Below are 51,609 nucleotides of genomic sequence, written 5' to 3' on the forward strand. Positions count from 1 at the left end.
TCTTCAACGATGAAGCGGTCGACTGGCGAACGGCCGGTACGGTGACCGGTTTCTACGACCAGCGCACCGGTATCGGCAAGCACGCCTTCACCGCGCTGCAGGGCTTCTTTGACCAGATCGTCAACACTCAGATCGGTGTATACGGCGTTATTGGCTTGCGTCATGAGGTTCCCCGTCGGCCAGTGGCCGAGTGCTCCAAACGTTTTGTAGTAGAAAGTTGCGCACTACTACCGCGAAAAAAGTGGGCCGGATTATGCCAGAAAAGCCCAAAAAGAGTAGGGCCCTCCGGTCAGAACGGCGGAAATCCGGCGTTTGTCAGGTGATTTACCTGTGCTTAAACGTTTTAGTGGCGGGTGCCTGAAGGGGTATCTACGCCCGCGCCGGCGAATAATTGAGCAATATCGGCAGCGTCGAACAGGTAGCGCTGGTTGCAGAACTGGCAGTCGATCTCGATGTTGCCACCGTGTTCCACCACCAGGTCCTGCGCATCTTCCAGGCCCAGGCTGACCAGGGCAGTTGCCGAGCGCTCGCGGGAGCAGCTGCAGTGGAAGCGCAGGGACTGCACGTCGAACAGGCGCACGGCCTCTTCGTGGTAGAGGCGGTGCAGGATGGTTTCGTTATCCAGGCCCAGCAACTCTTCGGCTTTCAGGGTGCCGGCCAGGGCGGTGATGTGGGCCCAGCTGTCGGCGCGGTCTTCTTCGTCCTTGATGCGGTCGGCCGGCAGTTGTTGCAGCAGCAGGCCACGGGCGCGCTTGCCGTCGGCGTTGAGCCAGAAGCGGGTGCCCACTTGCTGGGACATCACGAAATAATTGGTGAAGCAGTCGGACAGGGTTTCGCCATCGAGGTCGACGATGCCCTGGTAACGCTGGCCTACCGTCGGATCGACGGTCAGGGCCAGCACGCCGTCTGGCATCAGGTCAGCCAGGGTCGCATCGGCGGCGATGCGGTCCGCGTCGTAGCGGGCCAGCCCACGGATTTCGCGCTCGCTGGAGCATTCGATCATCAGCAGCGGGATCGGGCCTTCGGAGCGGGCCTGCAGGATCAGCAAGCCATCGAACTTCAGGGTGCCCACCAGCAGCGAGGCAGCCGCCATCAGTTCGCCGAGCAATTGCGCGACCGGCTCCGGATAGGGGTGCTTGGCGAGGACTTCGGCATAGCTGCGCTCCAGGGCGACCAGTTCGCCGCGGGCGTCGCTGTCGTCGAAGATGAAGCGTTGGGTGAAGTCGGTATCCGGTAGATCAGTCATAGGTCTGGGTATCTGAATTGATGACAAAAAGATGACAAGGTTTATAGAATTACACGCTTTAGCACCGTTTTGGTGCGGCCTTCTGCGGGAAAACGAAGCGCTTTAAAGCTAAGAGGAAACAGTTTATGAACAATCCGGGTTTGTTCCAAGCCAGGTGGGACCTCGGGCGATTGGCCCTGTGTAATTTACTCGCTGTGGGGCTGCTGTGTTTTTGGCTCTGGCCGGCGGGCCAGGCGCTCTGCACGGTTTTCGACGAGTGGCTGTTTCATCTGCTCAATGACCCGCTGGCAAGCAGCTCCGCGTGGCTGCATGTGTGGGCGGTGGCCAGTTTGCGGCCGTTTGACGCGGTGGTCGGGGTGATTCTGCTGACGCTGTTGATCCGTGGCGACTGGGTGTTCAAGGCGATTGAAGTGCGCCAGGCGTTTTTCGGCTTCCTGGGCATTCTGCTGCTGTTGCTGTTTATCCGCATGCTGTTTTCCAAGCTGGCGGCGCAGATGGGCTGGCAACACCATAGCCCGTCGATGGTGATCAGCGGCGCGATTCAGATGAGCGACTATTTCCCGGGCCTGGAGAAGACATGGGAGTTGAAGGACCGCTCCAGCCAGAGCTTCCCGGGGGATCATGCATCGGTATTGCTGATCTGGGGCATGTTCATGACCGTGTTTGCCAAGCGGATCGGGCAGGTGCTGGTGATCTGGGGCTTGGCGCTGCTGTTCATGATGCCGCGGCTGGTAGCCGGTGCGCATTGGGGGCAGGACGATTATATCGGTGGGGTGTTGCTGGCGCTGTTGGCGTTGGGCTGGGGTTACTACACGCCCTTTGCAGCGAAGGTTTCGCGGGGGCTGGTGCGAGTGACGGGCCCGGTGTTTGAGTTGTTTCGGCGAGTACCGCTGGTTAATCGCTTGAGCGTGATTCGCAGCGTTTGAATTGGAATAGCAGGAGCCGACCTGGCTCCTGCGGTCTGCCGATTAATCATCATTGCCACTGCCGCGAAACTTGAACAGGTCGCGCCGCTGTTTCTTGCTTGGCTTGCCGTCGGTGGTCATGCCCAGGGACCCCGCCTTGCGCATGGCCGCCGCGTTTTCGCGCTTGGCGATGCTGGCTTCGGTCTCGGTATACAACGCCTGCGCCTCGGGAGCGCCCCTTCGCACAATTGAAAGCGCCTGGACCACGACGGTTCGTTCATCAAACCCGGCACGGATCTGAAACTCATCGCCGATGCGTGGCTCCTTGCCGGGCTTGCAACGCTCGCCGCGCCAATGCACCTTGCCACTCTCGATCGCCGCCTTGGCCAAGGCACGGGTCTTGAAGAAACGCGCCGCCCACAACCACTTGTCCAAACGGACTTTTTCTTCCTCTTCCTGCTTCTGAGCCACTTGAATTCCTCGCTCTGAAAAATGTCGCAACTTTACCGTTGAAACCCTTCAACGCATAAACCCTTGAGCTCACCTAAGATACGCCAGGTAGCATCCTGTTTTCGCGAGGTTAACGTGTGACCGACTTTCCCATTTCACTGACCTCGCCCAAACAAGCCTGTGCGGGCTGCCAGCAAAGTGAGCCGCTGGGCTTTGAGTTTGCCTTTGCGTATCAGCCTATCGTGGACCTGCGTGACCAGTCGGTCTTTGCCCATGAAGCCTTGGTGCGCGGCGTCAACGGTGAGGGCGCGTTGACGGTGCTGGATCAGGTCAACGACAGCAATCGCTACCGTTTCGACCAGCAATGCCGCACCCGCGCGATCGCCACCGCTTCGACACTCAACATGCAGACGCACCTTTCAATCAACTTCATGCCCAACGCGGTCTATCGACCAGAACTGTGCATCCGCAGCACCCTGGAGGCGGCCCGGGCGCATAATTTTCCGTTGGATCGGCTGATTTTCGAGACCCTGGAAAGCGAGCATGTAGATAACTATCGCCATTTGACGAATATTCTGCGTGAATACCGCGAATTCGGCTTCAAGACCGCCATCGACGATTTCGGGGCGGGCTATTCGGGGCTGAATCTGCTGGCCGATTTCCAACCTGACCTGATCAAACTCGACATGGCGCTGATCCGCGATGTCGACCGTGATCGTGTCCGTCAGGTGATCGTCCGGGGGATTGTCACAATCTGTGAGCAGTTGGGCGTTACTGTCATCGCCGAGGGCATCGAAAGCGCCGGCGAGCGGGACTTTCTCGCCGACTGTGGAATATTTCTGATGCAGGGCTACTGGTTCGCCAAGCCTGCATTCAAAGCCCTGGCCGAGGTATCACCCGCCGCCTGGGCGAATTAATTGCCGGTTATTCATATTGAAGACATTTGACCATTTGACCGTTGTGGGTCTGCGTGAGTGGGTGGCACTTCCCGACTTGGGAGTGGCAGGCCTGCGCGCCAAGATCGACACCGGCGCCAGTACCTCAAGCCTGCATGCCACCGAGATCGAGCCATTTGAGCGCGACGGTGCAAAGTGGGTGCGCTTCACCGCGCACCTGGGCAGCGTGGTGCAACTGCGTCACCGGCGCTGCGAAGCACCGCTGGTGGCGATGAAAACCATTAAAAGCTCCAACGGCCAGGCCCAGGTGCGGTATGTGATCAGCACCACCCTGGCCCTGGGCGATCGGGTATGGCGGGTGGAATTCACCCTCGCCTGCCGCAAGGCCATGCGTTACCGCCTGTTGCTGGGCTCCAAGGCCCTGATTGACGGCCAACTGGTGGTCAGTCCCGGCGTCAAATACGTTCAAGACAAGCCGGTGTTCCCGGTCTCTACTACCTCTGCCACAGGTGCTGCATGAAGATCGCTGTGCTGTCGCGTAACCCGCGTCTGTATTCCACCCGTCGCCTGGTCGAGGCCGGCACCGAACGTGGCCATGAGATGGTGGTGATCGATACGTTGCGCGCCTATATGAACATTGCCAGTCATAAGCCGCAGATCCACTACCGGGGCAAACCGCTGGAAGGCTTCGATGCGGTGATCCCGCGTATCGGTGCTTCCGTGACGTTCTATGGCTGCGCGGTACTGCGCCAGTTTGAAATGATGGGGGTGTCTCCCCTCAATGAATCGGTGGCTATCGCCCGTTCGCGGGACAAGCTGCGCTCGCTGCAGTTGCTGTCGCGCCGTGGCATTGGCTTGCCGGTCACCGGCTTTGCGCACTCCCCGGATGACATTCCCGACCTGATCGAGATGGTCAACGGCGCGCCGCTGGTGATCAAGGTGCTGGAAGGGACCCAGGGCATCGGCGTGGTGCTGTGTGAAACCGCGACTGCGGCCGAGTCGGTGATCGAGGCGTTCATGGGCCTCAAGCAGAACATCATGGTGCAGGAGTACATCAAGGAAGCCGGCGGTGCGGATATCCGCTGCTTCGTGGTGGGCGACAAGGTGATTGCCGCGATGAAGCGCCAGGCCAAGCCGGGTGAGTTTCGGTCCAACCTGCACCGTGGCGGCAGTGCCAGCCTGATCAAGATCACCCCGGAAGAACGCATGACCGCACTGCGAGCAGCCAAGGTCATGGGGTTGAGCGTGGCGGGTGTGGATATATTGCGCTCCAACCACGGGCCGCTGGTGATGGAGGTGAACTCGTCACCGGGCCTGGAAGGAATTGAGACCACCACCGGCAAGGATGTGGCGGGGATCATCATTCAGCATCTGGAGAAGAGTGGTGGGCCGAATATGACGCGCACCAAAGGCAAGGGCTGAATACACCCGACCTATAAAGCACCGCAAAACCAGTGTGGGAGCGGGCTTGCTCGCGAAGGCAGTGGATCAGTCGACATTTCTATGGACTGACCCACCGCCTTCGCGAGCAAGCCCGCTCCCACATTTAGACCGCGTCCCTGGGCAACATCAGCCCCAACGGCAAGCGCACTCGCGCTTCCAGGCCGCCATCCGGCCGGTTGCGCAATTCGACATTGCCGCCATGCATCGAAGCAATCCGCCGCACAATCGCCAGCCCCAGGCCCGTGCCTTTGCCACCCCGGGCACGGTCGCCGCGGGTGAACGGGTTGAAGATACCTTCCAGTTCCGCCGGATCGATGCCGGCACCACGGTCCATGACACTCAGCACCACGTAAGGCGCACTGGTATCCCCGGAAACGTAGGCTGCTACTTCCACATCGGAACCAGCGTGATGCAGCGCGTTACCAATCAGGTTATTCAGCAGGCGCTTCATCGAAACCCGACGCAACGCGAACGGCTGGATCGGTTCCAGGCGCATCCGCACCTGCTCGCCATTCTGGTTGTAGGGCGCCACCACCTCACGTACCAGGTCCGTCAGGTCGACCTCTTCCACCACCTCGTCCCGGCCATCGCGGATAAACGCCAGGAACTGGTCGAGAATCGCGTCCATGTCCTCGATGTCTCGAACCATGTCGTCGGTAAGGTCGGTGTGGTTACCCATCAGTTCCAGGGAAAGCCGCAGACGCGTCAGCGGCGTGCGCAGGTCATGGGACACCCCCGCCAGCATCAGCTCGCGCTCGCGCCCCGCCTGTTCGACATCCTCGGCCATCTGGTTGAACGCGCTGTACACCTCGGTCATTTCACTCGGCGTATCGCTGATGGGCAGGCGCACACTGCGGCCCTGGCCCAGCTGGCGTGCGGCAAACACCAGGCGCTTGAGCGGCTGGTTGAGCTGGCGCACGAAAATCCAGGCAGACGCGGTGGAAAGCAAGCCAATCGCCAGGAACCAGCCCAGCACGTTCCAGATCTTCTGCCCCCGCAAGGGATGCGGATACAGCGGCACTTTCAGCCAGTCCTCCCCCAGGCTCGGCGCTCGTACCCACAGCGCCGGCGACACATGCATGCGCAGCCGCACCTCGGTGTCTTCACCCAGTTCGGCCTGCATCTGGCGCTGGTAGATTTCGCTGTAGGGCCAATGTTGCTCGCCCTCGGGCACGCCCGCGCCCGCGACCCGGACCAGGGTAGCGGCCTTGGCGATCTTCTCGCGGTTCTCGGGGTCTGCGGCCCAATAGGCACGCAAGGTCAGCGCGACACCGTGGCTGTACTGCCGGTCCACCAGCACGTCTTCGTTCATCAACAGATAAACCAGTGTCAGGGCCTTGGAAAACAGTACGACGATGAGCACCAGCCAAAGGGTGCGTGAGAAGAAACTCTGCGGGAACCACAACGGGGTTTTCATAAAAGACAGCTGGACACCTTGCAGGAGCGAGCCAAGCTCGCAGAATTGCAAATGCCGGGCAACCGGCTGACTCTTATCGAGTCATCACCGGCACGCCCGCCTCTGCAAATCATCGGTCACTTGGTTGCAGTGCCATCCGGCACAAACACGTAACCCACACCCCACACCGTCTGGATATAACGCGGCTTGGATGGATCGGGTTCGATCATCCGGCGCAGACGGGAGATCTGTACGTCGATGGAGCGCTCGAGGGCGTCCCACTCGCGGCCACGGGCCAGGTTCATCAGCTTGTCGCGGGTCAGCGGCTGGCGAGCGTTCATCACCAGTGCCTTGAGCACGGCGAATTCGCCGGTGGTCAGCATGTGCACTTCATCGCCACGCTTGAGCTCACGGGTGGCCAGCGACAGCTCGTAGTCACCGAAGGTCACGCTTTCGTCTTCGCTGCCTGGGGCACCCGGTACCGGGGCGGCCTGGCGACGCAGTACGGCCTTGACACGTGCCATCAGCTCGTCCGGATTGAACGGCTTGGCCAGGTAATCGTCGGCGCCCAGTTCCAGGCCCTTGATGCGGCTCAGCTCATCGCCCTTGGCGGTCAGCATGATGATCGGGATCTGATTGTTGGCGCCGCGCAGGCGTTTGCAGGCGGTCAGGCCGTCTTCGCCGGGCAGCATCAGGTCCAGCACCACCAGGTTGAAGACTTCACGTCCCAACAGGCGGTCCATCTGTTCGGTGTTTGGCACCGCGCGGGCACGGTAGCCCTTGGAGTTGAAGAAACGCTCCAGCAGGCTGCTCAGCCCCGGATCGTCATCAACGATGAGAATTTTTTCGCCTTCAGCAGTTTGTGCAGTGCTGCTCATTAGATGCTCCTCTTATCTCGGCGCGCATTATGGCGTAGCTGCCGTTATACGCACCGTGTGCATTGTTAGCAGATTTTTCCTCTACCGCCAGCGAACCCGCGCCCTACAACCTTGGCGGCAATCCCCCCAAGGGCAGAACGCTGGTTATAATGCGGCGCCTTTGTGCAGGGCAACGTCAGTTCGTTACCGTTTACTGCCAGGGGATTTTTTTCACCCGCTTGTAGTGATTTTTTCGATTTCGAGGGTCAATAGGCTGCCTCTTGACCCAGGCAGCGGCGCCAGACGGGCCGCTCAACCAGCCTCGCGAGCCTTGTTTTCCGGGCCTGCGAGCCTGCTTTCAGAATTTCAGGTGGTTTTATGGACAGCATCAACAGCCGCATCGCCGAGGAACTCGGCGTACGCCCACAACAGGTCGAAGCGGCCGTCGCTCTACTGGATGAAGGCTCCACAGTGCCCTTCATCGCCCGTTACCGTAAAGAAGTCACCGGCAGCCTCGATGATATCCAGTTGCGGCATCTGGAAGAGCGCCTGCGCTACCTGCGAGAACTCGACGAACGGCGTATCAGCATCCTCGCCAGCATCGAAGAGCAAGGCAAGCTGACCCCGCAGCTGGAACGCGACATCAAGCTCGCCGACACCAAGACCCGCCTCGAAGACTTGTACCTGCCGTACAAGCAGAAGCGCCGCACCAAGGGCCAGATCGCCCTGGAAGCGGGCCTCGGCGAGCTGGCCGACGGTCTGTTCAATGACCCGTCCCTGGCCCCGGAAACCGAAGCTGCACGCTTTGTCGATGCCGAAAAAGGCGTGGCCGACGTCAAGGCCGCCCTCGAAGGCGCCAAGTACATCCTCATGGAGCGCTTCGCCGAAGACGCCAACCTGCTGGAAAAACTGCGCAACTACCTGAAACAGGAAGCCACCCTCAGTGCCCGCGTGATCGCCGGCAAGGAAGAGGAAGGCGCCAAGTTCCGCGATTACTTCGAACACGACGAGCCGCTGAAAAGCATGCCGTCCCACCGTGCACTGGCGATTTTCCGCGGCCGCAACGAAGGCATCCTGAGCTCCGCGCTGAAAGTCGGCGACGAGCTGCCAGGCACCATGCACCCGTGCGAAGGCATGATCGGTCAACAGTTCGGCATCCAGAATCAGAATCGTCCTGCGGACAAGTGGCTCAGTGAAGTCGTGCGCTGGACCTGGAAGGTCAAGCTCTACACCCACCTGGAAACCGACCTGCTGGGCGAGTTGCGCGACGGCGCCGAAACCGAAGCCATCAGCGTATTCGCCCACAACCTGCACGACCTGCTGCTGGCCGCACCCGCCGGCCCACGCGCGACCCTGGGCCTCGACCCGGGCCTGCGCACCGGCTGCAAGGTTGCCGTGGTCGACGCCACCGGCAAGCTGCTGGATCACGCCACGGTTTACCCCCACGTGCCGCACAACAAGTGGGACCAGACCATCGCCATCCTGGCCGCCCTGTGCGCCAAGCACTCGGTGGACCTGATTGCCATCGGCAACGGCACCGCCAGCCGTGAAACCGACAAGCTGGCCGCCGAGCTGATCAAAAAATACCCAGGCATGCAGATGACCAAGGTGATGGTCTCCGAGGCCGGCGCTTCGGTGTACTCCGCGTCTGAACTGGCTTCCAAGGAATTCCCGGACCTCGACGTGTCGATCCGTGGCGCAGTGTCCATCGCTCGCCGCCTGCAGGACCCACTGGCCGAGCTGGTGAAGATCGACCCGAAATCCATCGGCGTCGGCCAGTACCAGCACGACGTGTCGCAGCTGAAACTGGCTCGCGGCCTGGACGCCGTGGTTGAAGACTGCGTGAACGCCGTGGGCGTGGACGTAAACACCGCTTCGGTTGCGCTGCTGGCCCGCATCTCCGGCCTCAACGCCACCCTGGCGCAGAACATCGTGACCCACCGCGACGAAAACGGTGCGTTCAAGACCCGTGCAGCGCTGAAAAAAGTCGCACGCCTTGGCGAAAAAACCTTCGAACAAGCCGCCGGCTTCCTGCGCGTCATGAACGGTGACAACCCGCTGGATTCCTCGGCTGTCCACCCGGAAGCCTACCCGCTGGTACAACGCATTGCCGCTGAAACCGACCGCGACATCCGCTCGCTGATCGGCGACGCCGCGTTCCTCAAGCGCCTCGACCCGAAGAAGTACACCGACGAAACCTTCGGCGTGCCGACCATCACCGACATCCTGCAAGAGCTGGAAAAACCTGGCCGCGACCCGCGTCCCGAGTTCAAGACCGCCGAATTCCAGGAAGGCGTCGAAGACCTCAAGGACCTGCAACTGGGGATGATCCTCGAAGGCGTGGTGACCAACGTGACCAACTTCGGCGCGTTTGTGGATATCGGCGTGCATCAGGACGGTTTGGTGCACATCTCTGCGCTTTCGGAGAAGTTCATCAAGGACCCGCGTGAAGCGGTGAAAGCCGGTGATGTGGTTAAGGTCAAGGTCATGGAAGTCGACATCCCGCGCAAACGCGTCGGCCTGTCGATGCGCATGAGCGACACCCCGGGCGAGAAAATCGACGGTGCCCGCGGCGCACGCCCGGGCTCGGCGCCACGCCAGTCCCAAGGCGCCGCCCCCCGCAAGGAAACCGCTGCGCCAGCCCCGGCCAACAACGCCATGGCTTCGCTGTTCGCCAACGCCAAACAACTGAAGAAACGTTAATGGAACTGCCAGCCGGCTTGACCCACAGCGCGTTCAGCGAACTCATTGGCTGCCGCCTGCAGCGCCTGGAAACCGGTGTTGCCGAGGTGGCCTTGACCCTGGAACCGCAGTTGCGCAACCGCGCTGGCAAGCTCCATGGCGGGGCGATCTTCAGCCTGGTGGACATTGCCATGGGGCTGGCGTGTTCCAGCTCCCATGGTTTCGACCAGCAGAGCGCGACCATCGAATGCAAGATCAACTACATCCGCGCCGTTTCCGACGGCGATGTGCTGTGCACCGCCCGAGTGATTCACCCGGGTCGGCGCACGCTGGTGGTCGAGGCGGACGTGTACCAGGACGAAAAACTGGTCGCAAAAGCACAAGGCACCTTCGCTGTCCTATAGCTCCCTGTCATCGATTTGAGTTAATTTCGGCGCTTCGAAAGTTGCGCCGAACTTTTCCTCGTGCGCGATGGCCAGATTCAGGGACGAGGGCGGCTCTTTCAGAGTGGGTCAATCCGGCTCAAAAACCAGGCGATAACGCCAGTTTCCACTTCACCCTTGTAGACCGTCCTGACCACCCCCATATTGGGGCGACTGACGCGTGAAGGAATCCAACTTGAGCGAACTTCTCAACCGCCGCCTGGCCCTGCTCGGCAAGCACGAACACCTCTCTTTGCTCGAGCAATGCCTGCACGGCATCGAGCGCGAATGCCTGCGCGTCACCGGTGAAGGCCGACTGGCACAAACGCCGCATCCCGAGGCCCTGGGCGCTGCACTGACCCACGAACAGATCACCACCGACTATTCCGAGTCGCTGCTTGAATTCATCACGCCGGCGTTGCCCAACCCGGCCGATACCCTGAGCAGCCTCGACAAGATCCACCGTTTTGCCTACAGCAAGCTCGGCAGCGAGTACCTGTGGAGTCCATCGATGCCGTGCCCGTTGCCGGCCGAGGAAGATATTCCGATTGCCTACTACGGCACCTCCAACATCGGACAGCTCAAGTACGTGTATCGCAAGGGCCTGGCCCTGCGGTACGGCAAGACCATGCAGTGCATCGCCGGGATCCACTACAACTTTTCCCTGCCGGAAGACCTCTGGCCGTTGCTCAAGGAAGCCGAAGGCTTTGTGGGCACCGACCGGGATTACCAGTCCACGGCCTATATCGCGCTGATCCGTAACTTCCGCCGCTACAGCTGGCTGCTGATGTACCTGTTCGGCGCCTCGCCGGCCCTGGACGCGGGTTTCCTGCGCGGTCGTTCGCACCAGCTCGAAGTGCTGGACGCCGACACCCTGTACCTGCCGTACGCCACCAGCCTGCGCATGAGCGACCTGGGTTACCAGAGCAACGCCCAGGCCGGCCTGACGCCGTGCTACAACGACCTGGCGAGCTACACCGACAGCTTGCGCGAAGCTGTGGCAACACCCTACGCACCGTACGTCGAAGTCGGCACCCATAAGGACGGTGAGTGGGTTCAGCTCAACACCAACATCCTGCAGATCGAAAACGAGTACTACTCCAACATCCGGCCCAAGCGCGTGACCTACACCGGCGAACGGCCGATCCAGGCGCTGATGGCCCGTGGCATCCAGTACATTGAAGTGCGCTGCCTGGACATCAACCCGTTCCTGCCGATGGGCATCGACTTGCAAGAGTCGCGCTTCCTCGATGCGTTCCTGCTGTATTGCGCGCTGAATGACAGCCCGCTGTTCGCCGACAATGAGTGCGGCAACGCCACCTCCAACTTCCTCAGCGTGGTCAAGGAAGGCCGCCGTCCGGGCCTGCAATTGCAGCGCCGTGGCGAATCGGTGGACATGAAGGAATGGGCGGCAGAGCTGCTGGAGCAGATTGCTCCGCTGGCGGCGATGCTGGACCAGAGCCAGGGCATCAATGAACACAGCCAGGCGCTGGACGCGCAGCTGGCGAAGGTCAAGGATTCGTCCCTGACCCCGTCGGCCCAGGTGCTGGCGGCGATGAGCGAGCGTAAAGAGAGCTTTGCGCAGTTCTCGCTGCATCAGAGCCAGGTGCATGCGGAGTACTTCCGCAGCGAGCCGTTGAAGGCTGAGGAACAGGCACGCTTTGAGGAGCTGGCGCGCAGTTCGCTGGCGCAGCAGGCGGAGCTTGAGCAGAACGAAGTGGGTGATTTTGACGTGTTTGTCGGGTCGTACCAGGCGAGCATCCTCGCTATCAGCAACTAAAAGCCTGACACAGACCCCTGTGGGAGCGGGCTTGCTCGCGAAAGCGTTGTATCAGTCGATGTATTCGGTGACTGATTCACCGCTTTCGCGAGCAAGCCCGCTCCCACATTTGACCTACGCGCCTTCTAGCCTGGCGCGCGAGTTTCTCCTCATAAGCTAATTCGAAAATGTTATTTATTTTCGGATTCTTAGATCATTTAGTCTTCTCACACGCCGACCTCCGGCCGCCTGATGAGGACTTCCCCCTTGAAACTGCACTTCCCCCTTCGCCTCTTGGCGGCGTTGTCCCTGGCCGGTGCCAGCCTGTTTGCCCAGGCCGCCGACGTGACCATCGCTTACCAGACCACCGTTGACCCGGCGAAAGTCGCCCAGGCCGACGGCGCGTACGAAAAAGCCACCAACGCCAAGATCGACTGGCGCAAATTCGACAACGGTGCCGACATCATCGCCGCCATCGCCTCCGGCGACGTGCAGATCGGCTACCTCGGTTCCAGCCCGCTGACCGCTGCCGTGACCCGCAAGGTTCCGGTGGAAACCTTCCTGATCGCCACCCAGATCGGCGGGGCCGAGGCCCTGGTGGCCCGCAACGGTTCCGGGATCAACAGCCCGCAGGACCTGATCGGCAAGAAAGTCGCCGTGCCGTTCGTTTCCACCGGCCACTACAGCCTGCTGGCCGCGTTGAAGCACTGGAACATCGACCCGTCCAAAGTGACCATCCTCAACCTCGCCCCGCCGGCCATCATCGCCGCCTGGAAACGTGGTGATATCGACGCCACCTACGTGTGGGACCCAGCGCTTGGCGTAGCCAAGGAAAACGGCAAGGTGCTGATCACCTCCGGCGAACTGGCCAAGTTCGGCGCGCCGACCTTCGATGCCTGGATCGTGCGTAAGGATTTCGCCGAGAAGCACCCGGAAATCGTCACGGCTTTTGCCAAGGTCACCCTGGATGCCTATGCCGCTTACCGCAAAGACCCACAAGCCTGGCTGGCTGACAAAGGCAACGTCGACAAACTGGTGAAGCTCTCCGGGGCCAAGGCCAGCGACATTCCGCTGCTGCTGCAAGGCAACGTCTACCCGCTGGCGGCTGACCAGGTCACCCTGCTCGGCGCACCGACCACCAAGGCTGTCACCGATACCGCCGCGTTCCTCAAGGAACAAGGCAAGGTCGACGCCGTACTGCCGGACTACGCCCCGTACGTCAGCCCGAAGTTCATCACTAACTGATACCAGGAGTTAACCGCGATGGCCTTGCTACAACTGGAGCGCATCAGCGCACAGTACCCAGGCAGCCCGGAGCCAGTACTGGCAGATATTTCCCTGAGCCTTGGGCCCCAGCAATTACTGGTGGCCCTCGGCCCTTCCGGCAGTGGCAAGACTTCGCTGTTGAACCTGATTGCCGGCTTTGTCGAACCCAGCGCCGGGCGCATCACCCTTGACGGTGTGCCGGTAAAAGGACCGAGCGCCGAACGCGGCGTCGTGTTCCAGGACGACGCCCTGCTGCCCTGGCAGGACGTGCTGGCCAACGTCGGCTTCGGCCTGGAGTTGGCAGGCGTGCCCAAGGACCAGCGGGAAATCCGCGCCCGGGAAATGCTCGCCCTGGTGGACCTCGCCGGTTTCGACAGCCGTCGTATCTGGCAACTCTCCGGTGGCCAGAAGCAACGTGTCGGCCTGGCCCGTGCATTGGCTGCCGACCCCCGCGTACTGCTGATGGACGAACCCTTCGGCGCCCTTGATGCCTTCACCCGCGAACAGATGCAGGAGCTGTTGCTGCAAGTCTGGCGGCGCACGGCCAAACCGGTATTCCTGATTACCCACGACATCGAAGAAGCGGTGTTCCTCGCCACGGATTTGATTCTGCTGGCGCCCAACCCCGGCCAGATCGTCGAGCGCCTGAGCCTGGACTTCGGCCAGCGCTACGCCGCCGGCGAGTCGGCACGCGCGATCAAGTCCGACCCGCGCTTTATCGAAACCCGCGAACACGTGCTGGGCAAGGTGTTCTCCCAACGGCAGGTGTCCGCATGAGCAGTTACGAATTACCGGCCACGGCCACCAAGCCGGCGAGCAAACCCGTCGTGCCCGTACGCCGCAGCCTGAGCACCCGCTGGATCAGCGTGCTGACCCTGGTGACCCTGGTTGCCATCTGGTGGGCCGTGACCGCCAGCGGGCTGATCGAGCCGCTGTTCCTGCCACCGCCTTCGGCCGTGCTGCAAAAAGGCTGGCTGCTGGCGACCACCGGCTACATGGATTCCACCCTGTGGCAGCACCTGGGCGCGAGCCTCAAGCGCATCGGCCTGGGCCTCGGCTTTGCCGTGCTGACCGCCGTACCGGTGGGGATTGCCATCGGTTCCAACCGCATCGCCCGGGGCATTCTCGACCCGCTGATCGAGTTCTACCGGCCGATTCCACCACTGGCCTACCTGCCGCTGATCGTGATCTGGTGCGGCATCGGCGAGCTGTCCAAAGTACTGCTGATCTACCTGGCGATTTTTGCGCCGATCGCCATCGCGACCGCCACCGGCGTACGTACCGTCGACCCGGCCAAACTGCGCGCTGCGCAGTCGTTGGGCGCTACCCGGGCACAACTGATTCGCCATGTGATCCTGCCGAGCGCCCTGCCCGACATCCTCACCGGCGTGCGGATTGGCCTGGGCGTGGGTTGGTCGACCCTGGTAGCCGCAGAATTGATCGCGGCCACCAGCGGCCTGGGCTTCATGGTGCAGTCCGCCGCGCAATTCCTGGTCACCGACGTGGTGGTGCTGGGGATTCTGGTGATCGCGCTGATCGCCTTCGCCATGGAAATGGGCTTGCGTGCCCTGCAGCGCAAACTGGTGCCGTGGCATGGCCAGGCACACTGAAAAATTTTCGACGAGAATCCCATGAGCAGCCTGACCGTAACACCTCTCAGCACCGCCCTTGGCGCCCAGATCAGTGGCGTCGACATCACCCAACCGCTGAACATTGAAGACCGCGACGCCATCGAACAGGCGCTGCTCAAGCATTCGGTACTGTTCTTCCGCAACCAGCCGATCAACCCGCAGCAACAGGCGCGGTTCGCGGCGAATTTCGGCGACCTGCACATTCACCCGATCTACCCCAACGTGCCGGAGCAGCCTGAAGTGCTGATCCTCGACACCGCCGTGACCGACGTGCGCGACAACGCCATCTGGCACACCGACGTGACCTTCCTGCCCACCCCGGCCCTCGGTGCGGTACTGAGCGCCAAGCTGCTGCCGGAGTTTGGTGGCGATACGTTGTGGGCCAGCGGGATTGCCGCGTATGAGGCGCTGTCCGAGCCGTTCAAGAAACTGTTGGACGGTTTGACGGCAACCCATGACTTCACCCGCTCCTTCCCGCTGGAGCGTTATGGCAACACGCCGGAAGATTTGGCGCGCTGGGAAGAAGCCCGGCGCAAGAACCCGCCGCTGTCTCACCCGGTGATTCGAACGCACCCGGTGAGCGGGCGTAAGTCGCTGTTCGTCAGCGAGGGGTTCACCAGCAAGATCAACGAACTGGAGCCGGCGGAAAGCGACGCGGTGTTGAAGCTGCTGTTTGCCCATGCAACACGGCCGGAATTCACCATTCGCTGGCGTTGGCAGGAAAATGACGTGGCGTTCTGGGATAACCGCGTGACCCAGCATTACGCGGTGGATGATTACCGGCCGCAGCGGCGGGTTATGCATCGGGCGACGATTCTTGGAGATGTGCCGTTCTAGCAGGCACACCACAAATCAAATGTGGGAGCGGGCTTGCTCGCGAAAGCGGTGAATCAGTCGACATATCCAGTGACTGACACTCCGCTTTCGCGAGCAAGCCCGCTCCCACATTGGGTAGAGGTTGATGCCGGAATCGGGCTCTACTGCTTATTCAGCCGTAGACGGCTTCTCCCACAAATTAATCCCGCCTTCCTGGGCAAACCGATCAATCTCCGCCAGCTCTTGCGCGCTGAAGCTCAAATTCTGCAACGCCCCGACGTTTTCAATGATCTGCTCCGGCCGGCTTGCACCGATCAGGGCACTGGTGACCCGTGGATCACGCAACGTCCATGCCAGCGCCATCTGCGCCAGGCTCTGGCCGCGACGCTTGGCAATTTCATTCAGCGCGCGGGCGTGGGCGATGTTGGCCTCGGACAAATGCTTGGCCTGCAACGAACCACCACCCGGGCGATTGACCCGCGCATCCGCCGGTACGCCGTTGAGGTATTTGTCAGTCAGCAGCCCCTGGGCCAACGGCGTAAAGGCAATCACCCCGGCACCGAGCTCCTCGGTGACGTCCAGCAGGTCTTTTTCCACCCAGCGGTTGAGCAGGTTGTAGGCCGGCTGGTGGATCAGCAGCGGGACTTTCCACTCCTGGAGCAGCGCCGCAATTTCCCGGGTTTTCACGCCGGAGTAGGACGAGATCCCGATGTACAACGCCTTGCCCTGTTGCACGGCGGTGGCCAGTGCGCTGGCGGTTTCTTCCAGCGGGGTGTCGGCATCAAAACGGTGGGAGTAGAAGATGTCCACATAGTCGACGCCCAGGCGTTGCAGGCTCTGGTCGAGGCTCGCCAGCACGTACTTGCGCGAACCGCCGCCCTGGCCATAAGGGCCCGGCCACATGTCCCAGCCCGCCTTGCTGGAGATGATCAGTTCATCGCGGTAATGCTTGAAGTCTTCCCGCAGCAAACGACCGAAGTTGATCTCGGCGCTGCCGTATGGAGGGCCGTAGTTGTTGGCCAGGTCGAAGTGGTTGATACCCAGGTCGAACGCGGTGCGCAGCAAGGCGCGCTGGGTATCGATCGGGGTGCTGTCGCCAAAGTTGTGCCACAGCCCCAGGGACAGTGCCGGCAGCACCAGTCCGCTGCGACCTACGCGGCGGTAAGGAATAGATTCATAGCGGTTTTCGGCAGCAATGTAAGTCATCGAATCCTCTCTTGGACTTGGGGCAAATAAGGCCCGGGAATAAGCATATTCCCGGGCCTTTTAAGCAGCTGAATCGCTTAAGTCTGCCTATCCCTTTTACAGCAAAGTCCTACCAGAGTGGAACGACGTAGCTTACATAGAAGCGGTTTTCATCTTGCACCGTGGCACCGGTGATATCCGGGCTGGCGTGGGCATTTCGCCAGGTCACGCCCAGGCCTTTGAGGGTGCCGGTGGGCACCTGGTAAGCCACGGTGACGTTACGTTCCCATTCACTGGTAGTGCCTTGGGTGGTGCGGATGTCATCACCGTGTGCGTAGGACGTGGCGAAGGTCAGGCCGTTAAGGCCGAGTTTGCCGAAGTCATATTTGTACTGCGCCAGCCAGGTGCGCTCGCCGGCATGCTGGAATTTGTTCAGTTGCATGTTGGTGAGTGCCGGGGTGTCGGCGCCCGAGCCCGGGCCCTGGTTGCTGGCACCGCTGTTCAGGCCGGAATCCAGGTACGGGAAGTCGCTGTCGCCGCTGTTTTTCTGGATGCCCAGGCCGACGGTATGGCCGTCCAGGCTGTAGCTTTCCAACAGGCTGACGGTGGACTGGTTGATGCGGCCCTTGGAGGTGCCATCGCCGTAGAGACCCGCAGCGGAATAGTCTTTGTCGCCCGCGGCGTTTTCACCCACACCCAGGCTGCGGTACAGGCGCACGTCGGTGTCGATCGCGCCGACAGGCAAGGCGTCATGACGCTTGGCACCGAGGAAGAACTGCTGGTAGTAATCCTCAAGGTTGGAGTACCACAGGCTGACGGTGGTGTCCGGCAAACCTTTGTAGTCCGCGCCGCCGTAGAGGAAGCGATCGCTCTCTTTGGTGCCGCCGGCGGTGATCATGCCCTGGTCGCCGGTTTCGTTGCGGATCTTGGTCTTGAGGATGTCACCGGCGGTAAAGGTGAAGTCGGTCAAGTCCTTGGAAACCAACTGCACGCCGGTGTTGGTCTGCTGGTACAGGCGGCCGTCGGTGTTGGCCAGCACCGGGTTGTTGCCGTACAGCGTACCGACGCGCAATTCATCCTGGGCGAAGCGCATCTTGAAGGTCGGGCTGAGCACGCCGAACTGGTCGGCCGACTTGCCGTTATCCAGCGGGAACATGCTGCCGGGGTAGCGGCCCTGGTGATCCTTGTCATTGAGGTCGCCGCCGGAGTCCAGTTTCAAACCGTAGAACGCCTGCAGGTCCAGGCCAAAGCCCACCGGCCCATCGGTGTAGCCGGACTTGAAATTGAACTCAAAACCCTGGCCCCAATCACGGATGCTGTGGGCCTTGTTATTGCTGTTCACCACATCGCGCCCCTGCTGGTTGAGGTAGCGGTTGAGCAGGGTCACGTCGGCGTGGCTGTCATCGATAAAATCGGCGTGGGCGGACAGCATAAAGCTCGCCATGGCGGCACCCACCATGGGGCTTAATAACGTCTTCATTGGTACCGGTCTCCGTCACTGTTCTGAAATGAAAGCGTCAAACGCTTCACACAATTAGGCGATGGCCATGTGACAGTTCGGAGTCAAAACACCCTTTACCCGGATGAAATTAAATTTAAGAAACCCAGTAAAGACGCGGGTTAGCGGGCAGTGGCGAAGATTTCGGCGAGCCAATCGACGAACACTCGCACCCTCGGCGACATGTGTCGGTTTTGCGGGTAGAGCACCGAAACCGGCATGGGCGGCGGTGGTGTATCAATGAGGATTTCCTGCATCACGCCCTGGTTGATCAGCTCGGCGATGCGGTAGTGCGGGCACTGGATAATGCCCAGTCCGGCGACTGCGCTGGCGGAATAAATCTCTGCGCCGAACACCGACAGTGCCCCCTCGATCGTCACTTCCTGCACCTGGCCGTCGACCATGAATTCGAAGGGGAACAGCTTCGCGGTGGTGCGTGAAACATAGTTCACCGCACGGTGCTCGCCCAGGTCGGCGAGGCGCTTCGGCTCGCCGTATTTGCGCAGGTAGGCCGGGCTCGCGCAGGTCACCTGGCGCAGCGTCGCAACCCGGCGACCGATCAATGCCGAATCCCCCAGGGTGCCCGCCCGCAGCACACAATCCACGCCTTCGGCGATCAGGTCGACGAAGCGGTCCGCCTCGCTGATGGACAGCTCGATTTCCGGGTAGCGCGCCATGAATTGCGGCAGCGCCGGAATCACGAAGTACTTGGCCAGGGTGCCGTGCAAATCCACCCGCAGGCGGCCCTTGGGGGCCACCGAACGGAAGGCCAGTTCCGCCTCTTCCAGCTCCGCCAGCAGTTGCACACAGCGCAGGTAATAGGCCTCGCCATCCAGCGTGGGGCGGACGCGGCGGGTGCTGCGTTCCAGCAGGCGCGTGCCGAGCCAGGCCTCGAACTGGTTGAGGGTGTGGGTCAGGGTGGCGCGCGGCAGGTTCAGGTCATCGGCCGCCAGCGTGAAGCTGCTGCGTTCGTAAATCCTCACGAACACTTTCATCGCTTTGACCTGGTCCACGGCGCGTCTCCATTGTTGGTGATTCTTGAACAGTCAAGGCAACTCTGGCGCATTTATCGGCCTGGGTAAACATGTGAATCTGCTTCCACACCCAACCACTGCCCCAAGGAAACCAAATCATGACTACCCAAGTTGCTATCGTTACCGGCGCCTCACGCGGCATCGGCGCCGTGGTTGCCAGACAACTGGCCGCCGACGGTTATGCCGTCGCCATCAACTACGCCAACAGCGCCACCGAAGCGTCAAGGCTGGTAGTGGAGTTGCGCCAGGCCGGCCACCAAGCCATAGCGATCCAGGGCGACGTGGCCAGCGCCGCCGACGTCAAGCGCCTGTTCGACGAGACCGAAGCCCAGCTGGGCAAGGTTGATGTGCTGATCAACAACGCCGGGATCCTCAAGGTGCTGCCGCTGGCCCAACACAGCGATGAGCTCTACAACCAGAACTTCGACATCCATACCCGCGGCACCTTCAACGCCCTGCGTGAAGCCGCCACCCGCCTGAACGACGGCGGGCGCATCGTCAATTTCTCCAGCAGCACCGTCGGCCTCAACTTCCCCGGTTATGCGGTGTACATCGCCAGCAAGGCGGCGGTGGAATCCCTGACCCAGGTGTTCGCCAAGGAAATGCGCGGCCGGCGCATCACCGTCAACGCCGTTGCCCCGGGCCCGGTGGCGACCGAACTGTTCCTGCATGGCAAAAGCGAAGAGCAGATCCAGGGCCTGGCCAAGATGGCACCCCTGGAACGCCTGGGCCAACCGGAAGATATCGCCCGCGTGGTGGCGTTCCTGGTGAGCCCGGCCGGTGGTTGGGTGAACGGGCAAATCCTGCGGGCCAATGGTGGTTTGGTCTGAAGGCCACGCAGCACTCACTCTACGACGCACTAATATTGTGGCGAGGGAGCTTGCTCCCGCTGGAGTGCGCAGCGCTCCCATCTTTTTTGGGGCCGCTGTGCAGCCCAGCGGGAGCAAGCTCCCTCGCCACAGGTTTGCTGTTCACGGAAAATCAGCGGGTATCAGGAGACTTCAGATATGCACACCGCCCTCGTCATCACCGCCGGCCTGATCCTCCTCGCGCTGATGCTGTTCATCGGCCAAAAGCTGGGCGTCAGCCGGCACATTCTGGCCTACAGCTTTGTCGGGATCTGGCTGGTGGTGTCGGTGGTGAACGGCGCGGTAGGTGTGGTCACTGCCGGCCAGCCCCTGGTCTCGGAGCTGGTGATCGGCAGCGGGGTATTCGGTGCGCCGTTGGTGGCACTGGCCCTGTTTATCAGGGCCTGAGCCTTAACGAACCAGGTGCAGGAACTGCATGTGCCGTTCGTACTGGTCGAGGATGTCGTTGATGATCTGCTCCTTGGTGTAGCCCACCAGATCGTAGTCCTGACTGCCCTCGCTCAAGTGCACTTCCGCCCGGTAGTAGCGGCGGTTGTTGAGCTGCTTGGAACCCATGCCGCCCCGTGCGAATGACGGGGTGAAATAGCCGCGCATCTGCACCTGATACACAAACGGGTGCTGCTCGCCGTGGCCGATCTCCAGGCTGACGCTGTCGTTGGCCGGGTCAGGCTGGGTGACCACGTTGAGGCCTTTTTCGACAAACACCGCCGTCACTTCTTCGATGGCCGGACGCACCGTGGTCTCGAGGAAACGGTACACCTCATCCCGTGACGGGAAGTGCACCGCCTGGCTCAGGCGCTGGCGCCAACCGCCGGTGCCCTTGCGTGAGCCCGATACCGGCGCGAGGGAATGCATCTGCGCAATCTGCTTCTGCGACTCAAGGTAGAACGCCTTGTGCAGCCCCCACATCATCAGCAGCAGGATCATCGAGAACGGTAGCGAGGTCAGGACCACGGCCGACTTGAGCGAGTCGATGCTGCCGGCAAACAGCAGCGCGCTGGTCACCAACGCGGTCATCGCGCCCCAGAACACCCGCAGCCACTTCGGCCCGTCTTCATCGGCGTTGCCGCCTTTGGCCGACAAGGTCGAGAGCACCACCGTGCCGGAGTCGGCCGAGGTGACGAAGAACACGAAGCTGATAAACACCGTGACCGCGATAACGGTCTTGCTCCACGGGTAGGTTTCCAGCAGCAGGTAGAGGCTCATCGACGGGTCATCAATGGCCGACTGTCCCAGCGCCGTGAGGCCGTGGTTGAGCACCTGGTCGATGGCGCTGTTGCCGAAGATCGACATCCACGCCAGGGTGAAGCCCAGCGGGATCAACAGCACGCCGAACACGAATTCACGGATGGTACGACCGCGGGAAATGCGCGCGATAAACAGGCCTACGAACGGCGACCATGCGATCCACCAGGCCCAATAGAACACGGTCCAGCCGCCCAGCCAGTCGCTCGGTTTGTCGTAGGCGTAGAGGTCGAAACTCTTGGTCGGCAAGGCGCCGAGGTAGTCGCCGATGTTCTGGATCAGGGTGTTGAGCAAGTGTTGGGTAGGGCCGGCGAACAACACGAACAGCAGCAGCGCACAGGCCAGCAGCATGTTGATGTCGGACATCACCCGCACGCCCTTGTCGACGCCGGAGACCGCCACCAGGATCGCCGCGCCCATCATCAAGGTGATGAGGCCGACCTGGATCCACTGGGTGTGGGCCACGCCGAACAGGTAATCGAGCCCGGAGTTGAGGTGCAACACGCCAAAGCCCATGTCGGCGCCGAGGCCGAACACCGTGGCGATGATGCCGAAGCCGTCCACCGCATAACCGATGGGGCCGTTGATGCGCTTGCCGATCAGCGGATACAGCGCCGAGCGCAACGCCAGCGGCAGGTTATGCCGGTAGGCGAAGTACGCCAGGGCCATGCCGACGAAGGCGAACACGCCCCAGCCATGCAGGCCCCAGTGCAGAAACAGGATCTGCATGGCCTGGCGCGCGGCGTCACCGTTCAGGGCCTCGCCCTGGGGCGGTTGCACCAGGTGAGTCAGGGGTTCGGACACGCAGAAGAAAAACAGCGTGATGCTGATCCCGGCGGCGAACAGCATGCCGGCCCAGGACAGGTAACTGAATTCGGGCTCGTCGTGGTCGGCACCGAGTTTGATCTTGCCGTAGCCCGATAACGCGGTGACCACCACGAAGACCAGATACAGGGTCATCGCCAGCATGTAGTACCAGCCGACCGTGTTGGCCGCCCAGTTTTGTGCGGCCAGCAGCCAGGCGCCGGCTTGTTCGGGAATCGCGATGACGGTCAGGCCGAACAGCAGGATGAAGCTCGCGGCGAAGTAAAACACCGGCGGGTTCATGCGGACCAGACCGCTGGAAGGTGTGGACGATGCACTCATGTAGGGCGCACCTCAAGGATGTGGGATGTGGCTGTAAAAAACGGACTCAGCAAAGGTAAGCCTCCTGTTGTGAGCGGGCAGCGAACCACCGATTTAACTTGAACGAACAGTCAAGTTAAACATGGATAGGGGTTTGAGGACTAATCGCAGGGCCGAGTGGTAGGTGTTTCCTACACTAGCTCAAGGAAAGGTATGACGTCTGAGGATGACGAAACGTTCAGCGATTGCTGAGTGAAATACGGCTCGAATTTGGGTAGTGCGGTTCAAATTTGGAATGCAGACAAAATGTGGGAGCGGGCTTGCTCGCGAATGCGGCGTGTCAGCCAACACTTCTGGCGACTGATACACCGCATTCGCGAGCAAGCCCGCTCCCACATTGGATCTGTGTGATCGTTAGAGAGGGCGCTGCTCTATTTCTGCGTCCCATCATCATGCTGCAGATTCGCCTGGGTCAGGTTCGCCCCCGCCGGCACACTGCGCGTCAGCCACACATTGCCGCCAATGGTCGAGCCCTTGCCGATGGTAATCCGCCCCAGGATCGTCGCCCCGGCGTAGATCACCACGTCATCCTCGACAATCGGATGCCGCGGATGGCCTTTCTGCAATTGCCCATCCTCATCCGCCGGGAAACGCTTGGCGCCCAATGTCACGGCCTGGTAGATCCGTACCCGCTCGCCGATGATCGCCGTCTCGCCAATCACCACACCCGTCCCGTGGTCGATAAAGAAGCTCGGGCCGATCTGCGCGCCCGGGTGAATATCAATCCCGGTCGCCGAATGCGCGATTTCCGCACTGATGCGCGCCAGCAACGGCAAGCCTGCCCGATACAAGTGGTGCGCCAGGCGATGGTGAATGACCGCCAAAATCCCCGGGTAGCACAACAGCACTTCATCCACGCTGCGCGCCGCCGGGTCGCCGTGGTAGGCGGCGAGCACGTCGGTGTCCAACAGGCTGCGCAAGCCTGGCAACGCCAGGGCGAAATCCTGGATCAGGTGGATGGCATGGGCGTCGACTTCACTGTCATCCTCGCCACCTTGCCGCGCGGCATATCGCAGCTCCAGGCGCGCCTGGGCGAGCAATGCATTCAGCGCCACATCCAGGGTGTGGCCGACGTAGAAGTCTTCACTTTCTTCACGCAGGTCCACCGGCCCCAGACGCATGGGGAACAGCGCACCACACAACGCCTCGAGAATCTGCGCCACGGCTTCCCGTGAAGGCAGCTCGCGCCCGCCCTGCTCGCCGCTGACCCGGCCGTTGCGGGTGCGCCACTGGTCCCGGGCGCTGCGCAGCTGGCTGACGATGGTCTGTAATTGCCAATGACTGGAACGCTCACTCACGGTCTTCACTCCTGACGAAATGCCCATCACTTTACGGCAAGGAACCTGAGCGTCCTTAAGAACCAATAGTGCAATGCTAATAACCCGTCGACATAAGCGATTGGCGGTTGCCGACGCAAAAGTGCCTGCCTATAGTCCCAGCATCTCTGACCACCCGTGCGTAGCCATGATCAAACAACAGCTCGACCGCTTTAACCGTCTGGAACTGCTGGGCGGCGCCACCGCCCTGGAAAAACTCGAGCGGCTGTCGGCCTGGCTGGGGCGTGACGTCTACGTCAAACGCGACGACACCACGCCGCTGGCGATGGGCGGCAACAAGCTGCGCAAACTCGAATACCTTGCCGCCGATGCGCTGGCCCAGGGTGCCGACACCCTGGTGACCGCCGGCGCGATCCAGTCCAACCATGTACGCCAGACCGCTGCGCTGGCCGCCAAGCTGGGCCTGGGCTGCGTTGCCCTGCTGGAAAACCCGACGGGCACCGAAGACCCCAACTACCTGGCCAACGGCAACCGCCTGTTGCTGGAGCTGTTCGACGCCAAGGTCGAGTTGGTGGAGAACCTGGACAACGTCGACGACCAGCTCAACGCCCTCGCCGACCGCCTGCGCAGCAACGGCAAGAAGCCGTACCTGGTGCCCATCGGCGGCTCCAACGCCCTCGGCGCCCTGGGTTACGTGCGCGCCGGGCTGGAACTGGCCGGGCAGATTGAAGACAGCGGCATCCCGTTCTCCACCGTGGTCCTGGCCTCCGGCAGCGCCGGCACCCACAGCGGCCTGGCCCTGGCGCTGGCCGAAGTGCTGCCCGACCTGCAAGTGATTGGCATCACGGTGTCCCGTACCGACGAAGCCCAGCGCCCCAAGGTGCAGGGCCTGGCCGAACGTACCGCCGAACTGCTCGGCGTGCCGCTGCCGGACGCGTTCAAGGTGATCCTGTGGGACGAGTACTTCGCCCCCCGTTATGGCGAGCCGAGTGCCGGCACGCTGGCGGCGATCAAGCTGGTAGCGAGCCAGGAAGGCCTGCTGCTGGACCCGGTCTACACGGGCAAGGCCATGGCCGGGTTGCTGGATGGCATTGGACGCCAGCGCTTTGAAGAGGGGCCGATCATCTTCCTGCACACGGGTGGCGCACCGGCGTTGTTTGCTTATGATTCGAGCTTTTGATATTCCATAAAGAAATATCAATCTGATTTTATATTATTTTCAAGTCTTAAAAACCGGCTTTATAGTCGCGCCGTAGGCGAGCTTGATGGCGATACGCATGACTGGGCAGATCCAAAACACCGAGTTGATGCAATCGCGGGCAAGCCCGGCTCCCACACACGGCGCTTTTAAGGCAGGATACGACTACCGCGTCACCTGCATCGCTCAACATAAAAAACACAGGGGCTCTTCATGACTATTTCCGTATTCCGTCGCACGTTACTGGTTGGCACATTGGGGCTGGCGCTTGGCGCCGGGTGGCTCGGTCAGGCAGTTGCCGGCGAGCAGTTGGACAACATCAAGAAAGCCGGCGAAATCAAGATTGGCCTGGAAGGCACCTACCCGCCGTTCAGCTTCGTCGATGAAAGCGGCAAGCTCAGCGGTTTCGAGGTCGAGTTGTCCGAAGCGCTGGCCAAGAAGCTGGGCGTCAAGGTCAAGCTGCAAGCCACGCCGTGGGATGGCATCCTCGCCGCCCTGGAATCCAAGCGCCTGGACGCGGTCGTCAACCAGGTGACCATCTCCGATGCGCGCAAGGAAAAGTATGACTTCTCCAAGCCTTACACCGTCTCCGGGATCCAGGCGCTGACCCTGGCGAAGAACGTCGACACCATCAAGACCGCCGACGACCTGGCCGGCAAGAAAATCGGTGTGGGCCTGGGCACCAACTACGAACAATGGCTCAAGGAAAACCAACCGAAAGCCATCGTCAAAACCTACAACGATGACCCAACCAAGTTCCAGGACCTGCGCATCGGCCGTGTCGACGCCATCCTGATCGACCGCCTCGCCGCGCTGGAATACGCCAAGAAAGCCAAGGACACCGCCGCTGCAGGTGCTGCGTTCTCCCGTCAGGAAGCCGGTATTGCCCTGCGCAAAGGCGAGCCTGAACTGCTGGCCGCGGTGAACAAGGCTCTGGACGAACTGCGCGCCGACGGTACCTTGAAGAAGCTGTCCGAGAAGTACTTCAACGCTGACGTTACTCAATAATGGAAGCAGGTTTCCAACTCGCGCTGGACTCCGCGCCCTTTCTGCTCAAGGGCGCGTACTTCACGGTCATCCTTAGCCTCGGCGGGATGTTTTTCGGCTTGCTGCTGGGCTTCGGCCTGGCCTTGATGCGCCTGTCGCGCTTCAAGCTGTTGAGCTGGACCGCCCGCGTCTACGTGTCGTTCTTTCGCGGCACGCCCTTGCTGGTACAGCTGTTCCTGATCTACTACGGCTTGCCGCAAGTGGGCATCGAGCTGGATCCGATCCCGGCGGCCATGATCGGCTTCTCGCTGAACATGGCTGCTTATGCCTGTGAAATCCTGCGTGCCGCCATCGGTTCCATCGAGCGCGGCCAGTGGGAAGCTGCGGCCAGTATCGGCATGACCCGTGCGCAGACCCTGCGCCGGGCCATCCTGCCGCAGGCCATGCGCACGGCCTTGCCGCCGCTGGGCAACAGCTTTATTTCCCTGGTCAAGGACACTGCCCTGGCCGCCACCATCCAGGTGCCGGAGCTGTTCCGCCAGGCGCAATTGGTCTCGGCCCGTACCTTCGAAATTTTCACCATGTATCTGTCCGCCGCCTTGATCTACTGGATTCTTGCCAGCGTCCTGGCGCACGTGCAAAACCGCCTGGAAGCACGAGTCAACCGGCATGACCTGGAGTCTTGAAGCATGATCGTGGTTGAAAAACTGACCAAACAATTCAAGGGTCAGGTGGTGCTTAACGGGATCGACCTTGAGGTCAAGGAAGGCGAAGTCGTCGCCATCATCGGCCCCAGCGGTTCCGGCAAGACCACCTTGCTGCGCTGCCTGAATTTCCTCGAAGAACCCACCAGTGGCCGAATCAAGGTCGGTGACATCGAGATCGACAGCAGCCGCCCGCTCAACCAACAGCAAAGCCTGGTGCGGCGCCTGCGCCAGCACGTGGGCTTTGTGTTCCAGAACTTCAACCTGTTCCCGCACCGCACGGCCCTGGAGAACGTCATCGAAGGCCCGATCGTGGTCAAGAAGATGCCCCGGGCCGCCGCAGATGCCCTGGGCCGCAAGCTATTGGCCCGGGTCGGCCTGGCAGGCAAGGAAGACGCCTACCCACGCCGCCTCTCCGGTGGGCAGCAGCAACGGGTGGCCATTGCCCGGGCCCTGGCGATGGAGCCGGAGGTGATCCTGTTCGATGAGCCGACTTCGGCCCTGGACCCGGAGCTGGTAGGCGAAGTACTGGCGACCATTCGCAGCCTCGCGGAAGAAAACCGCACCATGGTCATCGTGACCCACGAAATGAGTTTCGCCCGGGATGTGGCCAACCGGGTGATCTTCTTCGACAAGGGCGTCATTGTTGAACAAGGCGAAGCCAAGGCGCTGTTTGCCAACCCGAAAGAAGAACGTACCCGGCAGTTTCTCAGCAAGTTCATCAACAACTAACTTGCGCCGATTCATTGTAAGAAGCTTCGCTTTATAGAGTTGCCGAAAGGCAACTCGCCTCTTTAGTGTTTTTGGGGAAACACCCTTTATTCATTGGGTAAAAGTCACCCTGAAGCACGCACTTGCAGCGCCCTCCCAGTAAGACCCTTCTGAATATTCCATAACCCCCTGTTTGCCCCGCCCAGCCTCTTGACGCCAACTAACCAAGCCTCTTATCTAACGCCCAGAGGATTGGATCCATTCTGGTTTTTTATTAAATCGTTTCTTTCGGACTACGTCGCCTGCCCGCGCCTGATGTCCGGAACGATTGCTGCTGGCTGCACCAAGGAGATTATTTATGAAGCGTGTTTCCACCCAGGCGCTGCTCACTGCCCCGACCTTGCCCCAGGCCCATCGAGAAGGCATCAATGCCCTCGCTGCGACAAACCTGCAGGTCGATATCGCGCCTTACTGCGGCATGGACGAGGGCGACCTGATCGAGTTGTTCTGGAACAACTGCTTTGCCGCCTCCCGGCGCATCACCGCCGGCAAGATCGGCATGCCCACCAGCCTGCGAGTGCCGGAGAGCTTTGTGCAAAATGGCCCGGCACGGATTCATTACCGGGTCATGCAGGTCGGCCACGGCCCGGCGCGCTCGGCCATCACCCGGGTGCAGGTCAAGACCGACTACCCCGGCGGCATGCCCCCGGCACTGAGCCTTGATGAAAACCAGAACCTGGCCGCCGTCAGCCTGCCCGAGACCATCCGTCGCCATGGCGTCAACAGCAGCCAGATCCGCCGTGGCGTGCCCCTGACCATCGAGCCGTACCTGAACATGGCGACCGATGACGAGATCACCCTGCGCTGGGGTGACGTGCGCCTGGACCTGCCGAGCATCCAGGCTGGCGATGTGGGCAAGGCGGTGCAGGTGTGGGTGCCGTCGGCCATCATTGTCGAGGCTGGGGACGACCATCGCCTCGAAGTGACCTACTGCATTCTCGACCGGGTCGGCAACAATTCAAGCTGGGCGCCAGCCCGCATCCTGCGCATCGCCGCGCTCGCTCCCCAGGCCCCGACCAGCCCCGCCAGGGCCCCGCTGGCCTACCAACCCCGTCGCCCCGGCTCGCCTTGTGAACCGGGGTGACAGACCTTCTATGCATATTCCTAAAAGTTAGTTTATTAAAAAATTTAACACGCTTAGGGTATATGCACCGGACCACCGGACATTCCTGATTTTTTTATCTTTTCAACGGATGTGAGGTAGGTATGGTCAAAATTACCCCGGTGCGTAACGCCAGGGCATTGCGTGCAGCCAAGGAGCGGCGCTGATGTCTAACTTGGCACAAACACCCCCCCAGAGTGATCTGGACGTTGCCCCGCTGTTGTTGCCCGCCAAAGTGCTGCGCAACGACGCCGAGGCCCTGAGCGCCGCCCACGAGCTGGCACAGGCCGCGCGCCTGCAAGCGGCCAGGCGCGATCAGCAACGCAAACTGCCCTGGGCTGAAATCGAACACTTCACCCGCAGCGGCCTGGGCAGTATTTCCATTCCCCGTGAGTACGGCGGCCCGCAGGTGTCCTTCGTGACCCTGGCCGAGGTGTTCGCGATCATCAGCGCGGCCGACCCGGCACTGGGGCAAATCCCGCAGAACCATTTCGGCATCCTGCACGTGCTGCAAGGTGCGGCCAGCGAGCGCCAGAAAAAGCAGCTGTTCCAGAGCGTGCTGGACGGCTGGCGCATCGGCAACGGCGGCCCGGAACGCGGTACCAAAAACACCCTGGACCTCAAGTCACGCATCACAGCCGAAGGTGACGGCTACGTCGTCAGTGGCCAGAAGTTCTACTCCACTGGCGCGCTGTTCGCCCATTGGGTGGCGGTCAAGGCCTTGAACGATGACGGCAAAGTCGTCATGGCGTTCGTGCGCCGTGGCACCGAAGGCCTGCGCATCGTCGATGACTGGTCCGGCTTTGGCCAACGCACCACCGCCAGCGGCACAGTGCTGCTGGATCAAGTGGCGGTGGACGCCGAACTGGTGGTGGAAACCTGGCGACTCGGCGAAACACCGGGCATCCAGGGCGCAGTCTCGCAATTGATCCAGGCGGCCATCGACGCCGGCATCGCCCGTGGCGCGATCGACGACACCATCAGCTTTGTACGCGAACGCTCGCGGCCATGGATCGACGCCAAGGTCGAACGGGCCAGCGATGACCTGTATGTGATCGCCGATATCGGCAAGCTGAAGATCGAACTGCACGCCGCTGAAGCCCTGCTGCGCAAAGCCGGCCAGGTACTGGACCAAGTCAGCGCCGCGCCGATCACCGCGCAGTCCGCCGCACGCGCCTCGATTGCCGTAGCCGAAGCCAAGGTGCTGACCACCGAGATTTCCCTGCTCGCCAGCGAAAAGCTGTTCGAGCTGGCCGGCAGCCGCGCGACCCTCGCCGAATTCAACCTCGACCGCCACTGGCGCAACGCCCGGGTGCACACCCTGCACGACCCGGTCCGCTGGAAGTACCACGCGGTGGGCGCTTACCACCTCAACGGCACTTTGCCTGCCCGACATTCCTGGATTTAACCGACCAGACCTCTGGAGAATACGCATGACCCTTTCTCATCACGTCGCGGTTATTACCAGCGATGAACAAGCCCTCATTGTCGCCAGCGACCTGGCCGAAGACTTCCGCCGCGACAGCGCCTTGCGTGACCGTGAACGCCGCCTGCCCTTGCCTGAGCTGGACGTGTTTTCCCGCTCCGGCCTGTGGGGCATCAGCGTACCCAAGGAGTTCGGCGGTGCCGGCGTTTCCAACGTCACCCTGGCCAAGGTCACGGCACTGATTGCCCAGGCGGATGCGTCCCTGGGGCAGATCCCGCAAAACCATTTTTATGCCCTCGAAGTGCTGCGGGTGAACGGCAGCCCGGCGCAGCAAAAACGCCTGTACGCCGAAGTGCTCGCCGGCCAGCGCTTCGGCAATGCGCTGGCAGAACTGGGCACCAAGACCGCCCACGACCGCATCACCAAGATCACCCGCGACGGTGACGGTTTCCGTATCACCGGCCGCAAGTTCTACTCGACCGGCGCGATCTACGCCCAACGTATTCCCACGTCCGTGGTGGACGAAAACGGTGTGCAGCAACTGGCCTTTGTCACCCGTGACAGCGAGGGCCTGAGCGTGATCGACGACTGGAGCGGCTTCGGCCAGCGCACCACCGGCAGCGGTTCGGTGGTGTTCGATAACGTGTGGGTCGCGGCCCAGGACGTGATCCCGTTCCAGAGTGCCTTCGAACGCCCGACCACTGTCGGCCCGCTGGCGCAGATCCTTCACGCCGCCATCGACACCGGTATCGCCCGCGCTGCCTATGAGGATGCGCTGCACTTCGTGCGCACCAAGACCCGGCCGTGGATCGACGCCACCAGCGACAAGGCCACCGAAGATCCGCTGACCCTGAAAAGCTTCGGCCACTTGAGCATCCGCCTGCACGCCACCGAAGCCCTGCTGGAACGCTCAGGCGAATTCCTCGACCGCGCCCAGGCCGACAGCACTGCCGACACCGTCGCGGCCGCATCCATCGCGGTCGCCGAAGTGCGCGCCCTCAGCACCGAGATTTCCCTGGCGGCCGGCAGTACCCTGTTCGAACTTGCCGGAAGCCAGGCGACCCTCGCCGAACACGGCCTGGACCGCCACTGGCGCAACGCCCGGGTACACACCCTGCACGACCCGGTGCGCTGGAAGTACTTTGCTGTGGGCAATTACTACCTCAACGATGAAAACCCGCCACTGCGGGGGACTATCTGATGGCGAAGAAAAAGATCCTGCTCAATGCCTTCAACATGAACTGCATCGGGCACATCAACCACGGCCTGTGGACCCATCCACGGGACAACTCGACCCAGTACAAAACCATCGAGTACTGGACCGAACTGGCGCAATTGCTGGAACGCGGACTGTTCGACGGGCTGTTCATCGCCGACATCGTCGGCGTGTATGACGTCTACCAGAACTCGGTGGACGTGCCGCTCAAGGAAGCGATCCAGCTGCCGGTCAACGACCCGTTGCTGCTGGTCTCGGCCATGGCGGCGGTGACCAAAAACCTTGGCTTCGGCCTGACCGCCAACCTCACCTACGAACCGCCGTATCTGTTCGCCCGGCGCATGTCGACCCTCGACCACCTGAGCCGTGGCCGGGTGGGCTGGAACATCGTCACCGGCTACCTCGACAGCGCCGCCAAGGCCATGGGCCTGACCGAGCAGGTCGAGCACGACCGGCGCTACGACCAGGCCGACGAATACCTGGAGGTGCTCTACAAACTCTGGGAAGGCAGCTGGGAAAACGACGCGGTGATCAACGATCCGCAGGCGCGGGTGTATGCCCAGCCGGAGAAGGTGCACAAGGTCGAGCACAAGGGCGAGTTCTATCAGGTGGAGGGTTATCACCTGTGCGAGCCGTCGCCGCAACGCACGCCGGTGCTGTTCCAGGCGGGCAGCTCCGACCGTGGGCTGCTGTTTGCCGGGCGCCACGCCGAGTGCGTATTCATCAGCGGGCAGAACAAGGCCTCGACCAAGATCCAGGTGGACAAGGTGCGCGCCAGCGCCGTGGAAGCCGGGCGCAACCCGGACGATATCAAGGTGTTCATGGGCCTGAACGTGATTGTCGGCGCCACCGAAGAAGCCGCATGGGCCAAGCACGCCGAGTACCTGAGCTACGCCAGTGCGGAAGCCGGCGTGGCGCATTTCTCGGCCTCTACGGCGATTGATTTTTCACAGTACGAAATCGACGAACCGATCCAGTACGTGAAGAGCAACGCCATCCAGTCCGCGACCAAGAACCTGCAGAACAATGACTGGACCCGGCGCAAGTTGCTTGAGCAGCACGCCCTGGGCGGGCGCTACATCACCCTGGTGGGTTCGCCGGCACAGGTGGCGGATGAACTTGAATCATGGATCAGCGAAACCGGCCTGGATGGCTTCAACCTGACGCGCATCGTCACCCCGGAAAGCTACGTCGACTTTATCGAACTGGTGGTGCCGGAGCTGCAGCGCCGGGGCTCGTACAAGACCGCGTATGAGACCGGGACGTTGCGGGAGAAAGTCTTCCACCACTCGGCGCACCTGCCTGAACAACACACCGGCTCCACCTACCGCCACTGAACCAAAATGTGGGAGCGGGCTTGCTCGCGAAAGCGCTGTATCAGTCGCCGGATGCATTCACTGACACACCGCTTTCGCGAGCAAGCCCGCTCCCACAGTTGACCGAGTTGTTTGCACTCACACCTTATGACTGGAAATCCACTATGAAAAAAACATTGCTCAGCCACCCAGTCAAAGCACTGGCGCTCGCCCTCGGATTGTTCAGCTCGGCGGTATTCGCCGCTGACGCACCGTTGAAAGTCGGCACCACCGCCGCCTTCGCCATTCCACTGGAGGCCGCCGTCGAAGAGGCCGGCAAACAGGGTTTGAAAGTCGAACTGGTGGAATTCACCGACTGGATCGCACCCAACGTCAGCCTGGCAGCCGGCGATATCGACGTGAACTACTTCCAGCACATCCCGTTTTTGGAAAACGCCAAGGCCGCTGCAGGCTTTGACCTGGTGCCGTACGCGCCGGGCATCATCAACAACGTCGGGCTGTATTCGAAGAAGTACAAGAGCATCAACGACCTGCCCCAGGGCGCCAGCGTGGCGATTGCCAACGACCCGATCAACAGTGGTCGCGGCCTGCAACTGCTGGCCAAGGCCGGCTTGATCACGCTCAAGCCGGGCGTGGGCTACAAGGCCACTGAAGAAGACATCGTCACCAACCCGAAGAAGATCAAGATCCTGCAAGTGGAGGCGGTGCAACTGGTGCGCGCTTATGACGACGCCGACCTGGTGCAGGGCTACCCGGCGTATATCCGCCTGTCCAAGACCTTCGATGCCGAGTCGGCGCTGCTGTTCGACGGCCTCGACCACCCGGAATACGTGATCCAGTTCGTGGTCCAGCCCAAGAGCAAAACCGACCCGCGGGTGATCAAGTTCGTCGACATCTACCAGCACTCGCCGGTGGTGCGCGCCGCGTTGGATAAATCCCTTGGCAAGCTCTACCAAGTCGGCTGGGAAGATAAAAAATGACCGCCGCCCACTCTCAACTGCGCGACCTGGGCCTGCCGCCCAGGGACGCCGAGCAGACAGAACTGCACCCGGACCTGAACCGCGCGCACGTGCGCTTTATCAACCTGGGCAAGACCTATGACGGCCAATCCGTGCCCGCCCTGCAAGGCATCGACCTGGCGATCCAGCGCGGCGAAGTCTTCGGCATCATCGGCCGCAGCGGCGCCGGCAAGTCGTCGCTGATCCGCACCATCAACCGCCTGGAACAACCGAGCAGCGGCCGGGTGTTGATTGACCAGGTGGACATCGGCGACTTCGACGAAGACCGCCTGGTCGCCCTGCGCCGACGCATCGGCATGATCTTCCAGCACTTCAACCTGATGTCGGCCAAGACCGTGTGGCAGAACGTCGAACTGCCGTTGAAAGTCGCAGGCGTGCCCAAGGAGCAGCGCGAGAAGAAGGTGCGTGAACTGCTGGAATTGGTCGGCTTGCAGGATAAGCACAAGGCTTACCCGGCCCAGCTGTCCGGCGGGCAGAAACAGCGGGTGGGCATCGCCCGCTCACTGGTGCATGACCCACAGATTCTGTTGTGCGACGAAGCCACTTCAGCGCTCGACCCTGAGACCACGCAATCCATCCTCGGTCTGCTGCGGGAGATCAACAAACGCCTGGGCTTGACCATCGTGCTGATCACCCACGAAATGGCCGTGATTCGCGAAATCTGCGACCGCGTGGTGGTGCTGGAACACGGCCATGTGGTCGAGCAAGGTCCGGTGTGGGAAGTGTTCGGCAACCCGCAGCATGAGGTCAGTAAAACCCTGCTGGCGCCGCTGCAACATGGCCTGCCTGAAGAGTTGCAAAGCCGCCTGCAGGCCAATCCGACCTCAAAGGACGCCGCCGTGGTGCTGCGCTTGCAACTGACTGGCAGTGCCGAAGACGAACCCGATCTTGCTGCGTTGTTCAGCGCCCTCGGCGGGCGCGTGCGCTTGCTGCAAGGCGGTGTGGAACGCATCCAGGGCCACGCCTTGGGGCAATTGCTGCTGGCGGTGAGCGGCTCGTCCCTGACCGCCGAAGAACTGCGCAGCCGCGCCGGGCGCTGGGCACAACAGGTGGAGGTGCTGGGCTATGTGGTTTGATCGTTTATTGCAGGGCGCCATCGACACGCTGTTGATGGTCGGAGTGTCGTCGTTGATTGCATTGCTGGTGGGGATTCCGCTGGCGGTGTTCCTGGTGACCAGCGACAAGGGCGGCATCTATCAGGCGCCTGCCTTGAATCGGGTGCTGGGGGCGTTCGTTAACCTGTTCCGCTCGATCCCGTTTTTGATTTTGATGGTGGCGCTGATTCCGTTCACCCGGTTGATCGTCGGCACCACCTATGGCGTGTGGGCAGCGGTGGTGCCGTTGACCATCGCGGCCACGCCGTTCTTTGCGCGGATCGCCGAAGTCAGCTTGCGCGAAGTCGACCACGGCTTGATCGAGGCGGCGCAGGCCATGGGTTGCCGGCGCTGGCATATCGTCTGGCATGTGCTGCTGCCGGAGGCGCTGCCGGGGATTGTCGGCGGGTTCACGATTACCCTGGTGACGATGATCAACTCCTCGGCCATGGCCGGGGCAATTGGCGCCGGTGGGCTGGGGGATATTGCCTATCGCTATGGCTATCAGCGTTTTGACACGCAGATCATGCTCACCGTGATTGTGCTGCTGGTGATCCTGGTAGCCGTGATTCAGTTGGGCGGCGATCGGTTGGCCAGGGTTCTGAACAAGAGGTGAGGTATAGTCGGGCCATCTCAGCGCCCGGTATAACCTGCCATGAAACTCGCCCCCGACGACCTCCACCAGATCACCTCCACCACCCTTGGCCACTACAACAAAGTGGCCGAGGATTTTCGTGAAGGCACCCGCGATCACGATGTGAGCCAGAACATTGATGCGTTGCTGCGGCATATCCAGGGCGACGCACCGTTTACCGTGCTGGACTTCGGCTGCGGGCCGGGGCGGGATTTGCAGACGTTTACCCGCATGGGCCACATCGCGGTGGGGCTCGATGGTTCGGAGCGCTTTGCACAGATGGCCCGGGAAGACAGCGGCTGTGAAGTGCTGCAACAGGACTTCCTGAAGCTGGATTTGCCGGCCGGCCGTTTCGACGGGATCTTCGCCAATGCGGTGCTGTTTCATATTCCCAAGCAGGAACTGCCGCGCATTCTTGGGCAGTTGCATGGGGCGTTGAAGGTCGGTGGAGTGTTGTTCAGCTCAAACCCTCGAGGTGAAAACCAGGAGGGCTGGAATGGGCCGCGGTATGGCTCGTATCACGACTTGCAGGCGTGGCAGGAATTGCTGACGGCTGCGGGGTTTGTGGAGCTGGAGCATTACTACCGGCCAGCGGGATTGCCTCGGGAACAACAGCCGTGGCTGGCAAGTGTGTGGCGCAAGCTGTAGGTCTTTGTTGTTTGGGCTTACGCCTTCGCGAGCAAGCCCGCTCCCACATTTTGGAATGCATTCCCCTGTGGGAGCGGGCTTGCTCGCGAAGGACTCACAGCCGCCACTAATCCAGCTGATACACCACAGCCTGGACGCCAGGCACAACAGCCGTAATACGCCCCTCAGCAAAATTCGCCACCAACCGCGTCCCATCGGCAAAGGTGGTCTGCTGCACCTGCTTATCTTCCGTCAGCCAACGAAAATCCGTCATCGCCTGAGTCGCCAACCGCTCATGCAGCGGCCGAAAGAACGCGTCCTGGCGCTGAATCACGGGCAAGCGCTGCTTCACCGTCGCCGCACTCAGGTGATACAGCGGCGGCACGTTGTAGAGCAGTTGCGTCAGCTCGTTCTCGGCCCGCACGTTGCTCAGTTTCAGGCTGTCGAACAGCCAATGGTGGGTGGTGATCACCGAGCCATGGAACACCGCCTGATACAGCGGCAGGCGCATCGTCGGGTCAAAGTAGACCGTGCGAAACGGATCTTTCAACGGCACCGACTTGAAGAACACCGCCGGCTGTTCCGGCGGGTACCAAGCCCCGACGTAATACGGCGACTGCTTGTCCTTGGTCATCTCCCGATCACCCCAGCCCAGCACCGGCGTTTGCATGCCGTGGGCAAACAGGATGCCTCGGGCGGTGATCGCGTTGCCGTCCTCGGAACCTGCCGGCAACTTCAGCGCCGTATTGATCCAGCGGGCCGCATCGATATTGCCTTCGGCATTTTGTGCCTGGGTCATGCTCGCACCCGTGCGATAGCTGTCGAACAACATGCTGGTGGCATAGGCGTCGAGGAACCAGGCGTTGAACCCGGACTTGGCCTGCACCGCCTTGATCCGCGCCTCCAGCAACGGCCGCACGCAGCGCGGGTCGGTGTAGTGGCCGGACTTCTGGAAGCCTGTCTTGAGCTGGCCGCCCTTCAACACGATCGCGCACTCGCCATAGGCCTTGCTGCCCAGGTGCGCGGTGGTCCAGTCGGGATTTTCAGTGGCCGACAGTGCCGTTTCATAAGAGTCGTAGGGCGCCATCAGGTAACCGGCGTCGACCCCGGTCTTCACCGCCTCAGGATGCCAGAGCCCGCCTTCCCAGCCTTCGCCCTGGGTCACCAGCAGGCGCTTGAGACCGGCGCCTTTCAGCGCGTTGGTGACGGACAAGGTGTTGCCCCAAGTCTCAGGCGTGGCGCTCAAGGCACCGGCAAAAGCCACGGCCAACTCGCGACGCAGCGCACCATAGCCATCAGCGAGTTGGGTCATATTCGGCTCGGTGGAGGGCTGCCAGCTTTGCCGGGCCTTTGTGTTGATCGCCGCGTTCAGGCCGCGCAGCAGGACAGCCTGCTCATACGGTTGCTTGACCTGCCGAACCTGCGCAGCCTCTTTGTCCAGCAAGCCATTCAATTCAGCCGCCAAGCCTTTGCCGCTGCGTAGCAGCTTGAGCAGTTGCGGCCAGTCGCGCACATCCCCCGGAGCCAGCAGATCATTGCCCCACAGGTAGATATGGCTGGCGCCCAGCAGCTTTTCCGCTTCCGGGGTTTGCCGCAACTTGTCCGCCAACGGTTCAAACAGCCCCTGCTCCACCAGCCACTGGTGATAACGCTTGGCGCCGGCCAGCGGGTCGCTTTCGCCCAGGTGCAACAGAACGGTCATCGGTGCCGCGGGGTCCAGCGTGGTGAATTCATGGAAGGCGGACAACGCCAGTCCTTTGCCGTCGGCCTGCCAGTGCAGACGGTTGTTGTAAGGATTGGTCATCAGCCAGTTGAGGGTAAACGCGCCGTGATCCACGCCCCACAGCGGCAAGCTGAGGTCCTGGGTGGTGTTGACGTCGCCCTGTTCCAGCAGGAAGTCCTGCCACACACCATTGCCCGCCGGCACGTAATGCCCTTCGGCCAGGGGCCAGATCAGGCCCTTGCCCATGGCGCTGGCGGGTTGGCGCAGGATCGCCAACTCACCGGCATCACGGGCGGTAATCGTCAGGGCAAGATCCCGTTGCTCGAGGGTGGCGCTCAGGCGATAGGCGCCATCGTCCCATTGCCAACTGGCCTGACGGGTGCTTTGGGAGAGCTGGTTGACCCTGTGCGCAGGGCCTCCGCTTGAAGCCTGCACGGCGGTCTTGTCGCTGGGGAAAACGTGGATCGCAAGGGTCGCCGGGTCGATCTCAACCCGCCACAGGGCGTTCTCCAGCACCGTGCCGGCAAGGGCCACGGGCGACAGTAACAAGCTACAAACCAGCAGGAAACAACGCATGGGGCAGGCCTTGGCAAAGGATCAGGCCCGGAGGGTAAAACAATTGATCGGGTGCGAAGGGCAAAAAAATGTTTCAGGGAACATTCCCACGTCCGTGTAGGAATGTCACCGCTGTGGCTGTCAGGCTTGTTCTTTCTTCGGCTCGCGAATCTTGTACCAGGCCACATACAGCGCCGGCAGGAACAGCAGCGTGAGCAAGGTGGCGATGATGATCCCGCCGATCATCGCGTAGGCCATCGGGCCCCAGAACACTTCACGGGCGATAGGGATCATGCCCAGGCTGGCCGCTGCTGCGGTCAGCAGGATCGGCCGGCGCCGGTGTTCGGTGGCTTCCACCACCGCGTCCCACGGCGTGTAGCCGTCGCGCTCGTAGGCGTCGATCTGCGTCACCAGGATCACCGAGTTACGGATGATGATGCCGATCAGCGCAAGGATCCCGAGAATCGCCACAAAGCCCATGGGCGTGCCCGTGGGAATCAGCGCCAACACCACGCCAATCAGCCCCAGCGGCGCCACGCTGGCCACCAGGAACATCTTCTGCACGCTGTGCAGCTGGATCATCAGGAAGGTCGCCATCAGGAACAGCATCAACGGCACTACCTTGGCAATCGGGCCCTGGGCCTTGCCGCTTTCTTCCACGGTGCCGCCGGTGGCGACTTTGTAGCCCACCGGCAACCCAGCACTGAACTTGTCGATGTCCGGCTTGAGCTGTTTCACCAGGTCGGTCGGCTGCATGTCGTCGCGCACCGCCGCCTTGATGGTGATGGTCGGCTTGCGGTCGCGACGCCACACCAACGGCTGTTCCAGCTCATAACGCACGGTGGCGAACGCCAGCAGCGGAATCGAGGTGCCGTTGGGCGTGACGATCTGCAGGTTCTGCAAGGTTTCCGGCGTACCGCGTTCGGCATCTTCGGCGCGGCCGACCACGTTGATCAGGTAGATATCGTCATGCACCTGGGTCACCGACGCACCGCTGACCACGCTGTTCATCAACTGCGCCACGTCTTCCGACGACAGCCCCAGTTGCCGCGCCTTGTCCTGGGCGATGTCCACCCGCAGGACTTTGCCCGGCTCGTTCCAGTCGTAGATGATCTCGCCCATGTGGGTGTTTTTATCGAGCATGGTCGCCAGCTCGATCGCGTGTTTGCGCACCTGGTCGATGTCCTTGCCAGACACCCGGTACTGGATCGGACGCCCCACCGGCGGGCCCATTTCCAGTGGCTGCACGAAGCTGCCCACGCCGACAAAATCTTCCCGCAGGCGTTTTTGCAGGCGCGCAATCAAGGCGCCGCGCTCTTCCAGGCCCTTGCTGACAATCACCAGTTGCGCGTAGTACGGGTTCTCCAGTTGCTGGTCCAGCGGCAGGTAGAAACGGATCGCGCCCTGGCCGATATAGGTGCTCCAGCGGGCGATGTCCGGGTCGTCCTTGATGATCGCCTCAAGACGGTCGACGGCCTTGCGGGTCTCGTTGATCGAGGCGTTTTGCGGCAGGTTGAGGTCGACGAGAATTTCCGGACGGTCCGAGGACGGGAAAAACTGGTTCTGCACAAACTGCATGGAAAACACCGACGCTACAAACAGCAGCACCGTGATGCCAATGGCCCACCAGCGGTTACGCATCGCCCACAGCATACCGCCATTGAACGCCCGGCCCACCCGGCCGGGCTCGGCATTGTGGGGTTTTACCTTGCTGCTGAGGATGTGCACGCCCAGCACCGGCGCGAACAATACCGCGACCACCCACGACACCAGCATCGCCACGGCAATCACCGCGAACAGCGTGAAGGTGTACTCCCCCGCCGAACTGGCGTTGAGGCCAATCGGCACAAACCCGGCGACGGTCACCAGCGTGCCGGTCAACATCGGGAACGCGGTGGAGGTGTAGGCGAACGTCGCCGCCTGCTCCTTGGTCTCGCCTTTTTCCAGGCGCGTGATCATCATCTCCACGGTGATCATCGCGTCGTCCACCAACAGGCCGAGGGCAATGATCAAGGCGCCCAGCGACACCCGCTGCATGGTAATGCCGCTGTATTCCATGAACACGAACACCAGCGCCAGCACCAATGGAATCGAGCACGCCACCACCAACCCGGCACGCACGCCGAGGCTGATAAAGCTCACCACCAGCACGATGATCACCGCCTCAAACAATGCGCTGGTGAAGCCGCCGACGGCCTCTTCCACCACTTCGGCCTGGTCGGAAACCTTGTGCACGCCCACACCCACCGGCAGGTCGGCGGTCAGGTCGTCCATGCGTTTGTGCAGGGCCTTGCCGAAGTCCTGGATGTTGCCGCCCTTCTGCATGGCGATGGCCAAGCCGATGGCGGGCTTGCCGTTGAAGCGGAACATCGGCGTCGACGGGTCGACATAGCCACGGGTGATTTCCGCCACGTCGGCCAGCCGATAGAAACGGTCATTGAGCCGCAGGTTGACGTTGGCCAGGTCCTTCTCCGAGGCGAACTGCCCGGAAGTGCGCACCGAAATCCGCTCCGGCCCGGCCTCGATCACCCCAGCCGGGGTCACGGCGTTCTGCGATTGCAGGCTCTGCACCACCTGGCGCTGATCGATCCCCAGCGCTGCGAGTTTGCGGGTGGAGAAATTCAGGTAAATCACTTCGTCCTGCTGGCCGATCATCTCGACCTTGCCCAGCCCCGGTACCGAACGAATTTCGGCGCGCACCTGCTCCACGTAATCGCGCAGCTGGCGCATCGACAGGCCGTCGGCGGTAAACGCGTACACCGAGCCGAACACATCCCCGAACTCGTCGTTGAACGCCGGCCCCTGCAAGCCTTGGGGGAAGCTGCCGCGAATATCGTCGATCTTCTTGCGGACCTGGTACCAGATCTGCGGGATGTCCTTGGCGCTGGTGGTGTCCCGCAGGAACACGAACACCGTGGACTCGCCGGGCCGGGTGTAGCTCTTCACGTAGTCGAGGGAGTCCAGCTCTTCGAGTTTTTTCTCGATGCGGTCGGTGACCTGCTTCAGGGTCTCTTCCTGGGTCGCACCCGGCCAGCGGGTCTGGATCACCATGGTCTTGATGGTGAACGACGGGTCTTCCTCGCGACCGAGGTTCATGTACGAGAACACGCCCATCAGCAGCGCGACGAACATCAGGTACCAGACGAAGGACTGATGCTTGAGGGCCCAGTCGGATAAGTTGAAGCTCCCTTTCATCGCGGGCTGTCCTCGTCGATTTTAACTTTTTGCCCGGGCTTCAGGCTGTTCACGCCGGCACTCACCACCCGCTCGCCGGGTTTGACGCCGGCGTTGAGCAAGGCGCTGTCGGCGTCACGGCTGACGATGCTGACGTCACGGGGCTGTACGGTCTGGCTTTGGGTGTCGATGACCCAGATGCGGGTCTTGCCGTCGGCTTCCTGCAAGGCGCTGAGGGGCAATTCGATACGCGGCGCGATGGCTGAACTCAGGGTCACGCTGATGGCGGTGCCAAGGCGGAACGCGGGCGGTGTTTCCGCCAGGGTCAGGCGGGCGCGACGGGTGCGCGTGGCGCTTTGGGCCTGGGGTTCGATCTCGCGCACGGTGGCGGTGGTGCTGACCGTGGGGTCCATCTGCCCGGCGACCAGGAACACCACATCCGGCGGCAGGCGCTCGGCGAGGCCGGCGGGCAAGTCGATGACGGCTTCCTTGATGTCCGGTCGTGCCAGGGTCACCACTTGCTGCCCGGCGCTGACCACCTGGCCGGCCTCGGCATTCCAGGCGGTGACGATGCCTGCATGGTCGGTGCGCAGTTCGGCGTAGTTGAGCTGGTCCTTGGCCTGGTTGACCGAGGCCCTGGCCTGATCCAGGGAAGCCTGGGTGGTTTTCAGGTCGGTCTGGGCGATGTCCAGCTGGGCCTGGGCGCCGACGCCACGGTTGAACAATTCCTGCTGGCGACGCGCATTGGCCTGGGCGTTGATCCACTGTGCCTGGACCCGGGCCAGGTCGCCCTGGGCGGCGCGCAACTGGTTCTGTTGATCGGTGGGGTCGAGCACGGCGAGCAACGCGCCCTGCTGCACTTCAGCGCCCACGTCGACCGCGCGCCGGGCGATACGGCCTGGCACACGGAAACCGAGATTGCTTTCGTAGCGGGCCTGGATCGTGCCGGCGAAGCGGCCGAGGTTTTCCTGGTCCTCGGCTTTCACTTCAATCGACAGCACCGGGCGCACCGGTTCCGGTGCCGGTTCTTCCTTGGAACACGCCATCAACAGCAGGCTGGCGGCGAGCACACACGTCAACTGCTTCATGGCTGCACTCCCTGGGCCTGGGCCTGATCCGGCGGCTGGGCGATTTCCACGATCATGCCGGGATGCAGCAATTGCCCGCCGGCCACCACGACTTTTTCGCCGCCCTTGAGGCCGTCGCTGATGATCACCTTGCCGGTCAGGTAACGCGCGACCGTGACCTTGTGCAGTTGCGCCTTGCCGTCACCGTCAATCAGCCAGACAGCCGGCGCACTGATGTCTTTGGTCAAGGCAGCCCACGGCAATTCGATGCTGGCCTTGGCCGGCCCGTTGGCGGTGGCGCTGACCACCGAGCCCAGTTGCATGCCCTTGGGCAGCGCGTCGAGGGCGATTTTGACTTGCACCGTGCCGGTATTGGCGGCAACGGCCGGGGTGACTTCGCGCACCTTGCCCACGGCGGTGATCTGCGGGTTTTCCAGCAGGCTGACGGTAATCGGTTTGTCCGGCGGCGGCTCCACCAGCAGCGATTCATAGACGTTGAACACCGCGTCGCGCTCGCCATCCCGGGCCAGGCTGAAAATCGGCACGGTGGCCTGCACCACCTGGCCCACCTCGGCCTGGCGGGCGGTGATGATGCCCGGCGCGTCGGCGACCAGCGAGGTGTAGCCCAACTGCTCGCGGGCATTGGCCAACTGCGCCTGGGCGGCGGTCAGCGCGCTCTGGCTGCTGCGCAACGCGGCCTGGGCAGAGTCGTATTCGCTGCGGCTGGTGTAGCCCTTGGGCAAGAGTTTTTCCTGGCGCACAAACGCGGCGGCGGTCTGTTTGACCCGCGCCTGCTCGGCGACCACCTGGGCCTGGGCGGAGTCGACATTGGTCTGCAAATCTTTCGGATCGAGCTTGGCCAGCACCTGCTTGGCGCTGACGCGGTCGCCGACATCCACCATGCGCTGGATAATCTTGCCGCCGACGCGGAACGACAGATCGGTCTGCACCCGGGCCTGGATATCGCCGGTCAAGGTCACGGCAGCGGCAAAGTCGGTGGACTTCACCGTCTGCACAAACACCCGGGAATGTTCCTTGGGTTCGGCTTTTTCCTGGCCGCAACCGCTCAGCAGCGCCAGCAGGCCAAGGCCGAGGATAAATGTGAGTTTGTGACCGCCCATGCAGGCTCCTTGCTTGATTGACGCGTCGGTGATTATGCGACTGTTAGCGTAGTTCAGGGTTCCGCGTCGTAGGCATTGACTTACAGGAAATCAGGACGCTCGCGACACATCTCCGCCAGCCGACGCAGGTAATATGCGGATCCACATAATCGCGAACATCCTCTCATGCTCAAAACCCTCGCGGTGGCCAATTACCGCTCGATCAACAAATTGGTGGTGCCGCTGGATCGGTTGAACCTGATTACCGGCCCCAATGGCAGCGGCAAGTCCAACCTGTACCGCGCCCTGCGGCTACTGGCGGAGACGGCCCAGGGCGGCGTGATCAACGCACTGGCCCGTGAAGGCGGGCTGGATTCGACCTTCTGGGCCGGGCCGGAAAGCATCAGTCGGCGCATGCTCAGTGGTGAAGTGGCGGTGGAGCCCATCGTGCGCCAGGGCGCCAAGCGGCTGCGCCTGGGGTTTGCCGCAGAGGATTTCAGCTATGCGATTTCCCTGGGGTTGCCCGAGAAGACCTTGTCCTATTTTTCCCTGGACCCGGAGATCAAGAAAGAATGCATCTGGGCCGGGCATGTATTTCGCCCGGCGAGCCTGCTGGTGCAGCGCTCCGGCCCGATGGTACGTGCCCGCGATGGCCGAGCCTGGGATGTACTGGCCCAGCACACGCCGAACTACCACAGCCTGTTCGATCAGGTCGGCAGCCTGCGGGGTTCGCCGGAGGTGTTGCTGCTGCGCGAAAGCATTCGCGGCTGGCGCTTTTATGACCACTTTCGCAGCGACGTCGACGCCCCGGTGCGCCAGCCGCAACTGGGCACGCGTACGCCGGTGCTGCATCACGATGGTCGCGATTTGGCAGCGGCGTTGCAGACCATCCGCGAGATCGGCGACCCGGACGCCTTGCAGCGGGCGATCAGCGATGCGTTTCCCGGCGCGCGGTTGAATATCGAGCCATTGCAGGGCGGCCGTTTTGCCATCGAGTTTTATCAGGAAGGGTTGCTGCGGCCGTTATCGGCGGCGGAGCTGTCGGACGGGACCTTGCGCTACTTGCTGCTGGTGGCGGCGCTGCTGACGCCGAGACCACCGACGATGATGGTATTGAACGAACCGGAAACCAGCTTGCACCCGGATCTTTTGCCGGCGTTGGCGCGGCTGATCATTCAGGTGTCGCAGCAGTGTCAGGTGTGGGTGGTGTCCCATGCCAGCCGCTTGATTGCGGCGTTGCAGCAGGATGAAGGGTGTAATTCGATCGTGCTGGAGAAGGTGATGGGGCAGACGCAGGTGGTGGGGCAGCGGGTGCTGGATGAGCCGGCGTGGCATTGGCCCAGTTAGGCGGTGCCTGTGAGGGCCTCTTCGCGAGCAAGCCCGCTCCCACATTTGTCCGCATTCCAAAGGTGGAACTCGGTCGAATGTGGGAGCGGGCTTGCTCGCGAAGACGGTAGATCAGTCACCCAACAGCTAACTGATCAACCCTGCCACTTCCCGCCTTCAACAATCACACTCTCAGGCTTGGTGTCATCGCTCAGTTCCTTGCGAACATACTGGTCATACAGCTTGAGCAAATACTTCTCTTCGCCCAACTTCGCCAGCTCGGCATTCACCCAATCCCGCAATTCGATGTTGCCCTTCTTCACCGCCGGCGCAATCGGCGCTTCATCCCCCAGTTTCTGCTCCAGCACACGGTAGCCCGGGTTCTGCTTGGCCCAGCTGAACAACACCAGGTTGTCCTGGGCATAGGCATCACCACGGCCCGCCGACAACGCTTGCAGCGACTCGGAATTTTTCTCGAACTTCAGCAGTTTCCAGTCCGGGTGGTTCTTGGTCAGCCAGATATCCGCGGTGGTGCCGGTGGTGACGATGGTGGTGCGGGTCGCCAGGTCGTCCAGGCTCTTCACCGAGCTGTCCTGCGGCACCAGGGCCTGCACCGCGACTTTCAGGTTCGGGTTGGTGAAGTCCACCGCTTCCTTGCGCTCCGGCGTCACCGTCATGTTGGCGAGGATCAGGTCGACCTTGTCGCTTTGCAGGAACGGAATGCGGCTCGCCGGCTCTACGGCGACGAATTCAACCTTGTTCTCGTCCCCCAGCAGGTCCTTGGCGAAACGGCGGCCGATGTCGGTATCGAAGCCGACATAGCGGCCGGACTCATCCACGAAACCAAACGGCGGCTTGTCGGTGAATACGCCGACGATCAGCTTGTCCCGCGCCTTGATCTTGTCGATGTAGCTCACCGCAGCGGGTGCCGGGGTGGCAGCGGCAGCCGTCTTGGCGGGTTCTTCGGACTTATTGCAGCCGGCCAGCAAAGCGAGGCCGAACAGGGGGAATAACAACTTGGCAGTTTTCATGACAGCTCCAGTTCCTTGGTTCTTTTGGGCAGTGTTGAAACGAAGGAGAACTTCTCCAGGAACTGCTGCGCGCGTGCGGTTTGCGGGTTCGTAAAGAATGCCTCGGGGGTGTTTTGTTCGAGGATGCGGCCGGCCTCCATGAACACCACGCGGTCGGCGACGGCGCGGGCGAAGGCCATTTCATGGGTGACGATCAGCAGGGTCATGCCGTCCCGGGCCAGGCCCTGGATCACTTCCAGTACTTCCTTGACCATCTCCGGGTCGAGGGCGGCGGTGACTTCGTCAAACAGCATGACCTGCGGGTTCATGCACAACGAGCGGACGATGGCGATGCGTTGCTGCTGGCCGCCCGACAGCTGGCGCGGGTAGGCGTCGCGTTTGTCGGAGAGGCCCACCCGTTCCAGCAGTTTTTCAGCCTGGGCCCGGGCTTCGCGGGGTTCGCGTTTTTGCACTTTCAGCGGGCCGAGCAGGAGGTTGTCGAGCACGCTCATGTGCGGGAACAGGTGATAACTCTGGAACACCATGCCCACGTCCTGGCGCACCTGGCGCCAGTCGGTGGCCTTGTCCAGCAGCTCCTTGCCCGCAAAACGCAGGCTACCGCTGTGGGCCACTTCCAGGCCATTGAGGCACCGCAGCAAGGTGCTTTTGCCGCAACCGCTGGGGCCGAGGATCACCACCACTTCGCCGCTTTGCACACTCAGGTCGATGCCGTCGAGCACCTGCTGGTCGCCGAAAAACTTGTTGAAACCCTGGAACTCGATCAATGCGCTCATGCTTGGGCCCAGCGCCGTTCCAGCACCTTGGAGGCGGCCGACAACGGGTAGCAGATAAAGAAGAAAAACAGGAACAGCGCGCCGTAGATCAACACCGACTCGTAGGTGCGCTCGATGATTTGCTGGCCGACCTTGATCACGTCCACCACACCGATCAGCACCGCCAGGGAGCTGGTCTTGATGATGCGGGTGTAGACGTTGATGGTCGGCGGGGTCATGCGTTTCAGGGCCTGGGGCAACAGCACGTAGCCGTACAGTTGCGGGTCCGACAGGCCAATCGACAGGCCGGCTTCACGCTGGCCACGGGGCAACGAATGCAACGCACCGCGCACCACTTCGCCGACTTCACCGGCACCCCACAGCGACAACACCAGCACGGCGCACCAGAAGCTCGGAATGCTCAGGCCAAAGAAAATCGGCAGGCCGAAGAACAGCAAGTACAACCACACCAACACCGGAATGGCGCGGAACAGCTCCAGGTAAATCCGCAGCACCAGGTTGATCGCTCTCGAATTCAACGTGCGCAGTACGCCATACACCACGCCGCCGACGGTGCTGAAGGCGATGCTCAAGAACGAGATCGACAGGGTTTGCGCCGCGCCCTTGCCCAGTTGCGGCAAGGACACCCAGAGTAATTCAAGACCCGAACTGGCCATGCTGGAGCCTCCTTTCAAGGCGGCTGAGCAGCAGCGACAGCGGCAGGAATAACAGCACGCAGATCAACGTGAGCACCGCGAGCATTTCGTAGGTTTTGTAGTAGAGGGCGATATAGCTTTTGGTGGTGTAGAGAATCTCCGGCACCGCCACCGCCGACACGATCGTGGTTTCCTTGAGCAGGAAAATAAAGTTCGCAAACAGCGCCGGCAGGCTGAGGATCCCGGCCTGGGGCAGGATCACATGGCGCAGCAGTTGCCAGTGGGACAGCCCGATGGACTTGCCCGATTCGATCTGTGCCAGCGGTACCGCCTCGACACCGGCGCGCAACACTTCCGTGAGGTAGGCGCCGCCGAGAAAGGTCATGGTGATGATTGCCGCCCAGAACCCGGAGATATTCAGCCCCAGGGCCGGCAACGCGAAATAGACGAAAAACAGTTGGATCAGCAGCGGTGTGTTGCGCGCCAACTCCACGTACAGCGCCACCAGGCGCCACACGTAGGGGGTGCGAAACACCAGCAGCGCGGCGTTGATCAAGGCCACCAGCATGGAGGTGCCAATGGCGATCAGGCCGACTTGCAGGGTAACGCCCACGGCCTTGAGAAACGCCGGCAGCGTGCTGAGGATAAATGCGTAATCGAAGGTCATCTGAAATCCCTGACGCCGCAGGGGTAAAGCGGCGTTGGTGCGGTCCGGTCCAGCGTGGGTAACGCCGGGTAGCGCCGACTTTAAAGGTATAAAAAGCAAAATTTAAATACCGAAATAGCATATTGATATCACCCAAATAGATAACCTGCGGATTCGCGGTGCAGATGGATGACAGCTACTGTTCCCGGGGAAGTAGGACGGGTCTTTTTATCGGAGCTGCACTTCAGGGATAGGCAGCGCGTGGCCAGACTGACGGCCAATCAACAGCGAGGGAGTGAACGATGAACGAGGCAAAACCGATTGATCCGCAGGAACTGGTGAAGTGGCTGGTGGCACTGCGCAGGGCCATTAACAGTCGAAATATCTGAGCTGACACAGTCCCAAATGTGGGAGCGGGCTTGCTCGCGAATGCGGTGTATCAGTCAGCAGATGTGTTGGCTGACCCACCGCATTCGCGAGCAAGCCCGCTCCCACATTTCGATTGTGTTCCAGCCATAAAAAACGCCGACGCTGTAGAAGCCGTCGGCGTTTAAACCTTGAAGGAGGTTTTTGGGTTCGATCAGAACGCCGGCACGACCGCGCCGTTGTATTTCTTCTCGATGAAAGCTTTCACTTCAGGGCTGGTCAGGGCTTTGGCCAGCTTCTGGATCGCGTCGCTGTCCTTGTTGTCCGGGCGGGCAACCAGGAAGTTCACGTACGGCGACTTGGCGTCTTCGATGATCAACGCGTCCTTGGCCGGGTTCAGGCCGGCTTCCAGGGCGTAGTTGGTGTTGATCAGGTCCAGGTCAACCTGGTCCAGGACGCGTGGCAGCAGCGCCGATTCCAGCTCTTTGAATTTCAGGTTTTTCGGGTTGCTGGCGATGTCTTTCGGCGTGGCCAGGGCGTTGGTCGGGTCTTTCAGAGTGATCACGCCAGCCTTTTGCAGCAGCAGCAGGGCACGGCCGGAGTTGCTGCCTTCGTTCGGGATCGCCACGGTGGCGCCATCTTTGAGCTCAGAGATGTTTTTGATTTTTTTCGAGTAGCCGCCGAAGGGTTCAACGTGCACACCGACCACGGTGACCAGGTTGGTGCCTTTACCCTTGTTGAAGTTTTCCAGGTACGGCAGGGTCTGGAAGTAGTTGGCGTCCAGACGCTTCTCGGCCACCTGTACGTTCGGTTGTACGTAGTCGGTGAAGACTTTGATTTCCAGGTCCACGCCTTCTTTGGCCAGGGTCGGCTTGACCAGCTCAAGGATCTCGGCGTGCGGGATCGGGGTAGCGGCTACCACCAGTTTCTCGTTGGCCTGGGCGAAGCTTGCAGTCAGGGCAGCCGCCAGTGCGGTAAACAACAGAACCTTTTTCATGCAGTGTCCTTATCGAAAATCCGGGTCGTCTGGGACGGCCGCTTTTTTAGTGGATGCCAGCGAAGTGCTATCGCGGCGTGGAGCGGACAATACCGAGGTTTTTTATTCCAGAACAATACTTTTTATTCACTTTGATATTCCATTTTGTTCATGCAGGAGCCCGGCTTACCGGCGATGGCGGTCTTGAGCCTTGCGATGCTCCTGAGGACGCCATCGCCGGCAAGCAGGGCCCCTACAAAACAGCGTGTTCTTTCAGATAGCTTTTCAGGGCTTCAACCTCGGCGGCGCTGGCGTGGCCAAGAATTCGCCGCACCTGCTCCACAGGCGAACCCGCCACGGGCAGGTTCAAATGCTCAGGCAGAATCTCGTCGCCACTGCTGACCAGCAAGGCAAAGTGAATCACGTTCTCCAACTCCCGGGTGTTGCCCGGCCAGCTGTGATGCTCCAGCACGCGCTGGGCTTCGTCGCTGATCAGCGGCACCGGCAGGTCGAGGCGCTGGCTGTAGATGCCGAGGAAATATTCGGCCAGTGACAGGATGTCGCCCACCCGCTCGCGCAGTGCGGGCAGCTCCAGTTGGCCTTCGCTGAGGTAATGGAACAGGCGCTCATGGAACTTGCCGGCCGCCACGGCCTGGGCGAGGTCGATGCTGGTGGCCGCCACCAGCCGCACATCCACCGGGCTTGGCTGATGGGCGCCGACGCGAGTGACTTCGTGGTTTTCCAGCGCCGCCAGCAGCTTGATCTGGATTGGCAGCGGCAAGTCGCCGATTTCATCCAGGTACAACGTGCCGCCGTTGGCTGAGCCAAACCAGCCGGCGCGGCTGCTGGCTGCGCCGCTGTGGCTGCCTGCGGCGTAGCCGAACAGTTCGGCGTCGGCGTATGTCGGGCTGATGGCGCCGCAATTCACCGAGACAAACAGGCCGGTGCGGTCGCTGCCACGGTGGATATGCCGGGCGAGCAACTCCTTGCCGCTGCCGGTTTCGCCGCGGATCAACACGGGCAAGGCGCGGGGAGCGAGGTTTTCGAGGTCTTCGCGCAGCTTCCGCGAACGCGGGTCGACAAACACCAGCGCCTTGGCACGAATGCTCAGGGGGCTTTTTTCGGCGTCGGGGAAGGTCAGCAGGGGCTGACCGAAGGTTTCATGCAGGCTCATGGCAGGCTCCCGCCCCATCCACGAAGGGGAAGGGGCGTTTAAAAAATTTTATGCACGGCGCCGGGAGTGATGTTCCAGGCGATTTTGCAGGCGATAGAGGTAGGCGAAACCCTGTTCCCAGCGTTGATGGCCGGACTTCACGTTGATGTGCCCGGCGCCCGCGAGAATTCCCGCTTCGGCGCCCCAGTTACGTGCCAGTTCCAAGGCGCGGGTGGCGCTGACGGCGCTGTCGTTGTCGGAGCTGACGACCTGGCTTGGGAAGGGCAACAGGTGGCTGGGGATTGGCGCAAAGTTACGCAGGGCGGGTGCGCAGGCAGGGCGTTCGACATCGGCCGGGGCCACCAGCAGGGCGCCGCGTACCTGACGCAGGAACTGCACCGGTGCGGTGGCCGCCCAATGGGCGACGGTGATGCAGCCCAGGCTGTGGGCGATCAGAATCACCGGGGTGCTGTCGGCGGCGATGGCTTCGGCCAGGGCGGCCACCCAGTCTTCGCGGCGTGGGGTGAGCCAGTCGGCCTGCTCCACACGAGCGCTGTTGGGCAGGCTGTTCTGCCAATGACTTTGCCAATGATCTTCTGGCGATCCTTGCCAGCCCGGCACGATCAGATAACGAATCGACTCGCTGTGCATGGGTGTGCCCTCCTGCAGCGTTTAACGTTGTGGGTCAGTATAGGCACGGGGTATATATTCGTTAAGGAATAAGAAGCTATTTATTAATAACCAAAATCGAGTGTTAAAAGCCAAATCAAAAACCAGAGCGAAAGCAGAGCTGCTTTTCTGTGGGAGCTGGCTTGCCTGCGATGCAGACAACTCGGTACATCAGACACACCGAGGAGATGCCATCGCAGGCAAGCCAGCTCCCACATTTGAACCGTGCCCGCTTCAGCTTTTGATTTTGCTCTTCAAC

47 protein-coding genes (1 of these 47 only partly in view) are annotated in these 51,609 nt (G+C 61.7%); 26 read left to right on the forward strand and 21 right to left on the reverse strand.

The window, feature by feature from the left end:
* Together HX814_RS26435 and hslO are read right to left on the reverse strand one after the other, a co-directional pair.
* On the reverse strand, nucleotides 1-164 hold the 5' end (the start) of the coding sequence (locus tag HX814_RS26435) for a phosphoenolpyruvate carboxykinase (protein ID WP_177009301.1). The gene continues 1,378 nt to the left of window position 1, outside the view; only the first 164 of its 1,542 coding nucleotides appear in the window; the start codon lies at nucleotides 162-164; the stop codon falls past the left edge of the window.
* A gap of 179 nt (nucleotides 165-343) precedes the next feature.
* A complete protein-coding gene (hslO, locus tag HX814_RS26440; RefSeq protein ID WP_102367891.1) occupies nucleotides 344-1,246 on the reverse strand; it encodes an Hsp33 family molecular chaperone HslO in 903 nt (300 codons plus the stop codon).
* Between the two features lie 125 nt (nucleotides 1,247-1,371).
* On the opposite strand from hslO, the gene HX814_RS26445 reads away from it, so the two are divergent.
* Entirely contained in the window at nucleotides 1,372-2,172 is an 801-nt protein-coding gene (locus HX814_RS26445; RefSeq protein WP_134325547.1) for a phosphatase PAP2 family protein, read from the forward strand.
* Between the two features lie 42 nt (nucleotides 2,173-2,214).
* Here the strand turns inward: HX814_RS26445 and HX814_RS26450 are convergent, their stop codons facing one another.
* On the reverse strand, nucleotides 2,215-2,622 hold the full coding sequence (locus HX814_RS26450) for an RNA-binding S4 domain-containing protein (RefSeq protein ID WP_003213184.1): 408 nt from the start codon (nucleotides 2,620-2,622) through the stop codon (nucleotides 2,215-2,217).
* Nucleotides 2,623-2,738: 116 nt separating this feature from the next.
* Between HX814_RS26450 and HX814_RS26455 the strand changes: the two genes are divergently transcribed.
* From HX814_RS26455 to rimK, 3 genes are read left to right on the forward strand one after another with little or no spacing between them, the layout of a single operon-like run.
* A complete protein-coding gene (locus HX814_RS26455; RefSeq protein ID WP_003213183.1) occupies nucleotides 2,739-3,518 on the forward strand; it encodes an EAL domain-containing protein in 780 nt (259 codons plus the stop codon).
* Nucleotides 3,519-3,552: 34 nt separating this feature from the next.
* Nucleotides 3,553-4,017, forward strand: coding sequence for an ATP-dependent zinc protease (locus HX814_RS26460; RefSeq protein ID WP_371132397.1), 465 nt, complete (start codon nucleotides 3,553-3,555; stop codon nucleotides 4,015-4,017).
* Nucleotides 4,014-4,919, forward strand: coding sequence for a 30S ribosomal protein S6--L-glutamate ligase (rimK, locus tag HX814_RS26465; RefSeq protein ID WP_003213178.1), 906 nt, complete (start codon nucleotides 4,014-4,016; stop codon nucleotides 4,917-4,919). The genes HX814_RS26460 and rimK overlap by 4 nt, the downstream gene beginning before the upstream one ends.
* A gap of 124 nt (nucleotides 4,920-5,043) precedes the next feature.
* Here the strand turns inward: rimK and HX814_RS26470 are convergent, their stop codons facing one another.
* Together HX814_RS26470 and ompR are read right to left on the reverse strand one after the other, a co-directional pair.
* On the reverse strand, nucleotides 5,044-6,357 hold the full coding sequence (locus tag HX814_RS26470) for an ATP-binding protein (RefSeq protein ID WP_003213176.1): 1,314 nt from the start codon (nucleotides 6,355-6,357) through the stop codon (nucleotides 5,044-5,046).
* Between the two features lie 116 nt (nucleotides 6,358-6,473).
* Complete coding sequence (gene ompR / locus HX814_RS26475; RefSeq protein ID WP_003213175.1) at nucleotides 6,474-7,214, reverse strand: two-component system response regulator OmpR; 741 nt, start codon at nucleotides 7,212-7,214, stop codon at nucleotides 6,474-6,476.
* A gap of 357 nt (nucleotides 7,215-7,571) precedes the next feature.
* Here ompR and HX814_RS26480 point away from each other — a divergent pair, with 357 nt between their 5' ends.
* The 7 genes from HX814_RS26480 to tauD all read left to right on the forward strand — a co-directional run bounded on the left by HX814_RS26480 (nucleotide 7,572) and on the right by tauD (nucleotide 15,790).
* Nucleotides 7,572-9,896 carry a Tex family protein gene (locus HX814_RS26480; RefSeq protein ID WP_102367889.1) on the forward strand — a complete coding sequence of 775 codons (2,325 nt, stop codon included), beginning with the start codon at nucleotides 7,572-7,574 and terminating at the stop codon, nucleotides 9,894-9,896.
* Complete coding sequence (locus HX814_RS26485) at nucleotides 9,896-10,279, forward strand: PaaI family thioesterase (RefSeq protein ID WP_003213170.1); 384 nt, start codon at nucleotides 9,896-9,898, stop codon at nucleotides 10,277-10,279. Before HX814_RS26480 ends, HX814_RS26485 begins: the two co-directional genes overlap by 1 nt.
* Before the next feature lie 214 nt (nucleotides 10,280-10,493).
* Nucleotides 10,494-12,077, forward strand: a complete 1,584-nt coding sequence (gene gshA, locus HX814_RS26490) for a glutamate--cysteine ligase (RefSeq protein WP_008435798.1) — start codon at nucleotides 10,494-10,496, stop codon at nucleotides 12,075-12,077.
* 246 nt (nucleotides 12,078-12,323) lie between these two features.
* Entirely contained in the window at nucleotides 12,324-13,301 is a 978-nt protein-coding gene (tauA, locus tag HX814_RS26495) for a taurine ABC transporter substrate-binding protein (protein ID WP_003213167.1), read from the forward strand.
* Nucleotides 13,302-13,319: 18 nt separating this feature from the next.
* Entirely contained in the window at nucleotides 13,320-14,099 is a 780-nt protein-coding gene (gene tauB, locus HX814_RS26500) for a taurine ABC transporter ATP-binding subunit (protein WP_023659332.1), read from the forward strand.
* Nucleotides 14,096-14,932 (forward strand): taurine ABC transporter permease TauC, encoded by an 837-nt coding sequence (gene tauC / locus HX814_RS26505; protein WP_003213163.1) that lies wholly within the window; start codon nucleotides 14,096-14,098, stop codon nucleotides 14,930-14,932. The genes tauB and tauC overlap by 4 nt, the downstream gene beginning before the upstream one ends.
* Nucleotides 14,933-14,953: 21 nt before the next feature.
* A complete protein-coding gene (tauD, locus tag HX814_RS26510; protein WP_177009302.1) occupies nucleotides 14,954-15,790 on the forward strand; it encodes a taurine dioxygenase in 837 nt (278 codons plus the stop codon).
* Nucleotides 15,791-15,937: 147 nt separating this feature from the next.
* Here the strand turns inward: tauD and mgrA are convergent, their stop codons facing one another.
* From mgrA to HX814_RS26525, 3 genes are all read right to left on the reverse strand, one after another.
* A complete protein-coding gene (gene mgrA / locus HX814_RS26515; protein ID WP_003211877.1) occupies nucleotides 15,938-16,975 on the reverse strand; it encodes an L-glyceraldehyde 3-phosphate reductase in 1,038 nt (345 codons plus the stop codon).
* 109 nt (nucleotides 16,976-17,084) lie between these two features.
* Entirely contained in the window at nucleotides 17,085-18,413 is a 1,329-nt protein-coding gene (locus HX814_RS26520) for an OprD family outer membrane porin (protein ID WP_080673292.1), read from the reverse strand.
* Nucleotides 18,414-18,574: 161 nt separating this feature from the next.
* Nucleotides 18,575-19,465, reverse strand: a complete 891-nt coding sequence (locus HX814_RS26525) for a LysR family transcriptional regulator (protein ID WP_087692729.1) — start codon at nucleotides 19,463-19,465, stop codon at nucleotides 18,575-18,577.
* A gap of 119 nt (nucleotides 19,466-19,584) precedes the next feature.
* On the opposite strand from HX814_RS26525, the gene HX814_RS26530 reads away from it, so the two are divergent.
* Both HX814_RS26530 and HX814_RS26535 read left to right on the forward strand, forming a co-directional pair.
* The gene (locus tag HX814_RS26530; RefSeq protein ID WP_008435807.1) at nucleotides 19,585-20,316 is read left to right on the forward strand and encodes an SDR family oxidoreductase; all 732 of its coding nucleotides are present in this window, start codon (nucleotides 19,585-19,587) and stop codon (nucleotides 20,314-20,316) included.
* Nucleotides 20,317-20,493: 177 nt separating this feature from the next.
* Nucleotides 20,494-20,742, forward strand: coding sequence for a hypothetical protein (locus tag HX814_RS26535; protein ID WP_003211868.1), 249 nt, complete (start codon nucleotides 20,494-20,496; stop codon nucleotides 20,740-20,742).
* A gap of 3 nt (nucleotides 20,743-20,745) precedes the next feature.
* Here HX814_RS26535 and betT read toward each other — a convergent pair whose 3' ends face one another.
* Complete coding sequence (gene betT / locus HX814_RS26540; protein WP_003211865.1) at nucleotides 20,746-22,707, reverse strand: choline transporter BetT; 1,962 nt, start codon at nucleotides 22,705-22,707, stop codon at nucleotides 20,746-20,748.
* Nucleotides 22,708-23,156: 449 nt separating this feature from the next.
* A complete protein-coding gene (gene epsC / locus HX814_RS26545) occupies nucleotides 23,157-24,083 on the reverse strand; it encodes a serine O-acetyltransferase EpsC (RefSeq protein WP_008435810.1) in 927 nt (308 codons plus the stop codon).
* Nucleotides 24,084-24,249: 166 nt separating this feature from the next.
* Between epsC and HX814_RS26550 the strand changes: the two genes are divergently transcribed.
* The 12 genes from HX814_RS26550 (at nucleotide 24,250) to HX814_RS26605 (ending at nucleotide 36,177) form a co-directional block, all read left to right on the forward strand.
* Entirely contained in the window at nucleotides 24,250-25,242 is a 993-nt protein-coding gene (locus HX814_RS26550; protein WP_003211860.1) for a D-cysteine desulfhydrase, read from the forward strand.
* Between the two features lie 231 nt (nucleotides 25,243-25,473).
* Entirely contained in the window at nucleotides 25,474-26,268 is a 795-nt protein-coding gene (tcyJ, locus tag HX814_RS26555; RefSeq protein WP_003211859.1) for a cystine ABC transporter substrate-binding protein, read from the forward strand.
* Nucleotides 26,268-26,933, forward strand: a complete 666-nt coding sequence (gene tcyL, locus HX814_RS26560) for a cystine ABC transporter permease (RefSeq protein ID WP_003211857.1) — start codon at nucleotides 26,268-26,270, stop codon at nucleotides 26,931-26,933. The genes tcyJ and tcyL overlap by 1 nt, the downstream gene beginning before the upstream one ends.
* A gap of 3 nt (nucleotides 26,934-26,936) precedes the next feature.
* Complete coding sequence (gene tcyN, locus HX814_RS26565; protein WP_134325540.1) at nucleotides 26,937-27,683, forward strand: L-cystine ABC transporter ATP-binding protein TcyN; 747 nt, start codon at nucleotides 26,937-26,939, stop codon at nucleotides 27,681-27,683.
* A gap of 337 nt (nucleotides 27,684-28,020) precedes the next feature.
* Nucleotides 28,021-28,806, forward strand: coding sequence for a hypothetical protein (locus HX814_RS26570; RefSeq protein WP_177009303.1), 786 nt, complete (start codon nucleotides 28,021-28,023; stop codon nucleotides 28,804-28,806).
* 184 nt (nucleotides 28,807-28,990) lie between these two features.
* Nucleotides 28,991-30,232, forward strand: a complete 1,242-nt coding sequence (locus tag HX814_RS26575) for an SfnB family sulfur acquisition oxidoreductase (protein ID WP_008435817.1) — start codon at nucleotides 28,991-28,993, stop codon at nucleotides 30,230-30,232.
* A 25-nt stretch (nucleotides 30,233-30,257) separates the two neighbouring features.
* Nucleotides 30,258-31,451, forward strand: a complete 1,194-nt coding sequence (locus HX814_RS26580; protein WP_177009304.1) for an SfnB family sulfur acquisition oxidoreductase — start codon at nucleotides 30,258-30,260, stop codon at nucleotides 31,449-31,451.
* Complete coding sequence (locus HX814_RS26585) at nucleotides 31,451-32,803, forward strand: LLM class flavin-dependent oxidoreductase (RefSeq protein WP_003211846.1); 1,353 nt, start codon at nucleotides 31,451-31,453, stop codon at nucleotides 32,801-32,803. The genes HX814_RS26580 and HX814_RS26585 overlap by 1 nt, the downstream gene beginning before the upstream one ends.
* A gap of 143 nt (nucleotides 32,804-32,946) precedes the next feature.
* A complete protein-coding gene (locus tag HX814_RS26590; protein WP_003211844.1) occupies nucleotides 32,947-33,762 on the forward strand; it encodes a MetQ/NlpA family ABC transporter substrate-binding protein in 816 nt (271 codons plus the stop codon).
* Nucleotides 33,759-34,877 carry a methionine ABC transporter ATP-binding protein gene (locus HX814_RS26595; protein WP_003211842.1) on the forward strand — a complete coding sequence of 373 codons (1,119 nt, stop codon included), beginning with the start codon at nucleotides 33,759-33,761 and terminating at the stop codon, nucleotides 34,875-34,877. The genes HX814_RS26590 and HX814_RS26595 overlap by 4 nt, the downstream gene beginning before the upstream one ends.
* Nucleotides 34,867-35,511 carry a methionine ABC transporter permease gene (locus tag HX814_RS26600; RefSeq protein ID WP_003211840.1) on the forward strand — a complete coding sequence of 215 codons (645 nt, stop codon included), beginning with the start codon at nucleotides 34,867-34,869 and terminating at the stop codon, nucleotides 35,509-35,511. The genes HX814_RS26595 and HX814_RS26600 overlap by 11 nt, the downstream gene beginning before the upstream one ends.
* Before the next feature lie 39 nt (nucleotides 35,512-35,550).
* Nucleotides 35,551-36,177, forward strand: coding sequence for a bifunctional 2-polyprenyl-6-hydroxyphenol methylase/3-demethylubiquinol 3-O-methyltransferase UbiG (locus tag HX814_RS26605; protein WP_177009305.1), 627 nt, complete (start codon nucleotides 35,551-35,553; stop codon nucleotides 36,175-36,177).
* 106 nt (nucleotides 36,178-36,283) lie between these two features.
* Here HX814_RS26605 and HX814_RS26610 read toward each other — a convergent pair whose 3' ends face one another.
* The 4 genes from HX814_RS26610 to HX814_RS26625 form a co-directional block, all read right to left on the reverse strand.
* Entirely contained in the window at nucleotides 36,284-38,455 is a 2,172-nt protein-coding gene (locus HX814_RS26610) for a glycoside hydrolase (protein ID WP_177009306.1), read from the reverse strand.
* Nucleotides 38,456-38,575: 120 nt separating this feature from the next.
* Entirely contained in the window at nucleotides 38,576-41,629 is a 3,054-nt protein-coding gene (locus HX814_RS26615) for an efflux RND transporter permease subunit (RefSeq protein WP_087692737.1), read from the reverse strand.
* Nucleotides 41,626-42,696 (reverse strand): efflux RND transporter periplasmic adaptor subunit, encoded by a 1,071-nt coding sequence (locus tag HX814_RS26620; RefSeq protein WP_003211833.1) that lies wholly within the window; start codon nucleotides 42,694-42,696, stop codon nucleotides 41,626-41,628. Before HX814_RS26620 ends, HX814_RS26615 begins: the two co-directional genes overlap by 4 nt.
* On the reverse strand, nucleotides 42,693-43,796 hold the full coding sequence (locus HX814_RS26625; RefSeq protein WP_177009308.1) for an efflux RND transporter periplasmic adaptor subunit: 1,104 nt from the start codon (nucleotides 43,794-43,796) through the stop codon (nucleotides 42,693-42,695). The genes HX814_RS26620 and HX814_RS26625 overlap by 4 nt, the downstream gene beginning before the upstream one ends.
* Before the next feature lie 165 nt (nucleotides 43,797-43,961).
* Between HX814_RS26625 and HX814_RS26630 the strand changes: the two genes are divergently transcribed.
* Nucleotides 43,962-45,122, forward strand: a complete 1,161-nt coding sequence (locus HX814_RS26630) for an AAA family ATPase (RefSeq protein WP_102606019.1) — start codon at nucleotides 43,962-43,964, stop codon at nucleotides 45,120-45,122.
* A gap of 134 nt (nucleotides 45,123-45,256) precedes the next feature.
* Here the strand turns inward: HX814_RS26630 and HX814_RS26635 are convergent, their stop codons facing one another.
* The 7 genes from HX814_RS26635 to HX814_RS26665 all read right to left on the reverse strand — a co-directional run bounded on the left by HX814_RS26635 (nucleotide 45,257) and on the right by HX814_RS26665 (nucleotide 51,332).
* Nucleotides 45,257-46,132, reverse strand: coding sequence for a transporter substrate-binding domain-containing protein (locus tag HX814_RS26635; protein ID WP_008435828.1), 876 nt, complete (start codon nucleotides 46,130-46,132; stop codon nucleotides 45,257-45,259).
* On the reverse strand, nucleotides 46,129-46,905 hold the full coding sequence (locus HX814_RS26640) for an amino acid ABC transporter ATP-binding protein (RefSeq protein WP_003211829.1): 777 nt from the start codon (nucleotides 46,903-46,905) through the stop codon (nucleotides 46,129-46,131). The genes HX814_RS26635 and HX814_RS26640 overlap by 4 nt, the downstream gene beginning before the upstream one ends.
* Nucleotides 46,902-47,561: an amino acid ABC transporter permease gene (locus tag HX814_RS26645; protein WP_177009309.1), complete on the reverse strand. Its 660-nt coding sequence runs from the start codon at nucleotides 47,559-47,561 to the stop codon at nucleotides 46,902-46,904. Before HX814_RS26645 ends, HX814_RS26640 begins: the two co-directional genes overlap by 4 nt.
* Nucleotides 47,542-48,207 (reverse strand): amino acid ABC transporter permease, encoded by a 666-nt coding sequence (locus tag HX814_RS26650; protein WP_003211825.1) that lies wholly within the window; start codon nucleotides 48,205-48,207, stop codon nucleotides 47,542-47,544. The genes HX814_RS26645 and HX814_RS26650 overlap by 20 nt, the downstream gene beginning before the upstream one ends.
* Nucleotides 48,208-48,766: 559 nt before the next feature.
* Nucleotides 48,767-49,549 carry a MetQ/NlpA family ABC transporter substrate-binding protein gene (locus tag HX814_RS26655; RefSeq protein WP_063033612.1) on the reverse strand — a complete coding sequence of 261 codons (783 nt, stop codon included), beginning with the start codon at nucleotides 49,547-49,549 and terminating at the stop codon, nucleotides 48,767-48,769.
* Nucleotides 49,550-49,781: 232 nt separating this feature from the next.
* The gene (locus HX814_RS26660) at nucleotides 49,782-50,702 is read right to left on the reverse strand and encodes a sigma 54-interacting transcriptional regulator (protein ID WP_177009310.1); all 921 of its coding nucleotides are present in this window, start codon (nucleotides 50,700-50,702) and stop codon (nucleotides 49,782-49,784) included.
* Between the two features lie 48 nt (nucleotides 50,703-50,750).
* Nucleotides 50,751-51,332, reverse strand: coding sequence for an alpha/beta hydrolase (locus HX814_RS26665; RefSeq protein ID WP_003211820.1), 582 nt, complete (start codon nucleotides 51,330-51,332; stop codon nucleotides 50,751-50,753).
* Nucleotides 51,333-51,609: the final 277 nt, after the last annotated feature.

The sequence above is a fragment of the Pseudomonas sp. C8002 genome (assembly GCF_013385765.1).
Taxonomy (GTDB): Bacteria; Pseudomonadota; Gammaproteobacteria; order Pseudomonadales; family Pseudomonadaceae; genus Aquipseudomonas.

Excerpts from the sequence above, each read along its gene's own strand:
- hslO (WP_102367891.1), bottom strand. The coding sequence starts at position 1,246 with ATGACTGATCTACCGGATACCGACTTCACCCAACGCTTCATCTTCGAC.
- HX814_RS26445 (WP_134325547.1), top strand. The coding sequence starts at position 1,372 with ATGAACAATCCGGGTTTGTTCCAAGCCAGGTGGGACCTCGGGCGATTG.
- rimK (WP_003213178.1), top strand. The coding sequence starts at position 4,014 with ATGAAGATCGCTGTGCTGTCGCGTAACCCGCGTCTGTATTCCACCCGT.
- HX814_RS26470 (WP_003213176.1), bottom strand. The coding sequence starts at position 6,357 with ATGAAAACCCCGTTGTGGTTCCCGCAGAGTTTCTTCTCACGCACCCTT.
- ompR (WP_003213175.1), bottom strand. The coding sequence starts at position 7,214 with ATGAGCAGCACTGCACAAACTGCTGAAGGCGAAAAAATTCTCATCGTT.
- HX814_RS26480 (WP_102367889.1), top strand. The coding sequence starts at position 7,572 with ATGGACAGCATCAACAGCCGCATCGCCGAGGAACTCGGCGTACGCCCA.
- HX814_RS26485 (WP_003213170.1), top strand. The coding sequence starts at position 9,896 with ATGGAACTGCCAGCCGGCTTGACCCACAGCGCGTTCAGCGAACTCATT.
- tauB (WP_023659332.1), top strand. The coding sequence starts at position 13,320 with ATGGCCTTGCTACAACTGGAGCGCATCAGCGCACAGTACCCAGGCAGC.
- tauC (WP_003213163.1), top strand. The coding sequence starts at position 14,096 with ATGAGCAGTTACGAATTACCGGCCACGGCCACCAAGCCGGCGAGCAAA.
- tauD (WP_177009302.1), top strand. The coding sequence starts at position 14,954 with ATGAGCAGCCTGACCGTAACACCTCTCAGCACCGCCCTTGGCGCCCAG.
- mgrA (WP_003211877.1), bottom strand. The coding sequence starts at position 16,975 with ATGACTTACATTGCTGCCGAAAACCGCTATGAATCTATTCCTTACCGC.
- HX814_RS26520 (WP_080673292.1), bottom strand. The coding sequence starts at position 18,413 with ATGGTGGGTGCCGCCATGGCGAGCTTTATGCTGTCCGCCCACGCCGAT.
- HX814_RS26530 (WP_008435807.1), top strand. The coding sequence starts at position 19,585 with ATGACTACCCAAGTTGCTATCGTTACCGGCGCCTCACGCGGCATCGGC.
- HX814_RS26535 (WP_003211868.1), top strand. The coding sequence starts at position 20,494 with ATGCACACCGCCCTCGTCATCACCGCCGGCCTGATCCTCCTCGCGCTG.
- betT (WP_003211865.1), bottom strand. The coding sequence starts at position 22,707 with ATGAACCCGCCGGTGTTTTACTTCGCCGCGAGCTTCATCCTGCTGTTC.
- HX814_RS26550 (WP_003211860.1), top strand. The coding sequence starts at position 24,250 with ATGATCAAACAACAGCTCGACCGCTTTAACCGTCTGGAACTGCTGGGC.
- tcyJ (WP_003211859.1), top strand. The coding sequence starts at position 25,474 with ATGACTATTTCCGTATTCCGTCGCACGTTACTGGTTGGCACATTGGGG.
- tcyL (WP_003211857.1), top strand. The coding sequence starts at position 26,268 with ATGGAAGCAGGTTTCCAACTCGCGCTGGACTCCGCGCCCTTTCTGCTC.
- tcyN (WP_134325540.1), top strand. The coding sequence starts at position 26,937 with ATGATCGTGGTTGAAAAACTGACCAAACAATTCAAGGGTCAGGTGGTG.
- HX814_RS26570 (WP_177009303.1), top strand. The coding sequence starts at position 28,021 with ATGAAGCGTGTTTCCACCCAGGCGCTGCTCACTGCCCCGACCTTGCCC.
- HX814_RS26575 (WP_008435817.1), top strand. The coding sequence starts at position 28,991 with ATGTCTAACTTGGCACAAACACCCCCCCAGAGTGATCTGGACGTTGCC.
- HX814_RS26580 (WP_177009304.1), top strand. The coding sequence starts at position 30,258 with ATGACCCTTTCTCATCACGTCGCGGTTATTACCAGCGATGAACAAGCC.
- HX814_RS26585 (WP_003211846.1), top strand. The coding sequence starts at position 31,451 with ATGGCGAAGAAAAAGATCCTGCTCAATGCCTTCAACATGAACTGCATC.
- HX814_RS26590 (WP_003211844.1), top strand. The coding sequence starts at position 32,947 with ATGAAAAAAACATTGCTCAGCCACCCAGTCAAAGCACTGGCGCTCGCC.
- HX814_RS26595 (WP_003211842.1), top strand. The coding sequence starts at position 33,759 with ATGACCGCCGCCCACTCTCAACTGCGCGACCTGGGCCTGCCGCCCAGG.
- HX814_RS26600 (WP_003211840.1), top strand. The coding sequence starts at position 34,867 with ATGTGGTTTGATCGTTTATTGCAGGGCGCCATCGACACGCTGTTGATG.
- HX814_RS26605 (WP_177009305.1), top strand. The coding sequence starts at position 35,551 with ATGAAACTCGCCCCCGACGACCTCCACCAGATCACCTCCACCACCCTT.
- HX814_RS26610 (WP_177009306.1), bottom strand. The coding sequence starts at position 38,455 with ATGCGTTGTTTCCTGCTGGTTTGTAGCTTGTTACTGTCGCCCGTGGCC.
- HX814_RS26615 (WP_087692737.1), bottom strand. The coding sequence starts at position 41,629 with ATGAAAGGGAGCTTCAACTTATCCGACTGGGCCCTCAAGCATCAGTCC.
- HX814_RS26620 (WP_003211833.1), bottom strand. The coding sequence starts at position 42,696 with ATGAAGCAGTTGACGTGTGTGCTCGCCGCCAGCCTGCTGTTGATGGCG.
- HX814_RS26625 (WP_177009308.1), bottom strand. The coding sequence starts at position 43,796 with ATGGGCGGTCACAAACTCACATTTATCCTCGGCCTTGGCCTGCTGGCG.
- HX814_RS26630 (WP_102606019.1), top strand. The coding sequence starts at position 43,962 with ATGCTCAAAACCCTCGCGGTGGCCAATTACCGCTCGATCAACAAATTG.
- HX814_RS26635 (WP_008435828.1), bottom strand. The coding sequence starts at position 46,132 with ATGAAAACTGCCAAGTTGTTATTCCCCCTGTTCGGCCTCGCTTTGCTG.
- HX814_RS26640 (WP_003211829.1), bottom strand. The coding sequence starts at position 46,905 with ATGAGCGCATTGATCGAGTTCCAGGGTTTCAACAAGTTTTTCGGCGAC.
- HX814_RS26645 (WP_177009309.1), bottom strand. The coding sequence starts at position 47,561 with ATGGCCAGTTCGGGTCTTGAATTACTCTGGGTGTCCTTGCCGCAACTG.
- HX814_RS26650 (WP_003211825.1), bottom strand. The coding sequence starts at position 48,207 with ATGACCTTCGATTACGCATTTATCCTCAGCACGCTGCCGGCGTTTCTC.
- HX814_RS26655 (WP_063033612.1), bottom strand. The coding sequence starts at position 49,549 with ATGAAAAAGGTTCTGTTGTTTACCGCACTGGCGGCTGCCCTGACTGCA.
- HX814_RS26660 (WP_177009310.1), bottom strand. The coding sequence starts at position 50,702 with ATGAGCCTGCATGAAACCTTCGGTCAGCCCCTGCTGACCTTCCCCGAC.
- HX814_RS26665 (WP_003211820.1), bottom strand. The coding sequence starts at position 51,332 with ATGCACAGCGAGTCGATTCGTTATCTGATCGTGCCGGGCTGGCAAGGA.